The sequence below is a fragment of the Mycetohabitans sp. B8 genome, assembly GCF_021991875.1.
Classification (GTDB): Bacteria; Pseudomonadota; Gammaproteobacteria; order Burkholderiales; family Burkholderiaceae; genus Mycetohabitans.
Window position 1 is genome coordinate 115344 of record NZ_JAHLKR010000018.1, and the last position, 57671, is coordinate 173014.

Sequence of the window (57671 nt, forward strand, 5' to 3'; positions counted from 1 at the left end):
GTAGCGCAAACCGAGTACGGCCGCTGCATCGGCCAATCTCGCCGGTTCCTGCTCATCCAGCGGCGGTGGCCGGCCATGGGCGACGTCACAAAACGGGCACCGGCGCGTGCAAATGCCGCCCATCACCATGAACGTCGCACTGCGCTGGGCGAAGCATTCGCCGATGTTCGGGCACATTGCTTCCTCACATACTGAATGCAGGCCGTGCTCACGCAGCACCGCGGCCACATGGGCGACGGCTTCGCTCATCATCGGCCGCGCCCGCAGCCATGCCGGCTTAGGCAACGGCGCACCGTCCGGATACACGACCTTCACCGGGATGCGAGCGAGCTTGTCGTGACTGCGCGCGCCGCGCTGCCCGAGCGCGGTCAGGCTTCGGTACGGCGTCACCGTTCCCATCTTCAGTCTCCGAAGAACGCGTTCAACACCTGGTTGACCTCGGCAGCCGCCTCCATCTGCACCATGTGCCCCTTGCCTTCGAGGACATGCGACTGCACGCCCGCAGGCAGCCCCTGTGCATGCAGCGACGGAATGATGCGGTCCTCGCTGCCCCAAAGCACCAGCGTGCGCGGCGCCAACTCGGCGAGCCGGTCACGATACACGTGTTGCTGGACACCGTCGCCGAACATCGCCGCAGCGATTTTGGCAAGCGTCTCGTTCACGCCGTCCAGACGCTTGTACTTGACGATGTCCTCGATCAATTGGCGGGTGACCAGTGCGGGGTCTGCGAACAGCTTCAGCAGGTGCGGCTTGAGCGTATTGCGGCTGGTCCCGGCCACGAACCCGTCAATGTAATCCGCGTCGATCTCGCGGCCTAGCCCGGCACTGGCGATCAGCGCCAGCGACGCGACTCGCTGCGGCTCCACGCTGGCGATCTGCAGCGCAACAGCGCCACCCATCGAATGGCCCACCAGGTGCGCACGCTCGATCCCCTCTTCGCGCATGAACACACACACATACTGGGCAAGCTCGTCCAATGTGCCGGCTTTCAGCGGCTTGCTCGACTCCCCGTGCCCCGGCAGGTCCAGCGCCCATACCGCGCGGCGCGCCGCCAACTCGGCGTGATTGAACAGCCAGTTGTTCAGGTCACCGCCGAACCCATGGATCAGCAACACTGGAACGCCGCCATCGCCCTGCTTCAAGTAGCGGATCGTATGCGAGCCGACAATGCGCTTGTGCGGCTGTGGTCCCGTGTCAGCCGCATCGGCCGCTGCGGGCACAAAATCGCGCTGGAACGCTGCGACAGCTTCGTCGATTTGGGCATCGCTCACGTCGGCATCCGCCACCACCGCCAGCAAGGCACCGACCGGCAGCGTTTCGCCTTCAACAGCAATCTGCCGGCGCAGCACGCCGTCAACTGCGCATTCCACACCAGAGGAAATTTTCTCTGTCTCCACGTCAAGCAACTCATCGCCCTTGGATACCTTGTCGCCGATCTGCTTGAGCCACCCGTTGACCTGGCCCTGCTCCATCGACAGCCCCCACTTGGGCATCTTAATCATGTGGATCGGCATCGATCAGCTCCTTACCTTGATAACGGCCGCCGCGATCTTCTCGGACGACGGGATGTACATGTCCTCCAGCACGCCGGCAAACGGGACTGGCGTATGCGGTGCGGTAACCAACTCGATCTGTGCCTTGAGCGATTTGAATGCGCGCTGCACGATGAGCGCGGCAATGTCGGTCGCCACCGAGCAACGGGGGTTGGCCTCATCGACGACCACGACCCGACCGGTGCGCGACGCGCTTTCCAGGATCGTTTCCTCGTCCAGCGGTGACGTCGTGCGTAAGTCGATCACTTCGACGTCGATGCCTTGCCTGGCCAGCGCGTTGGCTGCCTCCACCGACTGATGCACCATCCGTCCATAGGTGATGATCGTCACATCGTCGCCGTCGCGCACCACGTTGGCCTCGCCAAACGGAATCGCATAAGACTCCTCCGGCACGTCTCCTTCTCGGCTGTACAACAGCTTGTGCTCGCAGAAAATCACCGGGTCGTCATCACGGATCGACTGGATCAGCAGCCCTTTCGCGTCATAGGGTGTGGACGGACATACCACCTTCAGCCCGGGCACATGCGTAAATAGCGACGTGAGCATTTGCGAGTGTTGGGCGGCAGCACGCAGCCCCGCACCCTGCATCGTGCGGATCACCACCGGGGTGACCGCCTTGCCACCAAACATGTAGCGAAACTTGGCCGCCTGGTTAAATATCTGGTCGAAGCACACTCCCATGAAGTCAATAAACATCAGTTCGGCGACCGGCCGCATGCCGCACGCCGCAGCGCCAACCGCTGCGCCAATGAACCCGCCCTCGGACAGCGGTGTGTCGAGCACCCGCCCAGGGTATCGATGGAACAGCCCCTTGGTCACCCCGAGCACGCCTCCCCACGCATCCTGCTCGCCGGGCGAGCCCGCGCCGCCGGCGTTGTCCTCACCCATCACGATGACGTTTTCGTCGCGCGCCATCTCTTGGCTCAACGCCTCGTTTATGGCTTGTTGATAAGTGATCTTCCTGGCCATGTCCGTCTCCTGGTAGCTAGTTTCGAATTTGATCGGAGCGCGGCACGCGCACGCCGCGCGTCACTTCTCGCATCGTGCCGCGACGTCTGACGGTGCATCGTCCCGATTCGCATCGCATCCATTACCGCCCACCTCACGGATAGGCGACGTAAACGTCGCTCAGCAAGTCCGCTTCGGTCGGCAACGCAGCGGCCTTCGCGCTGCGCACCGCGTCGTCAATCAGCGCCTTGACGCGCTCATCGATCGCGCGCAACTCATCCACTCGGATCAGCTCGCTGCGTACCACGCGCTCCTCGAAATACGTTAAGCAGTCCTTTTCTTCCCGGGCCTTCTGCACTTCGCCTGGTTCCCGGTACGTCTGCGCGTCGCCCTCGAAGTGCCCGTAGTAGCGCGTGAGCTTGACCTCGACCAACGTCGGGCCGCCGCCGTTGCGCGCGCGGCTGATGGCTTCACCCAGCGCCTCGTACACGGCGAAGAAATCGAATCCGTCCACGATCACGCCGGGCATGCCAAAGCCGTTGGCGCGGTCAGCAATGTTGTCGGCCGCGACGGACCACGATGCCGATGTCGCTTCAGCGTATCCGTTGTTTTCAGCCACAAAAATGGCCGGCAGCCGCCAGACCGAAGCCAGATTCATCGATTCGAAGATCACACCCTGGTTGGACGCGCCGTCACCGAAGAAGCAAACGCCGACACCGCCGGTCTTCTTGAACTTGGCGGCCAGCGCGGCACCGCATACCAGCGGTGCACCCGCGCCAACGATGCCGTTCGCGCCCAACATGCCACGCGACAAGTCGGCGATGTGCATCGAGCCGCCTTTGCCCCGGCAAACGCCGGTGCGGCGGCCGTAGATCTCAGCCATCATGCCGTGCACGTCGACGCCCTTGGCAATGCAATGACCGTGGCCACGGTGCGTCGTCGCCACATAATCGATGTCGTTCAGGTGCATCATCGTGCCGACCGCGGACGCTTCCTCGCCCGCATAAAGGTGAACGAAGCCCGGGATCTCACCGGTCGCGAACTCGACGTGCAAACGCTCCTCGAACTCGCGGATCGTACGCATCGACCGGTACGCATCGAGCAATGTCTCGCGAGTAAGCTGGCTCGATATGGACATGGTTGTACCTCCTATGGGTGGCTCGTACTAGTTGAACAACGCTACTGCACGTTCACGCAGGAATTGCCGCGCCGCGCTGAAACGCAGGGTTCGCTCGACATCGACCGTCAGCGGCCCCTCCCAGTCGAGCGAAACGACATAGGTTTCGCCTTTTTCAATTTCGATCTCGCGCTCGCCGTCGAACGCCAGGGTGCCGTAACCGACGTCAAGCGTGACCTGCTGGCCAGCTTCTAGCCGCTCACAGTCAGTCATCCACACGGTGCCGATTTGGCCCGGCGCGATGGGCGCGACCAGCGGCACGCCAGTTGGCGGCGCATCGGCAAATGTCATTTGCAAGCCATGCGGCGCAGTGCGGGCCACCGGCGCCCACGCCGCACCAATCGACGACAGGCCAATGGCATCGACGGCGGCAAAAGTCAGGAACAAGGCGTGAATGTCGGATGGATCGGATATCGCACGCGCGCCGATGAAGCGCTGCCGACTCACGCATAGGTCAACCAGCGCAATCTCCTCATGTCCGCGCTTGCGCCCAGACACACAGCGCACTACGAGGCGTTTGTTGCGCGACAGCGCCGCATCCGGGGGAACCGCGCCGGTCGCGATCAGGGCACCGGCCAGGCCCGCCACGGTCGCCTCGCGCAAATCTGGGAAGCTATTGTTAGTGCCGGTGGACAACGTGAGCAGCGGCACGTCGCGGCAATGCATGGCCACCGCGCGATGGGTACCATCGCCACCCAGCACGGCGATCAGCGATACACCGCGCTCGACCATGTAAGCTACACCCGCATGCGTGTCGGCCACGCTCTGCGTCATCGGCAGGTCGACGAACTCCACCTGCGGCCACCGCTCGCGTCCGTCCAGGGCCGCCTGCGTCTGCACAGCGCGCAACACGAGCGCCGCGACACCCGTCTTGTCCCGCAGCGTCACTACACGACGCACGCCCAACGCACCCAGCCCTGCAAGTAGCCTGACCACCATGTTCGCTTTTTCGGCAGTCGGGAACACCGACGCATGCGTGGTCAGGCGACGAATATCGCGGCCGGATGCAGGATTGGCGATGATACCGACCACCGGAACGGTATTTGGCACGGCATTGTCTCCTTGCCTGGCGTTGCCGCCCGGCGTTACCGCTCATCAGCATGAGCGGACACGTTGCTGGCAGGCACTGTTACTGCAATGTGCATGCCAATGTGAGCGAGCCACGTTCACGCCAGCCGCGCGAGCTCATCGCAATGGGGCTGCGCGGCCCATAGGAAGAAACCGCACGCGCGGTGGCGCCACGCTATGCGTCTATCTGGCTGTCTCAATGCGTCACCGTCCGTATGCGCACGTGCGCATCGACGGGCGGCACAGCGTGACAGCGTCAAGCCGGGACAAGTCTGCTGCGACGAGGGCAAGGCAAGTTGACGCGCCAGCGCAACATGCGTAGATGAGCGTGAGACGCGTAGCACTGCCTGATGAGACGATCGTCTCACGTCACTGGGTGTGTTGCAGTGCAACGTGTGCCGAAGGCAATGAATGTGCTAAAAACGGCTCAAGCTGCAGGTCCTTTGCCGGAGTTCGCGATGCCGTACGTTCCATCCAACCAGCACACCAAGCGCGTACACAGTGCGATCGAAAGTCGCAACGCACCGCTCAACAACGAATCGTCGCGCCTTGTTTCGTCTTGGCAACGTTCGCTCGAGCGGTACCGGCTCGATCCGTCCTCGCGCGTAGGGCCGCGCGTCGTGACCGCTAGCGAACTGCGCGAGTTGCGCGAGCGCGAAGAGGCATTTTTGCGTGCATCGGGCCAGTGCCTGACCAGGCTGCATGAGACGGTCCGCACCACAGACTATTGTGTATTACTAACTAATGCACATGGCGTGACGATCGACTATCGGATCGACCGCGATCGTCGCGCGGACTTCAAGCATGCGGGCTTGCACATCGGATCGTGTTGGTCTGAACAAGAGGAAGGCACGTGCGGCATCGCTAACGTGCTCGCCGACCTAGCCCCGATCACCGTGCATAAGACGGATCATTTCCGCGCCGCGTTCACCACGCTTACGTGCAGCGCGGCGCCGATCTTCGCGCCGGACGGGTGTCTAATCGGCGTGCTCGATGCGTCGGCGGTCCGCTCGCCGGACAATCGCGACAGCCAGAGATTAATCTATCAATTGGTACGACAAAACGCCCGATTGATCGAGGACGCCTACTTCCTGAACCAGACCACCCACCATTGGATCCTGTTCGGCCACCTCAACCGGCACTTCGTCGAGATGTGGCCGGAAGTGCTGATCGCGTTCGACGAGGGCGGCAACCTTGTTGCGGCCAACGCCCACGCTCGCGAGACCATTCCAGGGCTCACCGGCGACGCCCGTGGCCACCTGGCTGACTTGTTCGACGTGCCGCTTGCACGCATACTCGATGCGTCGAACCTGCATGACGTGCTGCCGTTGCGGCTATGCGCGTCGGGTACGCTCCTGTATGCGCGCATCCGTAGACCGCAACGGCGCGGGCACGCGGCGGGCATCTTGACTTCAGCGCGTGCTGCCAGGCCAGTGGCGTCAGCACGGCTTGCGTCACCGTTGCGCGGCGTGCTGACGCCCGATCATTGGGCGCCCGACCCATCCGGTATGTCAGCCGGTCGGCTGTCCGATTCGCCGGCCGGCGCTGGACCACTAAGGGCCTTCGCGCAGAGCCAGGACCGGCGGGTCGCCCAGGCGGCGAGCATTGCACTGCGCGTCGCACAGCGGCGCCTGCCGATCATGATTCTCGGGGAAAGCGGCTGCGGCAAAGAGGTCTTCGCGCGCGCGATTCATGAGTCGGGTCTCCGATGCCAGCAACCCTTCGTGGCGGTCAACTGCGGTGCGCTGCCCGAGTCGCTGATCGAAAGCGAGTTGTTTGGGTATGCGGCCGGCGCCTTCACGGGCGCACGCAGCAAAGGCACGCGCGGCAAGATCGCGCTCGCGCATGGCGGCACGCTGTTCCTAGATGAGATCGGCGACATGCCGCTGTCGCTACAAACGCGGCTGCTGCGTGTACTGGCCGACGGCGAGATACTACCGTTGGGCGCCGAGACGGCGACCCGCGTCGACGTGAACGTGATTTGCGCGACACACCGCGACCTGGACGCAATGGTCGCGCAACGCACGTTCCGCGAAGATCTGTACTACCGTCTTTGCGGCGCGGTACTACGGCTGCCGCCGCTTCGCGAGCGCACTGACATTCGCGAACTGATACAAGCGGTTTTCGACGACGAAGCGCGCGCCGTGCCGCATAGGCTGGTGCTCGATCCCGCGATGCTTGAACGCCTGTGCCATCATCCGTGGCCCGGCAATGTGCGGCAACTACGCCACGCATTGCGCTACGCATGCGCCGTGGCCGACACCAACCGGGTCGAATGGCGCCATCTGCCGGCCGAAATCGCATCCGAGCTGGGCTCATCAGCGACGCCGCCGGTGGCGCTAGCGTCACTGACCGACGAGCGCGAACGTATCGTTGCTGCGCTGACGCGGAATCAGTGGCGCCCCATTCCGGCGGCGCAGGCACTCGGCATATCGCGCGCGACGCTGTACCGGCGCATCGCCAAGCTGGGCATCGTCCCACCCCACCGGCTGCCGGCCGCATAGATCCCCCCAAACGTGCGGTATCCTGTCATTTAGCCGAGCACCTGCGTCGCGCGCCTCGCCGGGTGGCGGCATGCTTAGGCTGGATCGTCGACAGCCTCATTCGTCGTCGCATTGCGCAACCTGGGCATGGCCTGCGCCGGCGCCTATTTCTTGGCGGCACCGCTGTTTCGTGGCACCGCTGTTCGGCGTCGTATTGTCGCTCGCGCTTTGGCCCGCGATGCCACTAGGGCAATGCGAGTGGGCGGTGGCATTGATGGCAATCAGGGTAAGGCTTCACCCGAAGGACTGCCGTGAACATGTCCACACGCACGAGGACGTCGAGCACCTGCACCAACTTCGCCACGATGCCCATTCTCTGCATAGACATGGTTTCGACTGGGACGGACTAGTGTCGCATAGCCATCCTCTCCGCCACGAGCCGATCACGCACGAGCATCCGCATTTCCCGAACATCCCTCCTCGACATCACCATCGATCGCGGGCTCCTACGCAAGCTTTGTGCGCATAAAGTTTTGCTCAGCAGCATGAGCGCTCGCGCGCGAACGTACTGAGTTCGCGCTACGACGGCATGCCGATGGTGCTGCTCGAGGGCGTCGCGCTGGGCAGGCCGATTATCGCAACCGACTGCCCGACCGGGCCCAGCGAAATCCTCGATGGCGGCCGTGCCGGCATCCTCGTTCCGGTCGGTGACATCGACGCGATGGTAGGCGCGATACACACGGTGCTGACCGACCCCGCGCTGCGCGCCGGGCTCGCCGGACGTGCTCGCCAGCGAGCACAGCATTACGGCATCGACGCAAGTAACGCGAGGCTGAAGGCGTACGTCGATGCGATCCTCGCATCCAGACGGGCCGTGCCGACTGCCAGAGTAGCCTGACCAGCTTTGAACAGCCGTCTTCATATCAATTACGCTATTGATTCGTTCGCGGCCAATTTTGCCCGGCGTATGCTATAGGCATCACGCTAGCTTGCAAGATACCCATGGGGATATGCCGCAGTTACAAGGGCTACACGATAGTGCCCAGCGCACAGCCGCTGGGCAACGGCCTGTATGCCGCCAATCTCGACCTTGAAAACCAGCAGCATGGCGCACGGTCGCGCGTGGAGCATTTCGAGGCGCTTGACTATTTTTTCGAGGCCGAACAGGCCACCGCGTACGCATTGCGCTGGGGAAAATTGTGGATTGATACACAGCACCGGCTCAAGGCGGCATGAGGTGACGTTCGGCCTATCGGTGCGACGAGCCGGCTCGCGCGATGGCGAATCGAAGGCCGATCTGACGCTACCGACGATCGAGTGCCCCTGGCATTATCGGCGAGCGCAAGTCGCGTAGGCCAGTTGCACTGTGTCGAGCTTATAAAAGTTTGATGGAGTAATCGGCGGCCCAGCGCCATCCTGACGCCACCCGCAAGCCGGGCCACGCTCGCGGCACTGGTTTGGCTACTGGCGATCCAATGCCGGCGGCCGCCAGTTCGAGCGGCGCATCACCGCACTCGGGCCATAGATCCGCATGACCATCCTGAAACGGCCGGTCGGCGATACGAGCCAGTTCGCTGCGGCGGGGCGCGCCGGCGCAGTCGGCTGCACGATGATGTCAATCGACCCGTCCCGGTTGCGCACTAAGTGATCGCGGTGGGTCAGCACGGCATGGCGGTTGCGCCACTCCAGCCCACGCGCGTCGCCGCCGGATGATGCGCCGACGTCGCCGGCTCCGTCGTCATCCAACGGCTCCGCGACGAGCGTCCAGCCGCCGGCCGAGACGGGCAACTGGTTACGCGCAAAATGCATCACGTAGCCGTTCCTTCCCGATAGCGGGCGGTTGTCGCGGTCCACATCGGCGACCGGCGTCAACACATCCTCCGTCAGGCCCGCGCCGGGCACCACCGTAGCAACGTATGCGCGATACGCATAGTCCTGTCCATAGCTGCCCACATCGTCTTCGAACCACCGCCATCCGTTCGCCGCCACGACACCGTTCGGGGGCACGCTACGCACGCGTGCCCTGCCCTGTTCGATACCGGCCGCAAGCGCCTTTGCCAATGCGGGCGACAGTGCGGGAGGCTGGCCCGGCACGATACCGAGCTGCTTGAGCATCTGCAGCGCATGATCGTCCACGTCCGCCACCGGCGGGCTATCGACCAGCGCCGCGGACAAGCGGTTAAAGAAGGTCTGGGCGTCCATCTGGTCGACGCGGGCGAGTGCAGCGGCAACGCTCGAGTCGTCCTCGGCCGGGCGGTACGCGCCACGCGCGGCGCTACCGGCCATGCGACTGCCTGTGGACGTGCCGGCCGGCGACGGCGAAACGCGGGCGAACACCGACGACGGTACAGCGCCGTGCTTGCCCAGCCACGCGGTCAGTGGCGCAACCCGTGGAGTTGCATTCGGCTTGTGCGACCGTGCGGTGCTGCGCGCCGCGCCCGCTTCCACCACGCGAAGCATTAGATAACGGGTCGGCGATTCCACGCGTGCGACGCCAGGCGGCAAGCTGCCCGTCCAGCCTGGTCCGACAAACGCGATGGTTTGCGCGTGAGAGCCGCTCGTGCGGGTGCCGGCCGACACGGCGACGTTGGTCCACATGTCATTGGCCTGCACCAGTGTGTAGCGGCCATGCGCGCCAGGCAGCGACAGCACGAGCGGCTCAGGGCCGAGATCCAGCCACCCGCTGCTGACAAAGTCCGGCTCACCGGACGTCCCCGTATAGAGTTGGTTGACCGGACGCGTCGCCGTCTGCGCCTCGCGCAGCACGTCCATCACCACCAGTGGATAGCCGAACACATATGAATCGGCGACCGCTGTCGCCGTCCAGCCGGCATTGCTCGCGCCCGACGGCGAGGGCCCCGCGCAGCCGATGGTCAGCACGGCGGCGGCCAATACGCCCCAATATGAAACAAGAGTAGGCACGCATGCGACGACGCGCGACGCATGCGGCAGCGACTTGAGTTGCATCATCAGGATTGCCTCGTATTTGTTATTCGCAGACCACCCGATGCGGCCCATTCCGCCCCGGACCCCGCGCTGCGGCCTGCGGCCGTAGTCCTCGGCCGATTGCACACTATGAACCGCGACAAGATTGTTGCCATGCGGCTGGCTCTTGTCAATTGGCCAACCCATACTGCACCTACCCATGGACGACACCCATCAGCGCATCCGAACAATCGGTTCGGCTTCGCGCCGATGCTGCAAAGCTAACCACGGTGAGCGAAATGGACCGCCTACAAGCCATGCAAGTGTTTACCAGGGTCGTCGAAAGCAACAGCTTTTCGCGCCGCCGACACGCTGAACATGCCCCGTGCGTCGGTTACGACGATCATTCAGAATCTCGAAGCGTTTCTTGGCATGCGGCTGCTACAACATACGACGCGGCGATTGAATCTGACACCGGACGGCGCCGCGTATTACGAAAGATGTGTGCGCATCCTCGCCGATATCGCCGAGACGGAACAATCGTTCCATGAAGGAGCGCGCAATCCGCGCGGCAAGTTGCGCGTGGACATGCCGGATTCGATTGGCAGGTTGGTGGTACTACCACGGCTGTGTGAATTCCATACTCGCTATCCGGACATCGAATTGATGGTCGGACTTGGCGACAAGCCGGTGGACCTGATCCAGGAGGGCATCGACGTGGTGATCCGCGTCGGCACGCTGCAGGACTCGACGCTCGTCGCGCGCCGGGTCGGCGTGTTCCAGGGCGTGACCTGCGCCAGCCCCGAGTACTTGGAACGGCACGGCGAACCGCGCACGCTGGAAGAATTGGGAAACCACTACGCGGTCAACTACTTTTCGAGCCGCACCGGCCGGATCCTCGACTGAAATTTCCTCGTCGATGGCAAGCCAGTGAACGTGAAGATGAAGGGCGCAGTCGCGGTCAATGATGCGGATGCTTATCTGAACTGCGGCATCAACGGCTTCGGCATAATCCAGCCGGCCCGGTTCATGGCGCTGCCGTACCTTTAGTCGGGGCAGTTAAAGGAAGTGCTCTCGCAGTGGAAGACGCAGCCGATGCCGATCTCCGTTGTCTACCCGCACAACCGGCACTTGTCGCCGAAGGTGCGGGTGTTCGTCGATTGGATCGCCGAAATGTTTGGGCGTTGCCCGCTGCTGTCCGGCCAGGAGGATGCGGAGAAGCGTTGCGCGCCAACGGTGGCCACGGTGAGCGCGCAACCGCTGCGTCGAGCCGAGATCGGCGAAAGCGAGGGCGAGCTGGTACTGTAGCCCCACCATCGCGCGGCAGCCCACCGCAATGGCCGTCGCCGCACGCGCGCCGCTTCGCGGCGACGTGCATAACAAGTCATGGAAAACAGCAAATTGTATGAATATCAATAACTTCTCAGCGATGGCACACTTTCAATGAACCGCGCACGTGCCTGTTCAGAGAATCGATTACGCTCCATAAATGACATCATACTGTCCACGGCAATTTTCCATTGACCCTCGTCTAATGCGGATGTCACGCCCATCGCTTTAATTTCGTTGAGAAAGTCAAATAATTTCGCCTCTTCAGCGCCATCCAGCAAACCTAGCGCCCGCTGCCACACTCGCTTTGCGAGCATGTTATCCATATGACAGACACGATCGAGCAGCCCGCTCGCCGCTTGCACGCGCTGCGCAAGTGGCACGCGCTCAAGACTCAGCTCCAACAGCTGAAATTCTTCAGCATATCGATCTAATGGCAACACAGTAAAGCCAGCCGGCAAACGGTATAGTGCAATCCCCCATTGTTCATCTGGCAGTGATATCGCCAAGTTGCGCATCTCCGCATAGCGGATAACTTGCTCTGTTTCTGGCAGCGCCAATGCAGCAGCCGCCATCGCACCAACCGGTGCGCCTTGATGAGACGGGGACAGCTGTAGCACCCGTTCTCGTAATATCGCATAGAGTTCAGAGATTTTTGTGCTTGGATAGCCGTCAGCCTCATCGAAATCGCACAACATTGTCGATAACACTGTAATGAGCTCAGCTTGCCGAGCATCGCTCAAATAGGGAAGCTGGGCTAGAAGTGCCTCGTAGCCCTCAAGGTATTCAGGTGCACCACCCGGGAAGCACGTAAGCTGATCTGCAAGCTCCGGCCAAACATTTTCGTCATCCGGCCCACGCTTTTGCGCCATGGCCATAACAAAGTCGAATAATTCGAATTGCTCGTCATCGGAAAAGCTGCTCAGCATGGCAGTCATTGCCTTTTGTATCTGCACTCCTTCTTTCGGGATGCGATCCGCCGCCATGAACAATCGCTTAAAGGCCTCGACTTGGTCAGCTTCCGGCAGCGCTTGCAGACGCTGGCGCAACGCTTCAATCGGTTCAATGTGCTGCGCCGGCTCGCTGAGCGTGCCGCCCATCTCCTCCAGCAGCTGTTTGACTGACGCAAGGCTCACGGCCTGGCTCGCCCGTTGCCAATAGCTGTAGATTCGCCGCCGGCTCTGCAGTGCATGGTAGGTACGACGATCGACTGCTGCAAAATTCCTCACGTCTTGAACGGGCACGTAGTCACCGATCCGCGCAATCAATTCGAGCGGCAGTTCGTAGTACGTCGTAGGCCGCTTGACCGGTAGGTTAACTAAAACGCCACTTGGCGGCCTCAGTGGCGATGGCACCAACGCGGTGGGTTGCGGATAAGCCTCCGACGCACAGATGAACGCGCGGGAGTCGTTTAAAGCGGCATTTAAATCAAAGTCCATCGTTCAGCTCAGTAATATATAGACGCACTGCGAAGCGATGCAGTGCAGCAGGTTAGCCAAAAGCAAGCAGATTGGCATATTAATAAGCAGCGGTTTCTAAGCTTTTATCGGGTAACGTGATGTCAATGCCAGCGCCCCGTTGGCCGCTGCGCGCCGGAGCCACAATGAAGTCGAGGGTCCACGCATCATTGGCCTTAGTCACTTTCACTTGCAGCCTGATTTGTCTGGGCGTGTCACGTGCGGTTAGGCTTGTATCGAAGCGGTAACTCTTGCCCGCGGCACAGTTTGTACACCCCCTTCCTGCTGGCCGGGTCGCTCTCACGCTGCAGAAGCACGTGAATTTTGCAGTAGCCGTAACGCATACGGCCCGTCGCGGTGCGGACGCACACCGTGTATGAGAACGTTCACACGCCTAATGTGACAGGCTATTGGCAAGCATTGTCGATATGCCTAGGTAGATTGCCATAGTTCGCTCCGCCTGGTGGATGCCTGCCAGCGTGTCCGCCAAGGCCGGCTCGTTGAAATGGATTGAGCGATCGCCCATCTAGAATACGGGCTATATGCCCTCGTCATTTGAATGGCACGTGAAACGCGTTGCGCTCGACAGCGAACGCTTCACCTACTGGGCAAAGCGGAGCGTACTATCCGACAATGGGCGTAATAGCGCTCAACATGGAGAAGAGGAGTGCGTTATCTGGGCCACAACCAGCCCAATGGCTGACTCGAAGTCTTGACGCCGTGGGCACGGCTTGGCCGCTTCGACCTCACGGCCTTGCATATGTCTTCCAGTCGTGTGCAGGGATGGCGACTGACCTCGCTTGTAAACAAAATTGTGCCTCAGTCGTCTAGGCAATGCCCTTGTGAGTGTTTAGGCGTTGGATGCGCGCGGACCGCTTAGCGTTTAGCGCTTGCAGCACGGCCAGGTTAGCGCCGCCCTTCCAAATAACAAGATCACGTCTAGCGAGTAGCACAAGGTTTTGATACCGTGGCCACAGCCAGCGGACGAGCCGTTTTTGACCGCACCATAGTCGCGCCTACCGGCGCCTTGGCGGCCCGGAATTCTATCTTATTGTGCTGATGCAACAAAGCCATTAAAAACGACTTTGTACATGCCTGATCAGCAATGGTTCGGAAAACCGTTCACCCGCGCGTTATATAGTCGGCGCACTCCTACTCGCCTCTGCCTGAGTGGCATTGCGACCTTACGCTTTTTTTCATTCTCGATACATCTAGTATGGATTTCAATACCACGCCACCGCCAAACTCGCACAACGTCGCCATCTATGCGTCCATCGACTCGCACGGTACTGGCAACTCGCCCCCGAGCGGTTTTTTCAGCGTCGGGGACCCCAGTACGGCTCAGCGGCAGGCGCCAGCTAATTCTTCTGGCATGGCGCCTATGGAGCGCGTTCAAGCGTTCTTAAAGACGTTGCGTAAGAAGGACATCGAAAGGGAAGCCTGCATAGAAGCATTGCGTGAGCTTTTGGACGGGTTGCGCAGGGAGGTTGCGGACCCATACGCATTATCGCAAGCCCTGGACAAGCTGGCCATGTCCGGAATCAATCGATTTCCTCGCCTTGGTCAGACAGAAGCATTTGCTCACATCTTTGCTGAGGTGCTAAAAATCCCAAACAGTAAGGCACTGCAAGACAAGATGATCGATCATTTTGGATCTGACTATTATGTACTGAGCCATGGAGGGCTGGGCTCCTATCATGTTGTGCCGGCTGAGTCGATGATTGCGGTGTTCGATGAAATTTTCAGCCGCACGATCGAAAGTCCTTTAATTAAGCGGCGCGAAATATTGCCATTCCTCGCGCTGCAACTGGACTCTTCTCATTGGACCGGGGAGCAGACTTGGGCAGCCATGCATGGCAAACCCTATAAACCAAGACCCGAGTTGGCAACGCGATTTGATCGACTGCTGAACGAAATGGCACGGTTGGATGACATCGGCCGAGAGGCATTAAGCACGCGACTTGCCGACCAGTTGTTCATGCTTCATTGTCTAGATCGAAACTTGGTGCTGGAGCGACATCAGCGTTTGCTTGGTTATGTCGAAGCGCTTCCGGTGACTCTACAATCTAGACCCCGAAAGGCACTGGCTACGGCGATCCGATGGCTGCCTGAACACACACGCCGAGCGACCTACGACTCCATGCTGAACGCGGCCATTCGACTGCCGGTCGGCAAAGGCGAAGCTTTATCGGGATTGCCCGAAGCGATGATCGGCTTGAGCGCCGGCGAACAGAACCGAAGGTTGCAACAATGGAAGTACGAAATCCTACCCATGTTGGATCTCTCGGACCAAGAGCCGATCCTTGCAGGGCTGCTCGCTGCGTTCGGTAAACTGGCCGAGGGTAATAATCCCGAGTTTGCACTAACGCTGGCGCTCAATACCTTTGACAGAGCGTCCAGCGGTAAAAGCCTGGATAAAGACCAGTTCGACGCTATCATTTGGGGTATTACATACAAGGACAACTTAGCGCATACTTATTCTCCAGAGATACTGGAACGTGTCCTCGATTTGGGTCGCGACGTTCGGCCGCTGACACGCGAAAGACTTCTCCTAGACCTTGAGCGGTGGTTAGACTTAAAGTTTCTTAATAAGAATTTGGGCAAGCAGGAACAGCTGTTTTTACCCATACAGGCTCGCATCCGCGAGGAACGAGCCAAATTGGCTTCCGACCCACTACTTAACCTCGACCCTGACCCATCACCACTGACATGGTGGGACGATCCGAGTCAACGGAAGGCACCTGACCCCGCAGATAGCGAGCGCCGTCGCCGTCCAATCTTCGATTGGATCAAGGCGCGGCTACGCCGGCAATGAGATACGGCAGTCGTGGCGAGACGGATGGGAAAGGCTGACATAGCCTTACCATGCAGCTCGCCTATTAATGACTCACGGCATTATGCAAAAACATCATGGATTAGACAAATCGTCGATTATTTTTTTATTTATTTTCAGCCTAGATTGAATCTCCAACTCAATACTATCAAGCTCTTTTTTAAATCATTGTATTGATTTTTATATAACCCCAACTTAGGCAGGGAACTGTTTCTCTGGAAAGGATTCACTTGCATAATTTTGTGGATCCTATCTTTTGATAGATTAATTGCCGATATGGCATCCATGTAGACCTCGTTTAATCTTGTATCTAGTTTATCCCGATTTTCAATATTACTGCGCCTTCCGTTTCTACTGATATCGCGGCGTGATCTATTAACAGCATCCTCTGCATTTTTGAGCCGACCAAGCAAATTGTTTGCTTTCGTGTGCAAAGCATCGCCATCTCTAACTGGTACAGCGCTAGTTTTTTTAAAAAAACTATTGGCTATTTTTGTCCCACTCAAGGAGCCTTTTAGTTTATCGTTGATTCCCTTTAGAGGCGTAGAGCTACTAGCTTTGTGTGGCCAAACATTATTTACTAGCCTGGGAAAATCAATATTGTTTTTTCTCGGCGCAGCAGCCGGATTCATTGGCTTTGGGCTGGCAGAAATGCTCCAACGCGCCTTGGCATCCTTATTGGCACCCAAAGGTCGTATATTATCAAGAATAAGATTCTGCCCTTTTTTGGCTGCAACACTGCTATTTTTCTGGATTTCTTTCCAGCCATTTTTTGTTTTTAATGAGAAGTTATAAACGTTACCGATGCCAGGTAGTTTCACGATTGCTCCAAAATTGGCTTTCCATTCCGTGGTTGGATTCGGGACGACATAGCCAATTTCTCACCAACCCAAATCCGCACCCCCCGCACACGAACCGCCTTCGGGCCTTGCGATTGCCCACCGACACGTGACTGCAATTCAATATAAGGTTGCGTTTGCGCTCCGGCACGTTCATAGACGAAGCCATACACAACGATGCGCAGTTTGTGCTGCGCTGCGTCGGCATACACGCCCACGAATAACGCTGCGCGTCTTTTCCTTCAGTGGGCCGATGTCCAGCGCCCATGCGCACGGCAATCATCACCCGTGCTGTATCAACAAAAGTTGCGACTTGTTGTCATCAGTGAACCTAGTAAATGCGACAAATCCACCAGTCGCTGAGCGACTAAATGGGTCACCTGCCCGTGCCGTTGCCAGACGCCATACACGGCAAGCAGCGAGGCGCCGAACGCTTCCTTGCGTGACGCTCCAACGGCGATGGCCAAATGATCACGTTTGTGTGGCCGGTTTCGTCTTCAAGCGTCACAAAAACAGCACGCGCGCGCAGCAGTGCGAGCGGATGTCGCCTGAGCGTCAGGCCCAGCGCGCGATAGTCGTACGCGATCGCTTATCCTTCCGTGAGCGGCGCGAGTGCCGGTGTCGCATCGTCATCGCTAGCTGCATGCAGCAGATCCTTTAGGCACCACGGCGAGCGCGTGCCACAGCCGCGAATCAGCGACAGGCCCAGCCGCACCGGCGCGTCCGGGCCTTGTCCTTGCAGCGTGCTGTCCCAGTCGCTCACGATCACGTCCGCCGGCAGCACCTTAACACCATGCCGGCGCGCGTCGTGCACCAATTGTGATGGCGTATAAAAGTCCATCGGTTGACTGCTGAGCAGCGCGCACAGAAACGCGGCCGGCGCATGGCATTTAAGCCACGCGCTCGCGTACACGAGCAGCGCGAAGCTAGCCGCATGACTTTCGGGGAAGCCATACTCGCCAAAACCCCGGATCTGCGTGAAGGCCGATTGGATGCTCGACACCATGCCTGATTTCAACCATAATGATCATTATGGTCAATATGACAATGGAGGGTGCGATGATTACCGAAGTCAATGCCGTGAACTTCCGACAAAACCTGGGCGAAATGCTTAATCAGGTACAGTATCGCAACGACAGTATCGTTATCAATAAGGACGGCAAGCCGGTCGCGGCGCTCGTCGACGCCGAATTATTCGCCCGCATCCGGCGTATGCAGGACCGCTTCGATGCGCTCAGCAACCGAATCGCCGAAGCCTATGCCGGCGTGCCGGTTAAGGAAGGGGAGGCGGAGATCGATGCCGCGGTGGCGGCTGAGCGGAAGCGGTGCTGATGGCTGGCTTACGTGTCGTGCTTGATACCAACGTGTTGGTATCGGGCTTGGCTTACCCGAGCAGCGTGCCTGGGCGCGTCGTTGCGGCTTGGCGCCAAGGCGGGTTGGAGGTGGCACTGTCGCACTACATCTTAGACGAAATGGTCCGAGTTCTACCGCGGTTGCCTAGAATAGGCATGGCACCGGCGCAAATTCGCGATCTAGCCGATAGTTTTATGTTATTGGCCGATGTAGTCGAGCCAGAAGGCGCGCAGGACACAAGTTTGCGCGATTCCACTGATCAACCCGTATTACTTACGCTGCTGGCAGCGAAAGCGCAGTATCTCATTACAGGAGACAAGGATTTGTTGGCGCTGGCAGATCGATATCCCATCGTCACGCCGGCGGATTTCTGGACGCGCCATGGGATCTAGTTGAAATTGGCTGGTGATGCAAGTTCTAGAATGCACGACCTGTAGCTAATTTTTATGCCGACAGTGAAAGGGGCACTGTACCCTTCGTAAAAAAGGTATCCGTATTGAAATGGGCAGATTTCGCCTCGCTCGCTCAGCCGCGCCAGCGTTGATATGTCAGGGCCGTAGTTTTTCAGCTTGTGTATTGATCCGGCACACTCGCGCGGTGCCTTCGGGGGGCTGCGATAAGCCCGGCTTAAGTGGAGAGCGTTGCCTGCGACGCCACTTGCTTGTCGGTGTGTAATGCACGACGCTCAAGAAAACGCTCGATTGTATATTCGATCGTTAGCGCATCGCACTGAATCTCGACAATTTGGCGGCCTCGGCGACCGCACGGCAGCAAAGTTCTAGACCAAACTCAGACATCATGGGCCCACTAGCATTCGGCAAGTGGGCTACCGTGTCGTAGTACGTCGTCATGTCGCCGTGGGACCTTGACCCTCCCATCATGGGAAGGCTAATACTGCATTCATCCTGTATCGTGCCCGACATGATGAAAGCCTCCCCGACCTACACGACATTGCTGGATATCGAAGGCATGACATGCGCCTCCTGCGTGATGCGAATCGAGCGCGCACTTGGCAAGGTGCCGGGGGTGTCCCATGTGGCCGTCAATTTGGCCACAGAGCGGGCATCGGTCACCGCTTGGCCCGATGTGGCGGTTCCCACACTCGTTGCCGCCGTCAAGAAGGCTGGCTATGACGCGCACCCAACGCCCGAGACGCCCGCTTCGGCGTCGCAGGGAAACGCAACGCAGCCGCTGACGGCGGTGATCGTCTCCGCCTTGCTGACACTGCCCTTACTGGTACCTATGATCGACATGCTGGCGGGCAGCGCGCCATCGCTCCCGCCCGGCGAGCCGATCGCGGATAGGCAGGCAGTAAGCAACCACGGGACGTCGAGCGTGCCGATCCTGCTGCAAGCCGTGCTGGCGACCGTGATCCAGTTCGTGCTCGGCGCGCGCTTCTACGTATCCGGCTATAAGGCCGTGCGAGCATGGTCCGGTAACATGGACCTGCTTGTCGCGCTGGGCACATCGGCCGCTTATGGATTGTCCCTCTACCAATGGGCGACCCACCCCCATGGTGGCGCCCCTCTCTATTTTGAGGCATCCGCCGTCGTCATCACGCTGGTGCTGTTTGGCAAATGGCTCGAAGCCCGCGCGAAGCGACAGACCACCGCCGCAATCCGCGCGCTGAACGCGCTGCGGCCCGATACGGCCCGCGTGCGCATCGACGGCGCCGAACGCGAGCTGCCACTGTCCGACGTGCGCGTCGGCATGCAAGTGATCGTGCGTCCCGGCGAGCGATTCCCGGTCGATGGCCGCATCATCGGCGGCCACACGCACGCGAATGAAGCCATGCTGAGCGGCGAGAGCCTTCCCGTGGCGAAAGACGAAGGCGACACAGTGCACGCCGGCTCGCTGAACGGCGAAGGCGCGGTCGTGATTGAGGCGACAGAGATCGGCGCGCAAACGATGCTGGCGCAGATCATCCAACTGGTCCAGACCGCGCAGGCCGCGAAGGCGCCAATCCAGCGACTGGTGGATCGGGTCAGCGCCGTGTTCGTGCCGGCCATCATCGCGATTGCACTGGTCACGCTGTGCGGCTGGTTGCTCGCCGGCGCACCGGTCCAGCACGCGATCCTGAACGCCGTCGCCGTATTGGTGATCGCCTGCCCCTGTTCGCTCGGGCTTGCGACGCCAACCGCCATCCTTGCCGGCACCGGCGTCGCGGCACGACATGGCATGCTGATCAAGGATGCCGAGGCGCTGGAGTTGGCTCATCGGGTTAACGTCATCGCGCTCGACAAGACCGGCACGTTGACCGACGGCAAGCCCGTCGTCGTGGCCTTCGATGCATTGGAGGGCACAGACGAGAACGCGCTATCGATTGCCGCCGGTGTACAGCAGCACAGCGAGCACCCGCTGGCGCGCGCGATCGTTGCCCTGGCGCGGCAGCGGCAGGTGGCGGCCGCCGAGGCGCGTGACACCCGCGCCATCGCAGGTCGCGGCATCCAGGCGACGATCGGCGCAGGGCTCTTCGGCATCGGCAGCACGCGATGGCTGCGTGAGCTTCGCATCGCGCCTGACGCGGCGCTGCAAGCGCGTTCGGACGCGCTGCAGCGGGCCGGCAACACCGTATCGTGGCTGGTGCGCGTCGCGCCTTCGCCTGCCCCGCTGGCACTGATCGCGTTCGGCGACACGGTCAGGCCCTCGGCCCGGGCGGCACTCGCCCTGCTTACAGCGGCGGGTATGCGCACGCTGCTGATGACAGGAGACAACGCTGGTAGCGCAGCGGCGGTCGCCTCGGCGGTCGGCATTGCCGAAGTGCATGCCGCTATGTCGCCGCAGGACAAGGCCGCGATGATCGCGCGGTTGCGCGAGCAAGGCAACGTGGTGGCGATGGTCGGCGACGGTGTCAACGATGCGCCGGCACTGGCCGCCGCCGACTTGGGCATCGCGATCGGCAGCGGCACGGACGTCGCGATGCACGCCGCCGGCATCACGCTGATGCGTGACGATCCCGCCCTGGTGGCCGACGCACTGGACCTGTCGCGGCGCACATATCGCAAGATCTGGCAAAACCTGTTCTGGGCTTTCGTCTACAACGTCGTCGGCGTGCCATTAGCCGCGCTCGGGTGGCTCAATCCGATGATCGCTGGCGCGGCGATGGCCTTGTCCAGCGTCAGCGTCGTGGGCAACGCATTACTGCTGCGGCGCTGGCGCGGCAGCGCCGCACGGGCGCACCGGCCCATGTAAAATCATTGGCATGCCCAACACTCCATCCCACACGCCCACTGCACTCACAGCGCAGGCCGGTCCGCCGGTGGCCGATGTCACGCAGGCGTTGCAGCTCGCGCACGCGTACTGTCAGGAGCGCGGCGAATCGCTGACGCCGCTGCGCCAGAAAGTCCTGTCGTTGCTGCTGCAATCCGGCCGCGCGACCAAGGCCTACACGCTGCTCGACGAAATGCGCAAGATTCACCCGGGCTCCGCGCCGCCGACCGTTTATCGCGCGCTCGATTTCCTACAGTCCGTGGGATTGGTGCATCGAATCGAGTCGATCAACGCGTTCACGGTATGCCATGACCTGACGCACTGCCGGCACGGCATCTTGATTGTCTGCCAGTCCTGCGGCGCAGTCGCGGAAATCGATGCGCCGGGCGTTCATCACGCGTTGGTGAACAAGATTGAATCCACCGGCTTCACGCTCGTGCGAGGCGAACTTGAACTCAAGGGCTTGTGCGCGGAGTGCGTGACAAGCGCTGTGTAACGTAAAGCGGCTTTGGGGCAAGGATTGGGCCGCTAACCGGCCGGTCGTTGCATGATAGAACATTCCACAGTTCAGCAGTGACTCGCAGATGGCGCGCCGGGCCACGCGTGCGTTCCGCGTAGTTGGGCATCGGGAGGGTGCGGAGCGTTAGGTCACGCGACCTTGTCAACTCGTGTGGCCACGCAGTGCGTTTGTCGGGATACCAAACAGCGAATCGATTGGCCACAGTTTAAAGCAGAGATATTCACCTGAGACGCTAGGACGGGTCATCGAGCTAAGCAGCGGTGTACCTGAGAAGCGAAGCATGACCAACGTCTCGCCCTGCTTACGCCGGCTGGCGAGACTTGCGATACGATGCCATCGGTCTTAGCCGTAAGATCCTATCAAGCGCCATTGCAAAGCATACCTCCCGTACGTTACCGCACCGACACCGAGCGGCACGCTTACATCGCGGTCCCAAGCCCAGTTGGCCGGCGCCATCCCAAGACCGCCACCTCGCCCGGCACGGATGCGCGTCGCGACCGCTATGAGTGCACCCGGTGCTGCGCAAAAAAACGCTGCAACACGCCGGCCGAATACGTGCTCGCCACCTCGGCGAGGAACGTCGAGAACGACACCGCAGCGTGTGCGTCAGCGACATCCGAGATCGTGCGAACCACCGCGCAGCGCACATCGTACTCGTAACAGACCTGCGCCAGCGCAGCCCCTTCCATTTCGACCGCCAATGCGTCCGGCGCGGCCGCTAACACGGCTTCGCGTGCGACATGGTCAGCAATGAACCGATCGCCACTGACTACAAGCCCCCGGTGCACGCGCGGCACGTCGTCGATCACGCCACGGTAGCGCTCAATGAGCTCCATGGCCTGCGAGCGCACAAACGATGCCGCAGCCACTGCGAGCGCATCCGACAGGCTGTCGTCAGTGCCGAAGCGGGACACGCCGAGCAACGGCACTTCGAATCGCGGAAACAGCGGCGATGCGTCCAGGTCATGCTGCATCAGCGCATCCGCGATGACGATGTCACCTACCCGCACCTGCCGCGCGACACCGCCCGCGACACCGGTGAAAATAATGGCGTCAGCACCGAATTCGTGGATTAGCGCGGTCGCGGTGGTCGCCGCAGCCACCTTGCCCACGCGAGCCAGCGTCACCACGCACGGCATGCCGCGCAGCGTGCCGAGCGCGTATTCGCGGCGGCCCAGCGTCACCGTGCGCCAGTCCGGTGCGGCACGCATTTCATCGATCAGGGGAGCGATTTCCTCCGGTAACGCGGCCATGATGCCGAGCGGACGAATATTCGGTTCTTGTACTGTATGCATAGGTCGGAAGGAATGTTGCGTGCACCGGCCAAGCCGGGCACGGCCGCCCGTGGGTCAGGTCAGGCTCTGGCGATGCCGGGCCCACTAGCATAGCAGGCTGCCGGCCGGGCGCGACAGGTGCGCGCTACATCGCCACGCCGACAGCGGGAAGGAGCGGCAGTTGCGGTACACTCGCATCCCAGCCGCTCCCGGAAAGAAGCCTATTGCATGAACCAGCCCAACTACGCCAGCGCAACCATCGACGAGTTGCAACAGCACCTGGCCAGCGTAATTTTGCCATTGTGGGCCACCCGGGGCTTCAATGACGCATTAGGCCTGCCCTATGACGTGATCGCACCGCCGGGACAGCCTGCGTTGCCGCCCACGCGCTACCGGGCCATGGCATGTGCGCGCCAACTCTACTTGTTCAGCGCAGCTGGCTGGCACGATCACGCAGACCGCCTGTTCGAATCGCTGCGCAGCCGGTTCGTGGATGCGACACATGGCGGCTGGCACTACAGCATCGATGCACAAGGCGCGCCGCAAGAGACGCAAAAGGATCTGTACACGCATGCATTCATCGTGTTCGGTTGCGCGGAATATTTCCGGCACCGGGGCAACCGGGATGCACTGGATCTGCTCGAAGCGACACGGCACGTGATTGAGACGCGCTTCGCGACCGACGCCGGCCTGTACAACGCGGTGCTATCCGCCGACTTTCGGACGGTCGTCAACGGTCCACAGCAGAACCCGATCATGCACTTGGCCGAAGCCTACCTGTCCGCCCGCGATGTGCAGCGCGACGCGTGGTTTTCGGATGCGCTGCAGCGTATCGCGGAACAAATGATTGCGACATTCGTACATCGCCCGACCGGCTGCATCGCGGAACTGCCGATCGGCTGCGACGCCTTGCGCATCGAACCCGGACACCAGTTCGAATGGTTCTATCTCGCGTCGAGCGCGCCGGATGTCTTTGGACGCAGCGACCTGCCCGCTTGGCTCGGCTTGGCCTATGCGTTCTCGCTCCGGCACGGCGTGTCGCCCGTCACCGGCGGAGTGTGCGCTGCGTTGGACGAGCATGGCCATGTGACCGAGCCCAACGAGCGGTTGTGGGCGCAAACCGAATTCGCCCGCGCGCTGGCCACATCGCAAGCGCTGCGCGGCACCAGCGAGGCGCAAGATGCGCACGTGCCCCTGAAAGCTCAACTCGGCCGTTTCAAGCAGCGTTTCCTGCGCGACTACGGCTGGGTAGAATCGATTGCGCAGGACGGCGCCGTGGTGCGCGCGGACATGCCCTCGACGACGCCCTACCACATGGCGACCATGTACCACGCGGTTGCCCGCTTGCGCACGGGGTCGTGACGCCAGTCCATTCGCTATCCTTTTACAGGCGGGGATTCCAGCGATGGTGTGCTCGTATGGGCACCTTGTCAATCAGTCTATCGCCTCCTCGAAGCGACGACATTGCGAAGATGCCGGGCGAGGCCCCTAGCAAGCTTGTCGACGCATCACTCGATGACGCTGTCTCGCCGCCGCGATGACTATTATTGCGCCACGAACAAAGTCTCGGCAAACGGCTACATGTCGTCCGTCCAACCCACCCACGCGAGCAAAACCGGCCGTCTCTCCCATCTGAGCGATCTCGTCCATGCTGTACTTATGGCTGTTTTTGTCCAGATCGTCTCGTGCTGCGCGGAAAGCACCCCCACGTCCGCCGCACGGCCTATGCGCCAGCAGTTTTAATATTCAGCCCAAGTTCACTGTCAGCCTTTCAAAACGAAGCACCGGTGTGAGCAAACGGCCGGTCTATGGCAGTTACATCGCATGTCCGTGCTGGTTTAATAAAAGCAGCGCCTTTTTATCTCAACGGCAGGCCAGTTTATGACGACCATCTGTGTCGCGGCCAACACGCAAATTACAGCGATGATATCGGTGTGATTAAAGCCGTAGAGCCTGTGCAACACCCAAACGAACTCGCATAGGCAAGACAGCGACACCGCGATAAGCGAGGCGTTTCGAAGCGTTTCGTCTACAGCGCGAGCTTGCTGTTCATCGTCGCGTACGACACAGTGAACTGATGACGCGCTACAGCAACGACCTCGTCGAGGGTCATGTCAATCGGCTCAAGTTCCTTAAGCGCCAAATGTATGGCCTCGCCGGCTTTCAGCTATTTCGTGCAGGCGTGTTGATCGGTGCTGACGGAGGAAAAGCCACTTCCGAGTTGCTGTTGACAGCATGGAATGACCAGGCGAATTCCGTGAAATATGCGGGAAGGCAGCGCCGAACCGAAACGGGACCGGTAGAAGGAAAGCGCGCGGGTTAACCACTCGGGAGCATGCCCCACCTTATCGTTTGCCGACAGACTGGCTCGTATAGCATGTCCTGGCTTCGGCTGCTTCTTAGCGCCGCGCGGCGCGTGCCGCAACATTAGCCTCACCTTTCTTTCCACAGCAGGCAGCCGCCGTGCGGCTGACAAACCGATAATGGATACTCGTTACTTGTTCGCTCCCCACGCATCGGATCCAAGTTTGCCTCGAACTGGAATGGATAATAGGGCCAAAGTGCCGACACCGCCACCCGCCCAGCGATCCGCTCCGCGTTCGATGAGCAAGGATGCGCTACCAATCTTAAGTTGGTCCTCCAGCGATCGGCGTGGACCGCATACGCTGCCGGAGAGCCCCCACGCGTATGGCATGACGTGGCAACAGACGGTCCAAGTTGGATCGCCCCCCCACCGCCCTACGTTGCCTACGGCGTCAACGTCGGCACAGCAGGCTGGCTTGCCATCCGACGGCTTGCAGCCAGGCGCGACGGCCCAAACCGCGCCGGCCGGCCTGGACAACGCCACCCGCGCCCGGAGTTACCGGTTTCGTTCCAATCCCCAAGACGCCGCGCTTCTCGAAAATCTGTTTGCGCGCTTGGCCGCCTATTGCGACTCGCGGAGTGGGAATAAGTCTTTGAAAAAAAGTACTATAGAGCATTACGTGCGTAACCTGAACAGGCTATCGAAATGGCTGATGGAACAGCCTGAGCAAAGCCTGACCAATGTGATAACACGGCTTGAAGCCGGTCAGCTGTCAAATGACAACCAACGGCAATTACTCACTTGCTATCAAGCCAACCCGGTAGGCGGGGGCCGCACCCAATTTGACACTTCGTTTACCAGCACCTCAGTCGGGTGGCTACAAAAGTTGCGGGCATGGGAGTTCGAGCAAGCGTTGAACGGCATCGAGTTGCCGGGGGTTAAAGGCCCTGTGCCCGCAGAGATAGACACGCAGGTCAAACGCGAATTGGTTGCGGTCTGGTTGGCTACGCAATCTTCGACGCGAACCGATGAAGAAGTGCTTCAACAGGCTCCGCATTTGTGGAATCCTGATAAAGCCGCCTTAAGATCATTGGCACGGTGGTTTACCGACACATATAGCCAAACGGACAAACTTGATTGCATTGTGAAAAATGCAAAGCCAGATATGGTACATTTAATCACTGAACTTTTCAATTCAAGTGTCAGCGGTCGTTATAAAAACCAAATCGCTGGCGCAATAAAGCGTCTTCAATCAAAAGAAAAAATTACGTACAAACGACACCTAGATGCGCAGTTACACACAGACGATAAGCTGGCAATTAATGTTATTAAACAACATTCATTTAATTATAATGCTATTACGGCATTTAAGCAGTTTGCCACTTGGGAAAGAGGTCAGCCGCAGCCGGTGGGTTTGGCGCAAATCATTGCAAATCCGGACTATCAGGCTCACTCTGAGAGATTATTGAAGGCATTCGACAATGCCGATGATATACCGCCTATTTATAAAATCCGTGTAAAAAGGGAGATCCTCAAGGCCCAAGGAAGCGACGAGTTGAAGCAGGCGTTGCGTAAACTACTGTCCTGATACGGGAACCGGCACGCCATCCAGGGTCATGTTTCGGCGGCCTGCAGCTGAAATTTGTCGTCGGCGAATGACATTACTGTTTCGGGTCGGGATCGCTCGTGCCGTAGTGCATGATGCCAATCTGTATGGGCTTGCGGTTGGTCGCTATCCGATGACGGTTCGTATCGCGTAGCGAGTAGGCGCAGCCGCAGTATTCCTGCTGGTAAAACTTTTCGCGTTTGCTGATCTCTATCATTCGTGCCGATCCGCCCGCTTTTCGCCAGTTGTATTCCCAGTACATCAAATTGGGATAATGTGACGCAGCACGGCGCCCGCAGTCGTTGATCTGCTCCATATTTTTCCAGCGCGAAATGCCCAGGGAACTGGTAATGACGCGAAAGCCATGCTCATGGGCATAGAGTGCGGTACGTTCAAAACGCATATCGAAACACATCGTGCAACGAATGCCGCGCTCGGGTTCGTTCTCCAATCCCTTTGCCCGGGCAAACCAGTTGTCGCGGTCATAATCGGCATCCACGAACGGGATGCCCAACTTCTGGGCAAACCGAATATTTTCATCCTTGCGAAGGTCGTACTCCTTGCGAGGGTGAATATTGGGGTTATAGAAGAAAATCGTGAAATTGATGCCTGAGGCGACCATTGCTTCCATGACTTCCGCGGAACAAGGCGCACAGCATGAATGCAGCAAAACCTCGTGATGACCACCGGGAAGGGGAAGCGGCTTTCTTTCACTATTCGATATCATGGCATAACCACTTGCTGTTTTGTAACGCTACCGCATTGAGCGGGCCTTGAGGCACTATTCGCCTCGCAGTCTCCAGCATAAGTTTCAGCTTGTCATACTGTACCGCAATACCTGCAGCCGGCATGTGTTTGAGAATTGGCGCATGGCGCCGGGGCTCGAGCAGGCGGCACAGATCAGCGGCGCGGCCTGCTCATGGACCCAGGCCACCCTATCTTTTCCGTAGCTTGTTCTCGTAATCGTCTCACTTGGTTAGGCGCCTCCAGCTGCGTTGCTCAAGCTCCTTTCACCCGTTTACCGTTAGATGCGCGTACGCGGCACCGCCGAGTTATGCGACACGATCGACTCATTCAATAGCGTCTGCACGTCCCGGCGCGCCCACCTATGGCAACCAGGGTACTCCAGCAGGCGCTGTTCCTTCACGCTTATACCGGCTGAACTTCTATCACGATCGCCCGGAAACTTTTCCGGTAACGCATTGGGCGTCAACATCTCGACCTCAATGTCGAACAATCCAAATAATTTTATTGGATTCTTATACTGGTACCCAGTGTATTCGTGCAAGCGCGTTGACAATACCTCGTCAAAGCTGGCACCGCTTAATCGAACAGTGTGGCAATCTGCCCGGGCGGCCGTCCAATCACAGCCCGGGAATCGCGAACAACGATCGGGCGTTGCAACAATGCGGGATGGTCGGAAACCGCCTTGAGAAGCGCGTCCTCAGATAGCGAGCATCGTCCAACCCCAGTTCGGTGAAGGCCGGCTCGTTCTCCCGGATCATTTCGCGCACCGACACACCCAACAATGCATGCAGCTGTTTCAAATCGTCGAGTGTAGGGGGTGTTTTCAAATATTCAACCGTCCGGACCTCTTCGCGTCCCGCCAACTCGTCAACCAGCAAGGCATAGGCGGCGCGTGATTTCGAACAACGGGGATTATGGTAAATCGTAATCATGGATACCTCAGTCGCGACACGAAAAAAATAAAGGGCATCATTGTGCACTGTGAGTAACGTGCAGGCACGCGTAACGCATCGCGCCATTGCCAACGCTCATCCACGGCCTCAGCAGCACATAAAATTTTATAAAAAATAAACTATTTCGATATCAATCGAATGAAAACGATCGCTGAGGCCTGTGATATGAGGGCCGATTGGTAATACGTGAGAGGTAGCCACTCCGTAGTAAAGCAGTACTGCATCAACTCGCTGGTTAACAGCGGCAACGACGAATGACCGATCCCTATGGGCAGCAAACCAACGGAAGAGACGAAGCTTTATGCGCATAAAGTCGGCACGGTATGTACTGTAGCAGCCATTCACCCGTTTCGTCTGCCTGCCTTCGCGACCGGTGCTGGCTTTCAGCATCAAGCTCGAGTACCTGACACGCAAAACGCCTCGCCAAAACATTGACTTCGCTTCGCTGGGGACCAACACACGTCTAAGGTTCACTGCATCGTGCTTACGATCGATGCAAAAATCACTGACCCGACCTGTGATAGGGTCCCCTTCGCACGATTCTCCTGCATATTGGAAATAACGTCCGATCAAGGCTCACGGAGTCTTCGTCGCAGCAAAGAGGAAATCATTAATCATCGGCTCAGATATATCCAGGTGCGCACAGCATTTACTGTCAACGACAAGCTATGGGTGGTTGCCTGGATCGATTGGGTAGACAAGGCGACTCCGGCTCGTCGGCATCTGGTATAGCGCAACGATCGGTAAGTCCCAAGGGACACCGTTTACAAAACACTTAGACAAGCCGTCACGGATGTCGCTGTTACTCACGCCATGCCGCCAGGTGGGCTAAGTCAGCGCCGTACCCTGTATAGACCACCACAGAAGCAGAACACGCAGTTGCTCGTGCGTCCTCGTGGCCTCGTGGCCTCGTGGCCTCGTGGCCTCGTCCTAATTTATGCGCATAAAGTCGTGGCCGAACGACATCAGCCGAATGGATTATGGATTTTCAATCACAACTTCCGATATACTCCTTAAAGTTTATCTAAGGGAGTAACGAGTGGCAGCTGAAATCATTGCGGTTACTCAGCAGAAGGGGGGCGTGGGCAAGAGCACGATCGCAATGCATCTTGGTGCAGCGTTCCACGAAAGAGAAAAGAAAGTTTTGGTCGTCGACGCGGACGGACAAAATACGTTGGTCCACTGGTCCAGCGCCGCGAGTGAAGAATCGGGCATTCCGTTCCCGATTGTGAACTTAGCGGAGGCAGGGGGCCAGATTCATAGAGAAATCAAGAAATTCGTCAATGATTACGATCTCATCATTGTGGATTGCCCGCCATCGATTACAGAGAAGGTCTCTGGCGTCGTACTGCTGGCGGCCAGTATCGCGATTGTGCCAACGTCGTCGTCGCCGGCCGACTATTGGTCGAGCGTTGGTCTGGTCAAGCTGATCCAGCAAGCGCAGACAATGAACGAAGATTTGAAAGCCGTCTTTCTCCTCAACAAGACCGAAGAAAAACGGATGCTGACACGCGAGTTGAAGCGCGCGCTCGAGGAACTCGGCTTTCCACTTTTAAAAACTCAGATCCCTACCCGCGAGTGCTACAAGCAGGCGATGGCGTTGGGACAAACCGTCCTGCAAATGTCAGACCGTGGCGCCAAGCTGGCAAGCGCCGAAATCCGAGCCTGCGCCGATGAAATCGCGGCGCTGTTGCAGTGACTTTATGCGCATAAAGGAGCCGTATGAAATCCTCTCAACTCGCCCGAGGCTTCCAGGCACGGCCGGATACGACGACCAGCGAAAAACGAACGGCACTAGAACGCCTCAACGCGATCGACACATGGGTCAAGCAACCCGGTAGCCCCAATACGTCCGAACCGGTCGCAATTGCGAAAAAGGACGGGGCGCCTAACCCGTCCGAGACCATGACCCCGGACACTAACGAATCGGCGGCGTACCGCGCATGGCGTACCGCAAGTGGATACACGCCGGGACAGGTCATTGAGCTACCACTGAAAGCGATCAAACCCAGTCCCTTCAATCCGCGCCATTTCTACCTGAAGTCGTCGATTGCCGAACTTGCCGTGAACCTTGCCAAGCAAGGTCAGCAGCAGGCTATTCACGTCATTCCGGATCATCAAAACCCCGGTGCATTCTTCGTCAGTGACGGCGGCCGCCGCGTGCGGGCATTGAGAGAGGCCAACAAGGAAAGTGTAAGAGCAATCGTCGTAGACTTGCCCATTGGCATTGAGAGCTATAAGCTCGGCTATGATTTGAACGTTCAGCGGGACTCGCAAACAGTCTTCGACAACGCAATCGTATGGCGGCGCTTTCTCGATGAGCAGCACTTCCAAAGTCAACGCGAACTTGCCGAGCATCTTGGCATCGATGAGTCGACAGTTGCCGTCGCCTTAGGCATTGCGAAACTCCCGGAAGCCGTCATGCAGGAAATGGTGGCGAGGCCGGATCGATTTGGCTCTAACATGGCGTACCAAGTTGCTCGGTATCATTCCGCAAAGGGTACCGATGCCACGCTTCGACTGATCAACAAGATCATCGCCGAAGACCTCAGCACCCGGCAAGTCGCCGATATCGTCAAGGGTAGGGCAGTGTCTAGCGACGCGCCCAAGCCGCTACGCCGACAGCGCTACGCGCAACGGCTGGAGATCAAAGTCGAGGGAGCGACACTCGGTGACCTAAAGTCGTATGGTGACGACCGCCTTGAGCTGAAGCTGAAGGGACTGACTCGAGAAAAGCGTGACGAATTGTTGGCGCAGATCGAAGCGCTATTGATGCCGAAAACCTCTGATACCGACGGCCGCGGCGTCAACTCAACCGACGTGTAACACCCCGCACGCGCCACCGGCAGCGTCCTCTAAGGCGATCATGCCGCGGCGCGTGCGTGGTTCAACGTGAACGCAAGTAGATCACCATCCGTCGGCTCGCCCCACGTTTTCAGCGCCAGCCAATCAAAAAAGGCCGTCTCGGCGATCTTCGACGTGATGCCACGCTTACGCCATTCGTCCCGCAGGTGAGCGCCCAGACCCGGCAACGCTTCTTCCTCGAACGATTTCCGGGCGAAATCCCGCCCCGCGTCATCCTGCTCGTCATAAAGCTCGCGCGCCTGTTTGCGACGATACGCAGCGTATTCTGCCAATAACCGGGCCTTTGGATCCTCCTCTCCAGCCACCTTCTTGACTTGCAACGTTGGGACTTCCTCGACTGGCGGCGCGTACCCCTTCTTCAATGCGTCCTTGAAGAGTGCCGCGGCACTGCGCACCGCAGGCAGCGTCGTGCTACGCATCCGTTGCTCGGTCATCTGTAAAGCGGCGCGAATGCGGTTCTCTTCACTGTCGGCGTACAGCGTCTGCGCCTCTTTCAACGGAATACCGAGCTTGACCATGCGATCGACCAACGTGCTGTCGAACACGTTTGGATGTTCATCAAGCGCCAGCATCGGCTGCTTGCGCTCCGCTACCCGGAACTGGATTTCCGATACACGCCGCCCTTCACGATGCTCGATCAATTCGACATTGATATTGGTTACCGCATTCACTTCCGCGATAGCCGGACGAAGATAATCGCGCTTGAAATACTTATATTCACGCTTAGCTTCATCGCCGGCCTCTGAATCAGGTGTTCCGGACAGGATGGGACGCCACCACTGCCACGGCTCACGCATCGTAAGATGACTCGGATTGGTCAAGTAGCGTACGCAAATCTCATACAGTGCCAGCCCAGCACTACTACGCAGTTGGCTTTGGAATTGCAAGCTCAGGCGGGCATACTGGACCGGGTCGAGAAGCTTCTTCTTGATCTTCGGGGCGAACGAGAACTCAACCCATACACGCCGGGTGGTCGCATCCTCGAGAATTTCGGCATCCGCGATCAACGTCGAGATACCCCACTTGCGCCCCGGCTTCTGGCTCGATGTTCCGGTGCTCCATTCAACCTGCACCGATACCATCCGACGCAAATGCTCTTTGACCAGCGCCGTGTCATTAGAGTCGAATGCGGAATTCGCGACGATATCCGAAAGCAACGCCCGATAGGTGTCGCCCGACTCATCGGCCTGCTGCGCGACAGCCAACAGCACATTGAACAGCTTGCGAGTCAGCAAGGTAATCTTACCGTTCTTGGGCTGAATCGCGATGGCTTCGACGGCCTTGCGCAACTCCGACGAGTTTGGGCTGACGACATCGGTCTTCTTCTTTGCAACGCGGGTGGCCATGTGTCAGGTCCGGACAGTGGTTGCTTGAAGAATACCCGCTATGGTGAGCGCCGTCTACATCCATCGTCTCACCCCTAAAGGGTGAGACGTCGCGAAAGTACGCACCTCACCGCGATATACTCCCGAAAGTCCTCACCTTTGAAAAACCAGGCTAATACGGTGATGCCCCTTGTCACTGGGGCTGCAGGGACATGCACAACCGCAGCCGCCTCTACGGACCCTAAAATTGAATCCTGAAAAGCCTCACCTTCGAGCTGTCGCGAAATTCATACACCGACTAAGATAGGCTGCATGTCCTTGTCCTTAAAGCAATTTTTATTACGATCGTAGATAAGCAGGGAATAATTACAGGCCTTTCCTGAAAACTCTCACCATTGATCAACAATCTCCGCCCAGCTGACTTGGCATGGGCAGAACAACGGGCTCTTATTGCGCGGCAGTAGCTCCCGAAAACGCTCACCGCTGCCGAGTGGAAAGCCGCCACGGTCCACCATCGGCCATATAACATACTAAAAACGCTCTTCACAGCCCTCAAAAAGGGAGCGCCTATTCGTTAAAACTCCATGCGACCTCGGGAGCACACGCTGTGGGTCCCGAAAAACCTCACCTTTACGTACGGCATTGTGCAGCGTCAAACCCGGCAGGGATGCCCCTTCCTTCTACCCTAAGGCCCCGAAAAAGCTCACCTTCATAGCATGATAGTGATAATTCAATGCCAAGAATGCTTTGCAAATCAATTACTTAACGAAATTGGACGGCCCATACTGCATAACCAACCGATCAAAATGTCCCCGTATGCTCACACTGGCCGATCCTGTAAAACCTCACCTTAGCACCCGGCGGCGGCCACTGCATGTCCTACCTAAGCTGCAATACAGGTCCCGAAAACGCTCACCTGACGGTGCCACCACGCTCACTTGAGCGAAATATTCAGGCTGGAAGTCCCGCTCAATACGCCTTGCTGCCACCAAACACCATCCATCTTGCATCGACTCCCGTATTGGCTCACCTTGGAAAGCGCTCAGGTCCCGAAAAACTTCACCATGCACAATAATTGAGCAACGGAAGACGGCTCCACGCGTCAATCACCACCTCCCGAAAAGTCTCACCATCATGTTCCCGAGACGAATACTCCACTGTACAAACGCTTTGCTGGTTGCGGGTCTGCGCGGGTAACCTCCTGAAAATCCTCACCTATCGTCATCACGGATGCGCGATCCACTCCCGAATCCGCTCACGATGTTTCCCGTCACTCCTCACCGGACTCCCTGAACCCCATCACCGTGGTATCCCGTGAGACCTCACCTGAGTTCCCGAAAATGTTCACCTTGGCGCCCGGAAAGCCATGCTGGGTAAGGGTTTGAGATGGCGTTAACGTTTTTAAAGATACTTCTACGTGTTCTTATTAACTGACTCAAAGAACCCCGCGAGACCTTGAAAAACAACCATCGGTACGATGTGCTGCCGTGTTTGCCCTTTAACTAAGATCACTGAAGTAGCAACTGCTACGCGCCTTCTTCTTAGCTAAGCGGAACACCACGACCACTTAACGAAGCTAACGAGCATGACCCACTGTGCTAGCGATGCTCGTGAAACATCGAGTAAAGTCCTATGGAATACGCCAAGTGGTTAGAAATTAAGGAGATTCTTGACGTCGTAGCTTAATGTTTCACGCTGATTCTAGCTCTTTTGACCAAAGAGACTGTGACCTAGCGTTCTGTCGGGGAAAGTAACATTCAACGAACAAATTAGTAGCGAAATTTACGTAATTTGTTATAATTGTTACACTTGACCACGTTGGACCGACTTCAATGAATGAAGAAGACAAGCAAGTGATACGAGGCGAACTAGCAGGCCTGAGAGCCCAAGGCACCCGGCGCCGCGAATTGTCACTGCATGCGTGTAAACGTCTGTTTTTCGATCATGGGGTCCGTCCGACACTGGCCAACGTTCGGGAATTGACGGGTGTCGGCAGTGCCAGCGATATTCCAAAAGATATCGAGTTTTTCTGGGAGCGAGTACGAGACACGTCGAAGGTTCGGATCGACACCGGTGTGCTACCACCAACACTGCACAGTACCGCTGGCGAACTGCTTCGCGGCCTTTACGATGCCGCACTTGCCGCAGCACGGGAAGAACTCGCACAAGAACGTGTTGAGATGCAACAGACTATCGCCACAGCAGAGCAAAAAGCTCGGGATGCGCAGTTGTTGTATGAGCATACCCGTGCCGAATTGCAACGGCATCACGATGCGTGGGCGGGTGCAGCACTCAAAGAAGGAGAATCGGCCGAGCGGCTGGCAACCGAACGAGCCCTAGCCAGGCGGGCACACGAACAAGTCGTCTTGCTGGAAGGCCGGTTGGCGGATAGCAAAGCGGAGATTTTGACGTTACGCAACAAAGTCGAATCGTTACAGACCGAGTTGAAAGCCCGCACTGAACACTACGCGGCAGAGATCAAGGACGCTATCACGAACGCCGAGCGCCGGGTCAAGCCGTTGCTGGTTGAACTGGACGCGCTACGTTCAGCCGCTTCTTCGTACCAAGCGGGCTTGCGCGAGCAAAGTCGTAAGGAATTCGAGCATGTCCAGCAACTAGCAGCAATCAAAGCCCGCGCCGACACTCTGCAAAACCAACTGGATATAAAGTCGGACGAAGTCGATCGGTTGAGCCGGCAGATAGAGCAATGCCGCGTGCAAGCGGGCGTACCGTCGGCACTTGGCAGATTGGTTGCCGACCTGGCATTGGCTGGCCGTCTCACCCATGAGGAAGTGGCGTCGATTGGTACCGCTGTTGACGGTTACGTCGCACTGCCATCAACATGTGCGGCATGCGGTGATGCCGAGCCTGAATTGTATGAGCACGATGGACGCTTCGAATTGCAATGTCCAGCGTGCGAGCGTACCTCCGGCGAAGTTCCTTCTCGGCTGTCCGCCTACAACCGATTTGCCGCTGCAGTCTCGCCATCTGTATCAGGCTGAGCGTGGAACAAGCGGCTTGCAGCGCCGTCAGCCTGACAGCTTGCGACACCGCTAGACCGGCGCGATGTACTGATGCAAGGCGGCACGCTGCACTCAAAGGTGAGGTTTTTCGGGAGCCATCGTTCGGTGCGTTGCGGGGCGGCCATGCTCGCACCTGAACAGGTCTAAAAGGGCAGCGCGTCGCCGGATCTCTCATGAGGTGAGCTTTTCCGGGGACTGAAAGGTGAGGTTTTACAGGATCAGCACATGAGCCGCCACGGGGATCAGCGGCTTACTATTCTGCCGTGCCATTCGGTTGTTCGCCGAACGTGCTCGACAACGTATCTGCGTTCGACTAGGTCTTAGGTCGAGCGTGTTGCCTCTGCATCCGCGCTTACAGTCGGCAGGTCCATGTTGTTGTGCTGTCGCCCACATCAGCGTAAAGGTGAAGGTTTTCGGGACCTATAGCAACGCCCGGGCAATTCGTTGCACGTCGCGGACGTCATTTTCCTGCGGTAATCAGTGGAACGCGATGGATGGGTGGATAGTTGCTGGCCAACGCCTATCCCTTCGACACGTCAGTATCCAAGCGTCGATAACCCTTGGGGCGTCGTGCCACAACCGGCTATTCAGTACCAGAATCTATCTGCATTACTAGAAAATGGCCTTGACCGTGCGTGCTGAGGTTGGGCAATTCACGCGCATGCGCACGACCCGCCACTAAAAAGACAGCAACATGGACGTTGTCAGCAGCGCGCATAGCTAGGTCCCGTGCTAAAAATCGCAGATGTGTCAACGATGGCTGGCCTCGAGCTCACATCGGATAGCTAATCTTTAAAAAAGGGGCAGTCGGCGCGGATGCGGCTTCTACGGCTAAGGTGAGGATTTACGGGAGAAGGGGAAGCTTCAGCAGCAAGCCATGATCGTAACTTACCAACGTGAAGGGGCTCGCGTCGCCGTTATCATGGGTGTACGACGACCAACAGCGCCGAGGCTTTGCCCTTGCCTGCGTTGCGAATGGTGTGCGGTCTGTCCGCCGGGTAGCGCGCCGTTTCCCCCGCCTTCAGTTTGCGGCGCGACGCGCCCGATACCAACTCGATGGTGCCGTGCAGCACGGTTAGGTGCTCATGCGTATGGGGCTCGTGTGCACCGGAAACCAGTGCACCGGCGGGCTGCAGTGTCAATTCATACCACTCGAATCGGCCCGCCAATTCGATTGGACCCCAGACCCGCAGTTGATATTTCGCGTCCGTGCCGGACAGTGTCGGAATGTCGTGCGGGCCAGCGACTTGTATCGGGTCTGCATCATGGCTTGCCGATGCAAACAGGCGGTCCAGGTTGACGCCGAGCGCATGGGTTAGGCGCCAGGCCATCGCGATTGTGGGGTTGGCTTTGTCGCGTTCGATGTCGGACAGCATCGACTTGGATACCCCCGCCGCGCGGGACAAATCCTCGAGCGTCATCTTGCGCTCGTTACGCAATTGCTGGATGTGGGCGCCGACACGGGGAGGTGTAATACCCTTGCCGCTGCGCGTGCTGCCTAGCGGTTTGCGCGGGGTGGTACGGCGCGCCGGCGAGCGTGGGCCGGAACTTGTCATAGAGGCCTCGGTGGAGTAGATTGTTCGATATATCGAACATGTATTCGGTATTGAATCAATTCAGCAAGTTAGAATGCCTGGATGTCAGCAGGCTACGCGTCGCCGCTTGCATCGGCATCGCGCGGTTATCCCACCTCAGGAGTGTTCATGAACGACGCTTATCTCGCGCACGTGCGCACTATGCTGGAGCAGATCCGCGCAGACGGATTTTATAAGTCGGAGCGCGTGATTGCTTCGCCACAATCATCGCGCATTGCGCTGGCGAGCGGTGCTCAGGTGTTGAACTTCTGTGCGAACAATTATCTCGGTCTCGCCGATGACCCACGGATCGTGAAGTCGGCGAAGGATGGATTGGACCGGGATGGGTTCGGCATGGCGTCGGTGCGTTTCATTTGCGGGACCCAATCGGTTCATAAACAACTCGAAGCGGCATTGGCCTCGTTCCTGCACACCGACGATGCCATTCTTTACTCCAGTTGCTTCGACGCGAACGGCGGGTTGTTCGAGACCCTATTGACGGAAGACGACGCGGTCATCAGTGACGAATTGAACCATGCGAGCATCATCGACGGCATACGGTTGTGCAAGGCCAAGCGCTTTCGGTATCGGAACAATGACATTGACGACCTGCAAGCGCAGTTGCAGGCCGCCGATGCGGCCGGTGCGCGATTCAAGCTGATTGCGACCGATGGCGTGTTCTCCATGGACGGAATCATCGCGAACTTGAAGGCGATTTGCGATATGGCGGACCGTCATGGCGCGCTGGTCATGGTCGATGACTCGCATGCCGTGGGCTTCATTGGGGAGCACGGATGGGGCACGCCTGAGCATTGTGGTGTGCAGGATCGGGTCGACATTGTTACCGGGACGCTTGGTAAGGCGCTGGGCGGCGCATCCGGCGGATACGTCGCGGCTCGTGCGCCGATCGTCGAGTTGCTGCGACAACGCTCGCGGCCATACTTGTTCTCCAATACGCTCGCGCCCAGTATCGCGTATGCCTCGCTCACCGTACTGGAATTGCTGCGCGGCGACGAAGGGGCGGCATTGCGCCAGCGCGTTCGCGAGAACGGCGCCCGGTTTCGCCGCGCAATGAGTTCGCTCGGCTTTACGTTGATTCCGGGCGAGCACCCGATCATTCCGATCATGCTTGGCGATGCGCAACTGGCCGGCCGGATGGCCAATGCATTGCTAGACCAGGGGGTGTATGTGACCGGGTTTTCGTATCCGGTGGTACCGAAAGGGCGGGCTAGAATCCGCACCCAGATGAGCGCTGCGCACACGCCGGAGCAGATCGACGCGGCGGTGGACGCGTTCGAGCATGTTGGCCGAGCATTGAATGTCATTTGAGGAGCGCCCATGCGTGCGCTGGCGAAGCTGGAGCGGGGACCGGGTCTGGCATTGACCAGGGTGAAAAAACCGGAAATCGGACATAACGACGTATTGATCCGCATCAGCAAGACGGCGATCTGCGGCACCGACATCCACATCTGGAATTGGGACGAATGGGCAAGCAAAACCATCCCGGTTCCAATGCACGTCGGCCATGAGTATGTCGGCGAAATCGTCGACATCGGGCAAGAAGTGCGAGGATTCAAGGTGGGTGACCGGGTATCCGGCGAGGGCCATATTACTTGTGGGTTTTGCCGGAACTGCCGCGCCGGTCGGCGTCACCTGTGTCGCAATACTATCGGAGTCGGCGTGAACCGTGCGGGTGCGTTTGCCGACTATCTGGCGATTCCGGCCTTTAATGCTTTTAAAATACCGGACGACATCGACGACGAATTGGCCGCGATCTTCGATCCATTTGGCAATGCGGCGCATACGGCGTTGAGCTTCAATCTCGTCGGTGAGGACGTGCTGATCACCGGCGCGGGGCCGATCGGCGCAATGGCCGTGGCAATCGCCCGTCATGTCGGCGCCCGCAACATCGTGATTACGGATATCAACGAGTACCGGCTCGAGCTTGCCATGAAGATGGGCGCAAGCCGTGCTGTCAACGTGTCGCGCGAATCATTGTCGCAAGTCATGCGCGAACTTGGCATGACCGAGGGGTTTGACATCGGACTCGAGATGTCGGGCGCGCCGAGCGCGTTCGAATCGATGCTGGAGCATATGAACCACGGTGGCAAAATTGCGCTGCTTGGTATCCCGCCGGCACGCACTGCGATTGATTGGAACCATGTGATTTTCAAAGGACTGGAGATCAAGGGGATATACGGACGCGAAATGTTCGAGACCTGGTACAAGATGGTCGCGATGCTGCAAAGCGGGCTGGACCTGTCGCCGATCATTACGCACCGCTTCCCCGTGGAGGAATACCGCAGTGGTTTTGATGCGATGTTGTCCGGACGCAGCGGCAAAGTCATCCTGGATTGGACGGCGTCGTCGATTCCGCGGGGCGTGTGAATCGATGTCCCGCTGGATGCGGGAAGGTGCGCGTTTTTGGCCGTGGTCTGCCTTTGGAGAAAGGATGCCTATTCGGACGATGTTTCAGCATCGTGACGCGCGCATGCGCGTCGGCTTGATGTTGTCGTGCATAGCGATAGTTGGGTTCGAGGCGCCGCGTGCCCACGCCGGCTGGTGTGACCAAGGCGCATGGGTGGACGCAATGCTGGGCTCGTACCATATTGATCCCAATCCGTCGAAGCACTTCGAGCCGTTCAATCCGGGGATCGGCGTTGAGTGTTATTTCTCGCCGCAGTGGGGGGCGACGGCAGGGTACTTGCGCAATTCGATTCGGCGTCCGTCGTTCTACGGCGGCGCCATATGGACACCGGAGTTTGTCCATTGGGGATGGTTCCGGGTCGCCGCGATGGGTGGTGTGATTTCCGGGTACAACTACGGTCGTTGGGGAATGGGACGTAATCGGACCGTCGGGCCGGTTCTCGCTCCCGTGCTGATGACGAATTTCAAGCGCGTTGGTGCGAATTTCATCCTAATTCCGCCGATACCGTCGGAAAAGCTGCCATTCACCGTGGGGTTCCAAGTAAAGATCCGTGTCGATTGAATCTTAATGGAATCGAGTAGGGGCCGCCGCCCGCGAATTTGAAGATTGGCGAGCATAGACCGATATCCAATCGCGCGTTCAGGTGAGGTTTTTCGGGAGTCGCCGGTATGGCTCCCTCCCTTTAAAAATCCTTCAACTGCCGGCCCCCTTATCAACATAGACAGCGGCCTGCACAATACCATCCGTTTTGATTAGATTCAGGCCCATCCATGCAGTTCAATCACGCCACGATCGTGACCGACGGCATCGAAGGAACACGCCGCTTTTTCGGCGACATCGTGGTTTGGACACCGGCAGCCGCTCACCATTTCAGGTTGACGGCTACGGGCTTTATCTCGGTAACTGTCCTGTCGTCTGTGTTATCGAGGCAACGCTGCCCGGTATCGCGGGACGCAGTGTGACGCGTATCGATCCCTTTGCAGCCGCTGCGATTGGCTCGGCCGTGTTCGCGGCAGCGATTCCAGATATCCGATGCGACGTCGAACAGATGATCGTGACCGGCGATCGCGTCATCGCGCATCTTTGCTTTACAGGACACTTCACGGGTACGTTCAGTGGCGTGCCAGGCAACGGCCAGCCGATCAATTTCCTTGCGACGGGTCTCTACCGGATTCGACACGGCAAGATCACCGATCAGTAAACGCGATCCGGCGCGCGGGCATGAGCATGCGGACGCAGCAACGTATCTCCTGTCTTCAATGGAGGCTTACGCAGCGCTAACAAACTTTGGATACAGACTTTCACACCGCATGGCAGCGTCACGGCGGTCGCGGACCGGCTTGGTTGTAGCACTGGTATTACCGATTCATATAGTCAATCACGAATGTTTGATTTCCGCGCACGCGGCGCCTCTCATAGACTGCTTTTAACCTTTTGTGAATACGCAGGAGTTGTTGTGAGCATCGAATCGGTCACCGCGTCGCCCCAACCCCGCTTGCTACGGCACTACATCGATGGTGAGTTCGTGGCGGGCGATGTCACGTTCCAGAACGTGAGCCCGGTCGATGGCTCGCAGGTCGCGCTGGTCTGCGAGGCTGATGCGCAAGCGGTGGATCGCGCGGTGCGGGCGGCACGGGCGGCCCAACTGGCTGGTTGGCGCGACACGACGCCGGCGCAGCGGGCGGACTGGCTGTACCGGATCGCCCAGGGCATTGAAGCGCGCTTTGACGCGTTCGTTGCCGCGGAAGTGGCGGACACTGGCCGTCCGATTGCCCAAGCGCGGACGCTGGACGTGGCGCGGGGCATCGCTAATTTCCGCACGTTCGCCGACTTGGTGCGTACCGCGAACAGCGAGTTTTTTGAGACCCATACGGCGGACGGCGGCGAGCTGATCAACTATGTGACACGCAAGCCGCTCGGCGTGGTCGGCATCATTTCGCCATGGAACCTGCCGCTGCTGTTGCTGACGTGGAAGGTTGCGCCCGCGCTCGCGATGGGCAACTGCGTGGTGGCTAAACCGTCGGAGGAAACACCTGGCTCGGCGACACTGCTGGCCGAGGTGATCCATGAGGTCGGCTTGCCGCGCGGGGTATTCAACTTGGTCCATGGTCACGGGCCTAACGCGGCGGGCGAGTTCCTGTCCCGTCATCCGGACATCAGCGCGATCACGTTCACCGGCGAGTCGCGCACCGGCAGCACCATCATGAAGACGGTTGCCGATGGCGTGAAGAACATCTCGTTCGAGCTGGGGGGCAAGAACGCGGCGGTCGTGTTCGCCGACGCCGATTTTGATGCCGCGGTCGACGGCGTGGCCAAATCAAGCTTTACGAACGCAGGGCAGGTATGCCTGTGCAGCGAGCGGGTGTACGTCGAGCGGCCGATCTTCGAGCGCTTTGTGGCTGCACTGAAGCAAAAGGCGCAGGCGCTGCGCGTGGGCGCGCCGGAGGATCCGAGCACCACGATGGGACCGTTGATTTCACACCACCATCGCGACAAGGTGCTGTCGTATTTCCGGTTGGCCGTCGAGGAAGGGGCCAACGTGGTGACTGGCGGCGATGTCCCGCGTTTCGGCGATGCGCGGGATCGTGGCGCATTCGTGAACCCGACCCTCTGGACGGGCCTACCGGACACCGCGCGCTGCGTGACCGAGGAGATTTTCGGGCCGGTTTGCCATGTGGCGCCGTTTGACAGTGAGGACGAGGTGATTGGCCGAGTCAACCATAGCGCCTACGGTTTGGCGGCAAGTATCTGGACTACGCACTTGGCTCGGGGCCATCGTGTCGCGCGCCAAATCGAGACCGGCATTGTGTGGGTCAACGCGTGGTTCGTGCGCGACCTGCGCACGCCATTTGGCGGCGCTAAGCTGTCGGGCATCGGTCGCGAAGGCGGTCGACATTCGCTCGACTTCTACTCTGAGCTCACCAATGTTTGCGTAAAGATCGGATAAACGCACGAAATACGGAACCCTTATGACTGAATCGACTTCCCAGGGCCGCGTTGTGCCAGGCAAGGCCACGCCGCGCGGCCGATTTCCGCACTTGCAGCGTGCCGGTGACTTCTTGTTCGTGTCGGGCACCAGCGCTCGCCGCCCCGACAATACGATCGTCGGCGCGTCGGTCGATGCGCTCGGCACGGTGAACCTAGACATCCGGGCACAGACCCGGGCGGTGATCGAGAATATCCGCGATATCCTGCGCGCCGACGAGGCCGAGCTGTCGAATTTGGTCGACATCTCGGCGTTCCTGGTCAACATGAACGACTTTGGTGGATACAACGAAGTCTATGGCGAGTTTTTTGACGAAACCGGGCCGACCCGCACGACCGTGGCCGTCCATCAGCTACCCCACCCGCACCTGCTGATCGAGATCAAGGCTGTCGCGTATGTGCCGCGCCAGCGCTGAGCGCGGGACGCCAGGCACAGTGTGAGGGACGTGCTGCGCGTGGGGGGCGTGCCGGCGTGACGCGGCGCCGATACTGTGCATCGAGAGAGGAGACGAAGATGCTGGGATATGGAAAGCCGTTCAACTTCCAACGCTGGATCGACGAACACATGCACTTGCTGCAGCCGCCGGTGGGCAACCAGCAAATTTGGCAGGACAGCGACTTGGTCGTGACGGTCGTGGGCGGTCCGAATCATCGTACCGATTACCACGATGATCCGCTCGAGGAGTTCTTTTACCAGCTGCGCGGCAACGCGTATTTGTACCTGTGGATCGACGGTCGCAAGGAGCGTGTGGACTTGAAAGAAGGCGACATATTCCTGTTGCCGCCGCACGTGCGGCATTCGCCGCAGCGGCCTGAGGCCGGCAGCGCGTGCTTGGTGATCGAGCGGCGGCGGCCGCCGGGACTGCTCGACGGGTTTGAATGGTACTGCGATGCGTGCCACCACCGGGTGCATCGGGTCGAGGTTCAACTTAAGAGCATCGTGACCGACCTGCCGCCGTTGTTCGACGCATTTTATGGCTCCGAGGACAAGCGTCGATGTCCGCAGTGCGGCCAATTGCATGCGGGCAAAGCCGCTTAATTAACCGGACTGACTGGATTGCCGCACCGACTTGCAATGAAACTTCGAATTGACATGCATTCTCATTTCTTCCCGCGCATCACGCCGGAAGAGGCGGCGCGCTTGGACACCGCACATGCCCCCTGGCTGAATATCGACGCCGATGGCCAGCATGGCATGATCATGACGGGAGACCGGCCGTTTCGACCAGTGTACCGCGCGCTGTGGGATCCGCGCACGCGTATCGCCGAGATGGACGAACGCGGCATCGACATCCAAATGATGTGCGCGACGCCGGTGATGTTCGGCTATCGCTACGATGCCAGAGCGGCCGACGAATGGGCGCGACGCATGAACGATCTCGCGCTGGAAATGTGCGCGTATGCACCCAACAGGTTGATGACGCTGGCGCAGGTACCGTTGCAGGACGTCGAGTTGGCGTGCCGCGAGGCGACGCGCGCGTTCCATTGCGGTCATCACGGCGTGCAGATCGGCAATCACCTCGGCTCGCGCGACCTGGACGACGAGCAACTGGTCACGTTTCTCACACACTGCGCAAACGATGGGATTCCGGTGCTGGTTCATCCGTGGGACATGATGACCGATGGCCGGATGAAGAAATGGATGCTGCCATGGCTTGTTGCCATGCCGGCGGAGACGCAGTTGAGCATGGTGTCGTTGATTTTGTCTGGGGCCTTTGAGCGTATCCCGGCCTCGTTGAAGCTTTGCTTCGCGCACGGCGGCGGCAGTTTTGCGTTCCTGCTCGGTCGCGTGCAGAACGCGTGGGAAAACCGGGATATCGTCCGAGAAAATTGCCCGCACCCGCCGCTATCGTACTTGAATCGGTTTCACGTGGACAGCGCGGTCTTCGATCCACGTGCGCTGAAAATGCTGGTCGATACAATGGGGGAGGATCGGGTGCTACTCGGCTCCGACTACCCGTTCCCGCTCGGGGAGCAGTTGATCGGCGAACTGGTCGCGACGCACCCGGAACTGAGCGATGACGCGAAAAGCAAGATCCTAGGTCAAAACGCATTGCGCTTTTTTGGCTTGTCGGAGCCGGCCACCGTATAGGTGAGATTGTTCGAGATCCCGCTGAGTCATCGATCTTGGCGGGCCGCACGGGTTAGGCCGCCAGTGTGTCTGACGGGCGCTCGATAGGCGCGGTGGCAGTCTTACTCGTCGGTATTGCTGTTCGGAATCGTGACGCGGCGCTTTCGGGTGACCACCACCGGTCGGGAGGCGGAGTTTGCCGACGCACCCGCACGCGAGAGAGCCGACATGCGGGACGTTGGCCCCCCTCGGGCGGACCCGGCGCCACGGCTCGATGCCGACGACCGGGCGGCACGGCTGTCGGGCGTGTCGTGCTGGACCGTCGAAATCGCTTTCTTATAGATGACCTGCATGCCGCCAGGGACACGAAGCATCACGACGTATTGATCGAACGATTCAACATGGCCGACGATACGGATACCGTTGACCAAGTAGATCTGGACGCGCTTGCGTTCCTTGCGCGCTGAGTTGAGGATGTCGTTTTGCGACAGGCCGGATTCTGACGCCATGCGTTGTGCTGAGCGTGCGTAGTGATCGATGCCGGGTGCACGACCACTGGTGTTTGACGGATACGGAACGCGGCGAAGTGGAACCACGATTCGAGCTCAAATGGTATCAGACTGGCGGCGTGCCGGGGTGGCATGCTTTTTATCGCGCTCCGGCGCGGCGGTTATCCGGCGCTTGCTTCGCGTTTGTGGCTCGATCCGTAACAATGGAGCGCCGCTGCCCGTCGCATTGTTCAGCGCACAGCCGTCATTGAGCCATCAATACGGCACTCAGCAACCGGCCACGCGATGGCCTCGATCAATCGGCAGCCAGCGTCTTCGAGTGTGCCAGAGTGATCGATTGAAACCAGCGTGGCGTGCTCGGGCAGTGCACAGGCGGGCCGCCGCTCGAGCCGTGCCACAATCTGTGCCGCCGTCTCGTGACCGCGTCGCGCGAGCCGTTGACCACCACCGGCAGGTCCCGCACTAGCCAGCCGTCGATCTTGATGCCGATCCCGTAGTGCAGTGCGTAGCTTTGCTAGTGCAACGAGAACAGGCCATGCGCACGATATCACGGCTTGGCATGGCGGCTGCGGCTGCGTCGCTGTACTGGCGCAGCGCGGGTTTCGCGGCGGACGATACAGGCTGCGCATCGTCGGCGGTTGTCGTTTTGACGCGACAACCGATGCGAAGCCGCGACTCGTCATGCGAAGTGTCGCACCAGGGACAGCCAGCACAGCGTCAATATCATCCAATGCGGCGTCGCTAACGCTGTCGAGCGGATAAAATGCGGCTCATGTCCATCCAGCACGCCCTCCTTACGTCGCTGCTCGAAAAGCCAACCTCGGGTTACGACCTGGCGCGCCGCTTCGATCGCTCGATCGGCTATTTCTGGCACGCCACGCACCAGCAGATCTATCGCGAACTTGCCCGCATGGCGACCGTCGGGTGGGTGGCGGCCGTCGATGATGTGAACGATCCGGCAAGGCGCAAGAAATGCTACCAGGTGCTGACGACCGGGAGGGCAGAACTCGTGCGGTGGATCCGCGAGCCTTTGGACGATGGCGACCGGAACTGTCGGCAAGCATTCCTAGTCAAGCTTCGCGCGGCCGCTGTGGTCGGCCCAGACGGGCTGGGGGAGGAGCTGGCGCAACTGCTCGAGCAGTGGCAGGCCCGCCTCGACACCTACCGGAACATCGAGCAGCGGGATTTCTCCGCCCCCGTACTCTCGACGAAGCAACGCCTGCAACATGCGGTGCTGCGCTACGGCATCCGTGCTGAAGAAACCTGGATCGGATGGGCGCACGACGTCATGGCGTTGTTGCACGAGCTCGGCCGCTGAGCGCACCGCACGCAATGCCGCGCGAGCGGGCGCGAACGCGTGGCATCGGCGTCGCGCTTGTTGATTAAATTCGCAAACTAGCCTCATTGCTGCCTTTACCACGCCTTGTCCCCTTGGCGGCCGCGCGCGGCTTGCCCATGAAGGTAGGGGATCCATCGCGACGCAGCCGGTCGAACGTGATCCCGGACATCGAGACGTCGACCAACGGCTTGATATTGACATCGGTTGCAAAGCGGTGGTGAACCACTTCGTTTTTGTCGACCCTTACCGCGCCCACGTTGGCATCCACAAATAGCAGCGCCGTCGCCAGGCCTCTTGCCCACGGGGACAGGATCGGAACAGACTCATGGGCCTCGCTGCGTTCTTTCGTGACCAGGGAAGTCAATCTCCATGAAGCGGGATCGGCCAATATCTGCTCGCGTTTGGCCTCGATGACCTGTTTCATTCTCTCGAGGTCCTTCGCGGACACGCGTTCTCGCGAGCCGGCCTCCCAAGGACGCAGGTAATGTTGTTCGAAGTGCGCCTGCAACAGGTTGATCTGTTCCGCAGCCGGGTCCGTCAGCGCATAGCGATGGATATGGCTGTCCGTTTGCCTCGTCCCGTTGCCCAATTCCAGCATGTTTTTTACCGCACTGGCCACCTGGTCCGTTAGCAGTTTGGCAGATTGGGTCCGTTTCTGTTTGAGATACGTGCCAACCGCCTTGATCCCGGTATCGTCATGGTCGCCATCGTGGTCAAGCAGTTGGCGCGTCGCATATTCATATGTGGTTGCGTCCGGGAAATTAACATCCAGAAAGCAGGCGCGCGGGTCGATTTTGCCTTGGTAGGACTGCACCGTACGCGAAAGCGACACCTTCACCTGGTAGATTTGCTTGTCCCATAAGCGTTTGGAAGTTGGGCCGGTGCTGACACTGCTTTTCGGGCTGCTCGAGGTAGCGGCTGAAACGGAAGCGCCGACCTTGGCCTCTACCTTAACCTCGATGCTGCGCTCTGCGTGCCGCTTTTCGGTTGACATGTGGCCGGAGTCGCTGCGGGACGTCGATATGCTGTTCACGTGCTTGCCGGACACCGGGACGGAAGCGCTGACGGACGCACCAAGCGGTGCCGGAAGCACATTGGGAATGCCAACGCTGACGAGGGGCCCCGTCGACGCAGCATGACGTTTTTCGTCCACGGTGCCCTCGATCCATCCGACGGACACATCGCGGGCACCGACCAGCGATTGCGCCAGTGTGTTCCAGCATTGCTCGCTGGTGCCGCGTGATTCGGCTGTGGCGCCGGCGGATGATAGGCTCTTCATGGTGTCGAGGATGTGGTTCACGCTAGCTTGCATGGCTTCGTCGTCGTAGCCGGAACCGTCATCCTTTAGCTGACGGGCCACTTGAACGAGGATGCCGCGGGGGCGCGCGTGCTCCGAATCGTAGAATTGCACACTGGTGGTGCCACCGACAAGGCTGCCTGGTAACGATGCGCCGGCCAGCACACCGACGCCCGCGCCGTCGCCCGTCGCATGGGCAGTGCCGATAAAAAGCCAGGCGTGCTGCTCGGTACACCCCATTTGCACCGTGGCCTTGCGTTCGCGTGAGCGCTTGGTGTTGATGCTTGGGACCACTACGGGTAAGGGTACCGGGCTCGCCTGGGCGGCTTGGCTTACCGCCGCTGTTATCGACGCTGATACCCGTTCTGTCGTGAAGGTGAGCTTGCCTGCGTCACTGAATTCGACCGCCATGCCAGGACGCAGCGACGACACTATACGTTTTAGTGCATCCCAGCCGCTATCGGTTGCGTCAGTAACAGCCGTCGTGACCGACTGAGTCGCAGTCGATGCCGCACGGGTCAGCTCGGAAGCCTCTGCAGTTGAAGCCGCTGACGCGTGGTCTGGCGCCGAGGCCTGCCTGTCAGCAGCGCTAGACTTCTCGGCGGCTCTGCTGGCGCCTGATGGGATGCGGGTCGCGATCATCGGGGCTTTCATGGCTCCCCAAATCCGCTGTATTAGGTGGGAGCCACAATGTTTGCGGTCCCTGAGCGCGACCTCCGACACAAACTTGTTCAAACGGTGCGATGCCTTCGCCTTATCGGTTTCGCGCAAGTCTGGTCGCTGATTGAAAAGTGCGGCAACCTCGCCAGGCACGACTTTTCCTATGATCGAGGTGATGACCTTTCTAAAATGATTCAAACGGCCCGATGCTTTCGCTTTGTCGGTTCCCCGGCCGCTTTCGTGGAAGCGTTGTCGCCAGTCAAATAATGCCTCTTTTTCGCTGGGCGTGAGTGTTTTAATGAACGATGCGAAGCGATCCTCGGGCGTGGAACCGCTCGCGCTGTGCGGATGTTCGGTTTGGTCGAAGTATTTCTTGGCGATGGCAAAGACCTGGCTGGCCAGTAGCGTGGCTTTGGCGTCCTGCCCGTTCATTGCCAAGTGACCTTGAAGCCACTGCTGACGCTTGGCCGTTCCCGATGGCGATGAGTCGTCAAAATCGAGCGCAGCGTGCATCGGCGTTGCGTGACCGTCGTGCTGCTGAACGAATCGTACGTAGTTCTCGATCCGCTCGGCTGTATCCAACAGCACGTGGAGCATGTCCCGATCCGCGCTGCGGGAAAGCGGCGCGAACTTCTCTGCGCGCAGCTTGAGCAGCGTCTCAAAGCCGTATTCCGTACGAGCGAGCACGCGAGCTGTTTCCCATGACGCGCGCCACGCTTGCTGCTGATCGGGCAAATGGGCGCCGGCTGCTGCGGCGGATACATCGTGGAAAGGCTGATCGAAGTTCAATGCACGCAACTGCCGCAACACCTTCGTGGCCGTCGTGCTGTCGCGTACGCCTGCGTCATGCATGGCAAACAAGACCAACTGGGCGCGCGCGGCGCTCACCTTGCCCGTGCCGTCATCTAAGCCTGTATGGAGTTGGTGCGCCAGCTCGGCTGTCACCAGGTTCGGGCCTGGGTAGTTGGCTTCAACAAGATGGTTCAGCAACTGCGCGCGCGTCCAGTAGCGCGGTTCGTCCACACCTAGCACGCCTACCGTGTCGATGTTGTAGCCGGGCGTGTCGTGATCCGTTGGCGTGACTCCGATTGCACGAGCCGGCATCGCAGATCTCACCGACGCAGGGGGCTGCTTTCCACGAAGACGAATACCCAACTTCGATCGCAACTCGTCCAGCGGCGCCGTGTGTCGCGACGTGGAGGCCGGCTTGCGAGCGGCGGTCCCGAGCGCTTTTTCGCTATTGGATTTCGGGCCGGCGTGCTCGACTGCCGGGGATGCAGTACACATGACGCCTCGTGAGGGCGAAACGATAACATCGGCGGGCATGGTCGGCGCTGGCGGAGAATGTCAACGGCTTCACTATTGCACTGTGGTGTGTCATATCGTCACGTTTAGCGCTCCGATGTCGCATCGAACGAAGTGTGCTCCGGGTTTCCGGTGATGTTTTCATCGATGCGCCAGAACGGCGCATCGGCGTGGGCGGCGAGCCACTCATTGACTTTCAGCATCGCTTGGCCGGCAATGCCGATGTCTCGTATCAAACGCGAATCGATCAACCTCGACAGCGATGCATCGAGTACCGCGTCGTTCGGCATTGACGCCAGCTGTGGTATCCCCCTTAATCGATACAGCACTTCATCGTGTGTCACGGCGTGCTCGAAGGTGGCTAGGCTGCGTAATAGGATGTGCTCTAATGGATTTAACTGGGCCATGCACTGCCGGATAAGCGGCAGAAATGCCGCCGCACCGGGCGCTGCCATGCTTGTGTGGCCGGTATTGATGTTGCCGGCGGCCGGACGCATCGTGTCGGCCAGCGTCGCTAGCGCTGTCTCGAGCGGCTCCTCGGCACGAATCCGCTGTGCGAGCGCAAACGCCGCTAATTCCAAGGCGAGCGGCATGCCTTCGGCCAGTGCCGCGACTCGCGCCGCCATCGCGATGGCCTGTGGGCTTGCGTCGGCGTACCATATCGAACTGGCGGCCGTCGGCGAGCGTCTTTGTTGCGTGGCGCCGCGCGGACTCGTCAGAATGTGCAAACGGGCGAACAGTAATTGAAGCGCGTCGCATTGCGGCATCAACGATGACGCGCCACAAGAAGGGGAGGGCGTCTGTAACGGCGATACGCGCACGACGTGTTCGGCGTGTATGCCCGGCGTATCCTTGGCCGTTGTGATCACGCACAGCTCTGGTGCTTCGTCGATCAGTCTGTTGATGTACTGGGTCGTTTCGACTGGCAGCCCGTCTACGTCATGGATCAACAGCATCATACGGCGCGGCTTGAGCCACCTGCGCAAGTATTGGCCCGGTGCGTCGCCGCGGTACGCGTCGATGTGCAACGTTCGAATACATGCTCGGGCAAATGCATCGACGTGTTGCTGCGGTACGCAATGCACAAGAGCGGCGCCGTGTGGATACAACGCGCCCAGACGGCGGACTAGCTCCAACGCGACGCGTGTCTTGCCAATGCCCGCTGGGCCGGTCAGCGTGACGACGCGGGCCGTTGGAACCACTGCCAACAATTCTGATATTTCGGCATGGCGCCCGACAAATGGTGTGGTACCGCGCGGCAGCATTAAGGTTGTCCGGATTTGCGGCGCGTCGGCCGCCTCTTCGGAAAATGGAGTGGCCTGTGCCGATTCGACGCGATGATAAGGCGGTGCCTGAGCGGTGCTTGCGCTTCCCATTGCTGTGACGGTGCCGTCGCCAGACGGTGCTTCGGGCGCAAGCGTCACGGGACGCTGCTCGCCGCTGAACCGGTATCCCTGGCCCCGGACTGTCGCGACCAAGTGCTCATCGCCGCCGAGTGCGCGCCGTAATGCGGCAACCTTCGACTGAATCGAGTTGACGCTGATGTCCGCGTTGTGCCACACCTTCTCACGCAGTTCATCGGTGCTGACTGTGCGGCCGTTGGCCTCCAGCAGTATTCGAAGGATCGTGAGCGACCGGGAGCCGATGGCGACCGGTTTGCCGTCTACGTTCAGTTGTGCCGGATCGAGGATCAGTTGGTATCGCCCGAATGCGATAGCCATCATCGCGGGTTGAGTTGACATCGATGCAGGCCTTTCCCTATAGGTGTGTCGACGGTCCACGCGACCGCAGTGAAGCGAGCATACGGACGGAAGTTGGACAGCGACAGCGACAGCGACAGTGACGAACTACGCACAGACAACAGTATGTTGTCATTGCGTGTTGTACTGCTATATCAAAATAGATCACATGCTCGGACATGCGCAGCTTACGCACGCAGCCACGTGAAGTCGCCTGCCACGATGCCTTCGAACATCTCGTCCGTCGATTCGATGATGTTACGCCGCCAGTAATGACCATGCTCTGCGTAATGAGACAACAGGTCGGCCAGCGTCTCGCCGTCCAGGTCGGGATCCATCGGTATTCTAATTATAAGGATGATGCCGCCGGTATCGGTGTCCAGGCCCATTTGAGCCTGATCTTGCGCGTAGATCAGCAAGTTGGCTTCGAGCATCAACCGGAATACGTTGAGCGTGCGGCCCGCGGTTACTGTGCCGAAATGGAAGTTTAGGTAGATTGCGTCTAGGTCGTTTTCGAAGTATTCGAGGCGTACGTCGTAGCCCTGGACTTCTATGGTCCGCGTTTCCAGCACGTATTCTGGATCGGCGAGCCCGACGACATCGCACAGTTCGCGAACCAGTTCTCCGTACCGTTCGCCGTTCATTGTTTATTAGGTCGAGTGTGCTTGCTTGCTGAATTAAGGCAGGTGCGCGGCGCGCACCTGTGGTCACATTATCGTTGATTTTGCACTTGTTCCTTCACAGCGGACGCACACTTATCCATTTGATTGTTGACCGTTAGAGTTTTTTGCAATTCAAAGTTTAGTAGCGTTGAAACATTCGACATTGCCTGGGTCTGTTTGATCGTGTTAGCCAACGCAGCAGCCTCTTCTGTGTTATTTATTGTTTGGCTTCCATACTTTGCAGCGTCCGTTCCTTTATGCATCAGGTCTGATACGTTCATGCTCTGCTCCTTATTAGGTTAAGTGACACGAAAAACGATGCCAAGCTACTCGGCAATTCGTTTTTCGTGTAATTGCGCGACGATCCTACTCGCCGCATGTAGACCGCGATAAAGCGTTTTTAGGTTATCCCGGTCAACTTCGGTTTCTCCCGTCTCTTCCGCGATGCGATGCGCTGTGGCTTCCAGCGCTGAACGAATGGTTGCGACGCGAGAAGCATCAGTGATGAAACTCGGTAGATCATTAAAATCGGCGGCGCATGCGTCCAGTGCTTCGTACATAAACTCTCCTGGTCTAGTGAGTAACTCCGGACGCCCCGATGCCGGACGTCTGGTTAGAGGCGACAGGCGGCGTCGCAGCAGATGCTGCAATCGCATTGTCAACCGGATTCGTAGCTCCGGGTACTGCGCCAGCTTCGAGTGAGGACGCAGCATTTATATAAATGTGCTTGGTCCCGTCCGGAGCTTGCGCATACTCGATGGAGTCCGAGGCGATCATTTCAGAATATTCGGTTGGCCAAGGGTTTTTTTCAATGGCCTTTATATGTGTGCGCAGCATCTTGACGTTTCCGTTCAGATCACGCTTGACTCGCTCAATTGCCAAGTGAAGCTTATCCGGGTCGGCCACGCTCGCTGTAATGTCAAATACGCCGTTACTTGCGTACGACACCTGTACACCGCTCGTTCCTAATGACTCTGCTATGTTCCGCGTATCAATTTCTGCTACGTCGTACTGACGCAGCGCGATGCCGGGAGCAGTTCGTTGCAGCAGATCTCGAACGGCAAGGTCGGCCGCGGCGGTCGGCACCATGCCTGTCACGCGGATGGACGAGCCGGCAACGTCAGCATGCACCTCAGTCAGCTTCTGTTCGGACAGCATCCGGTTAACATGTTGCGCGAGATCGCCAATGTCATGCCGTCTGGCGGCGCGGCTGTCCTGGATTGACGTCAACAGTACGGCAAGCGAGACCGTCATTCCAACAGCCATGCAAGCCAGGGTTATTCCCGCGATCTTGCGTTGACGGGCGCGCTTTGCCTGTTGCCGCTCTTCGTTTGGCTTGACTAGAAGAACAGCTAGAAGGTCGACGTCTGGTGGCCAGCGCGCATCGGATGGACCGATGCAAACAACCGTATCGTCAAACTGCATCGGTACGAAATCGAGAAGGAGTACTGGCTCGACTTGTTCTGTTTCCTCAGTGGCGCGGCTGTCCGAGACAGCCGCCGCACTTTGGGAGCCATTCTGCCCAGTAACATGGCCGTCCTTGCTCGGATGCTGTGCGCTGGTCAGCCCGACTTTAATACTGTTTGTCGCAGCGCGTGTTGCCGTTACTACATTATCGCCGTTCACGGTGAGTGTCAGATCGGCGCTGGTCCAGTCTGAAAGCCGAATATCAGCATCATCATCCGCTGCTACTCGGTATACACCGGGCGCCAGCCGTACTTGGGCGCCTGCGTGTACACCGGTGAGAACTCGTAACAGCTTCATGATCGTCACAGTTGGTTGGCCGAGGTCTTGAGGAAACGTAACCAGTATCGACTGAAGCTTACTCTAGCGTAACCATCCGGTGCGTTTTGGGGTGATGCGAACCAACCTCTTGGTGAGCGAAAATTGAAACACTCGTTTAGGCGCTTAGGAAATGAGCGGCGGCGATTCGAAGCTGTAAGCGCCGAATTGTGTCGTCGCGCTGGGGTGCGGTCACAGGACGAAATAATTTGAGCATTAACAGAGGAACTAGAATGTTGAAGCGTTGTGCGCGATCCAGTACGCCTGCTGTGGACTGGTCCGTATCGCTACCTTCGTCTGCAGCACGGGCATTAGCCGTGACAGGAGTGCCAGCCGTTGCAGTATGCAATGACTGTTGTGTGCGCTGTTGGCTGTCGCGACGATGATCTGCGAAGGCAGCATTGACCCGTTGCAATAGTTCGCCAATTTCTGCGATGGTCAATGACGTCAGGTGACCCTGCGGCTGTAGTTGCAACCATTGAGTCAAGAGCCTGTACACGCTGGCGTCGATTTTTGCGCGGTCGTCTTGAAGCAGCCTGTCTTTGAGTTGAAGAAACTGTTGGGCCATAACCTGTGCAGCTTCTCCGACCCGAAGCGTACCGTCTGGATCGACCAAATGCTGTATCGGATTAGAGACCGCTGGAGGAGCGACGCCCTTGTTGAGCTTGCTTTGTCGGAACGTGCACGTGCCGCTCTCACCTCTGTCCCCCCTGCCTTCATGCTGCTTGCCATGCTCGCCGCCGTCTGCGGAGCCGCCAAAGGCCGAAGACGCCTGGACTCTGGTATGCGAGTCGGCTACTGTGTCTTCCTCGTCACCATCACCGTCCTCGTATGCGCCTGCGGCGTGGGCGAATTTGCGCCGCGTGAGGCGCGATTTAAAGCGCGACCATGCCAGACGGCGAGCCAGCGCCGCATTGAACGCCTTCGCTTGCTGTGCATTCGCAGATGCGTATCCGAACACCGTTGTGCCCCGGTACAGCGACGCACTCTTTGCCGACCGGGCCGACGTGTTTTTTTGCGAGCCAGCCGTGACGGGCAGTGCATCGCCCGTTTGCAACGCACCTGGGTATCGGTTTACGGTATTCAATTTGGTATCGCCATTTGGAACACTTCGTTGGCAAATCGAAGCACGGCGGCAGCTGAAAACGGCGCGAGCACCGCTATGGCGATGGTTACGGCGATCAGCTTGACACCGTGCGATAGCGCCTGGTCCTGCATCGATGTGATCGCCTGGAGAAAGGATACGGCCAAGCCGACAGTGGCAGCGATGATAACGATTGGCAAAGACACGTACATGCAAAGCAACATGCCCTGCATCGTAAAGCGTACTAAGGTATTGATGTCCATCATGTCATTATCGATATGTCAGGATTAGCCCATGGATCAGGGTAGACCAGCCATCCATGACAACGAATAGTAATAGCTTGAATGGAATCGCGACATTGGTCGGCATGACTTGGTTAAGCCCCATTGCCAGAAGTACGTTGGCAATAATCAGGTCTATGACGACAAAGGTAATATAAAGTAGAAAACCGATTTTGAACGCATCGGTCAGCTCGGACAACGTGAACGCCGGCGCAAGTACGATAAAGTCGTCCTCATGCAGGCTGTCGGCTATTTCCTTGGGCCAGATGACTGCGGCGGAACGAATGAAAAAGCGTTTTTCCCGTTCTTTCGCGTGTTGCTTTAAGAAAGCGCGAAACGGTTCTTGCGCGGAGCCGAATGCCTGAATGACTCCTTGCGACAGCGTACCGGTGTTAGGTTGAGCCTCAACGCGCTTGGCTACGGCCATTCCGATGGGAGCCATAATGTAAAGCGAGACGAGAATAGCGATGCCATTTAGTACCATGTTAGGCGGTACTTGCTGAGCGCCCAATGCGTTACGCAGTAAGCTCAGGACGATCACAATTTTCGTATAGGATGTGACCACGATGGCTAGCATTGGAATAATGCCGATTGCCATCACAATCAGCATCAATCCGGTTAAGTCACTCGGCTGGAACATTGCCTTGCACCATACGGAGGATTCGTACGCCGAGATGATCTCCGACGTTTACCAGTTCGGCATAGCCTATTGTCCGTCCATGTGTGACCAGCTTAACCTGGACGGACTCCACCGGATCAGTGAGCTCGAGCACGTATCCGGCGCGCAACGCATAAATTTCCGAAAGAGGCAGCGCGATAGTGTCAATTTCGAGTTGAATAGGTAATTCCAACTCGCCGACATTGATGACTTCATCGCGCGTATCGCTGGTAAGCGTCTCGTTACCGGGCGATGTATCGACATCGTTTGCCATATAGGGATCCTTTAGAATAGTTAACTGACGCCCATTGATTTCAACCTTTGCATGAATACGGAGCAACCCTGGTGTTCCCCATGCGGCGGCCGCATGGGTCGGTATGTCGTCTTTGGTTACCAAAGACGACACATCCGACCATGCGGCTCGAAGTATTACGTCTCCCGTCGTTATTCTATTAATCGTCGAGATCGTCAACGTTCGAAAACCAACAATTAGCCTGCCTGGCAAGCGCACGTGAGTGAGCCAGAGATGTTCTTGCGGTGATCGAAAAATCTGTGTTTGCGCATAGAATTGCGCAAAGAAACGTTCAGGTAGCTCTAGCAGGGGAGTGCCCAGTGCGACCGTTGCTGCGTGGCGACGAGTCTCGTGCGTGAACGATATATCAATTGTCGGTATGTCGTTCCGGCTCGAGTTGTGCAAGGCCTCCCAATTGGAGATTCGTTCCAGACGAATCAGTCGCAGATTGCCGAGTCCAGTTGCCGCCAATACAGAAAGCACCGGCTGAATTAAGATGCTGGCTATCGCAACACGCAGTGCCTGCGCGTTGTTTGTGTCCGCTTGCTCTGCCTCTCCAGCGGATTGTGATTGTACTATCGGCTTGAGCGCTGGGTAGTTAACCAAATCAAATGTGATGCTCGCATGTCCTTTGGGGTGTGCGAGTTCAATCAATGCGGGCTCGAGCCAGTCACGCTGACCGTTGTCCAGCGTGGCTTTCCAGTCTTCGACGCCAACCAGGTGCTGTAGCGCTTGTGGTAGGCGGCTGTCGCAAAACAGTCTTGCAGCCCTAGCAATCAGTGGCTCGATTGCCAGGGGGCGCCAGCGCACGTCGCTGAGAGGACTGTATGGCGGTTCGACAATCGGCAAAGTCATCCTCATCCGCTATCGTGTTGAGGTTTATCGGCGCCTGTTTCCAGCCCCCGGGTGAACGGCTTTATTACCATACCGTCAACTCTATATCCCGCGGCGCTCCCCATGCTCGCAGTAGCGTATCCAACTCATGCTCGAGCATTGATGCGTAGGATAAGATTAGCTCTCGCGCTTTATTGTCCGTCGTGTCGAAGCGAAGGGATAGTGTGGAATACGAAAGCGTCAGGTTAAGCGTTGTATCCGGTAGCAGGGCTGGATCCAGCGGTAAAGATGCTTCCCAGGTGCCTGTGTCGTTAATTGCGCTGTCTGTGCAAAACGCTGCAATTTCCTGAGCCAGTCGGCGAGCCATGTCGAGCATCG

General features: G+C 58.7%; 46 protein-coding genes and 6 pseudogenes (2 of these 52 cut by a window edge). 25 read left to right on the forward strand and 27 right to left on the reverse strand.

The features are described from left to right. The 5 genes from lipA to KQH60_RS09960 all read right to left on the reverse strand — a co-directional run. Positions 1–399, reverse strand: partial view of a lipoyl synthase gene (gene lipA, locus KQH60_RS09940; protein WP_237576297.1) — the 5' end (the start) only. 585 nt of this gene lie to the left of the window's left edge; the window shows 399 of its 984 coding nt (coding positions 1–399); its start codon is at positions 397–399; its stop codon lies beyond the left edge, outside the window. Between the two features lie 2 nt (positions 400–401). Next, positions 402–1514, reverse strand: a complete 1113-nt coding sequence (locus KQH60_RS09945) for an acetoin dehydrogenase dihydrolipoyllysine-residue acetyltransferase subunit (RefSeq protein WP_237576298.1) — start codon at positions 1512–1514, stop codon at positions 402–404. Positions 1515–1517: 3 nt separating this feature from the next. Next, positions 1518–2522 (reverse strand): alpha-ketoacid dehydrogenase subunit beta, encoded by a 1005-nt coding sequence (locus KQH60_RS09950; protein WP_237576299.1) that lies wholly within the window; start codon positions 2520–2522, stop codon positions 1518–1520. 133 nt (positions 2523–2655) lie between these two features. Next, positions 2656–3639 carry a thiamine pyrophosphate-dependent dehydrogenase E1 component subunit alpha gene (locus KQH60_RS09955; RefSeq protein WP_237576300.1) on the reverse strand — a complete coding sequence of 328 codons (984 nt, stop codon included), beginning with the start codon at positions 3637–3639 and terminating at the stop codon, positions 2656–2658. A 27-nt stretch (positions 3640–3666) separates the two neighbouring features. Beyond that, positions 3667–4728 (reverse strand): NAD(+)/NADH kinase, encoded by a 1062-nt coding sequence (locus KQH60_RS09960; protein WP_237576301.1) that lies wholly within the window; start codon positions 4726–4728, stop codon positions 3667–3669. A gap of 476 nt (positions 4729–5204) precedes the next feature. Here KQH60_RS09960 and KQH60_RS09965 point away from each other — a divergent pair, with 476 nt between their 5' ends. The 4 genes and pseudogenes from KQH60_RS09965 to KQH60_RS09980 all read left to right on the forward strand — a co-directional run bounded on the left by KQH60_RS09965 (position 5205) and on the right by KQH60_RS09980 (position 8465). Further along, positions 5205–7250: a sigma-54-dependent Fis family transcriptional regulator gene (locus KQH60_RS09965; RefSeq protein WP_237576302.1), complete on the forward strand. Its 2046-nt coding sequence runs from the start codon at positions 5205–5207 to the stop codon at positions 7248–7250. Between the two features lie 99 nt (positions 7251–7349). Then, positions 7350–7758 (forward strand): annotated as a pseudogene (locus KQH60_RS09970) (hypothetical protein); the annotation flags it as partial. Positions 7759–7788: 30 nt separating this feature from the next. Then, positions 7789–8127 (forward strand): annotated as a pseudogene (locus tag KQH60_RS09975) (glycosyltransferase); the annotation flags it as partial. A 104-nt stretch (positions 8128–8231) separates the two neighbouring features. Continuing rightward, positions 8232–8465: a hypothetical protein gene (locus tag KQH60_RS09980; protein ID WP_237576304.1), complete on the forward strand. Its 234-nt coding sequence runs from the start codon at positions 8232–8234 to the stop codon at positions 8463–8465. Between the two features lie 225 nt (positions 8466–8690). Here KQH60_RS09980 and KQH60_RS09985 read toward each other — a convergent pair whose 3' ends face one another. Further along, on the reverse strand, positions 8691–10361 hold the full coding sequence (locus KQH60_RS09985) for a DUF1254 domain-containing protein (RefSeq protein ID WP_237576305.1): 1671 nt from the start codon (positions 10359–10361) through the stop codon (positions 8691–8693). Between the two features lie 92 nt (positions 10362–10453). Here KQH60_RS09985 and KQH60_RS09990 point away from each other — a divergent pair. Beyond that, positions 10454–11462: pseudogene (locus KQH60_RS09990) on the forward strand (LysR family transcriptional regulator). Between the two features lie 104 nt (positions 11463–11566). Here KQH60_RS09990 and KQH60_RS09995 read toward each other — a convergent pair. Then, positions 11567–12922: a hypothetical protein gene (locus KQH60_RS09995; protein ID WP_237576306.1), complete on the reverse strand. Its 1356-nt coding sequence runs from the start codon at positions 12920–12922 to the stop codon at positions 11567–11569. A 1234-nt stretch (positions 12923–14156) separates the two neighbouring features. Between KQH60_RS09995 and KQH60_RS10000 the strand changes: the two genes are divergently transcribed. Beyond that, entirely contained in the window at positions 14157–15755 is a 1599-nt protein-coding gene (locus KQH60_RS10000; RefSeq protein ID WP_237576307.1) for a hypothetical protein, read from the forward strand. Between the two features lie 134 nt (positions 15756–15889). Here KQH60_RS10000 and KQH60_RS10005 read toward each other — a convergent pair whose 3' ends face one another. Further along, entirely contained in the window at positions 15890–16594 is a 705-nt protein-coding gene (locus tag KQH60_RS10005; RefSeq protein WP_237576308.1) for a hypothetical protein, read from the reverse strand. Positions 16595–16908: 314 nt separating this feature from the next. Further along, a pseudogene (locus tag KQH60_RS10010) lies at positions 16909–17603 on the reverse strand (error-prone DNA polymerase); the annotation flags it as partial. Positions 17604–17671: 68 nt separating this feature from the next. Here KQH60_RS10010 and KQH60_RS10015 point away from each other — a divergent pair. The 4 genes from KQH60_RS10015 (at position 17672) to KQH60_RS10030 (ending at position 21671) form a co-directional block, all read left to right on the forward strand. Then, positions 17672–17944 (forward strand): type II toxin-antitoxin system Phd/YefM family antitoxin, encoded by a 273-nt coding sequence (locus KQH60_RS10015; RefSeq protein WP_237576309.1) that lies wholly within the window; start codon positions 17672–17674, stop codon positions 17942–17944. Next, complete coding sequence (locus tag KQH60_RS10020) at positions 17944–18357, forward strand: putative toxin-antitoxin system toxin component, PIN family (protein WP_237576310.1); 414 nt, start codon at positions 17944–17946, stop codon at positions 18355–18357. The genes KQH60_RS10015 and KQH60_RS10020 overlap by 1 nt, the downstream gene beginning before the upstream one ends. Positions 18358–18886: 529 nt before the next feature. Beyond that, positions 18887–21157, forward strand: a complete 2271-nt coding sequence (locus KQH60_RS10025; protein ID WP_237576311.1) for a cation-translocating P-type ATPase — start codon at positions 18887–18889, stop codon at positions 21155–21157. A 10-nt stretch (positions 21158–21167) separates the two neighbouring features. Continuing rightward, a complete protein-coding gene (locus KQH60_RS10030; protein ID WP_237576312.1) occupies positions 21168–21671 on the forward strand; it encodes a Fur family transcriptional regulator in 504 nt (167 codons plus the stop codon). A 524-nt stretch (positions 21672–22195) separates the two neighbouring features. Here the strand turns inward: KQH60_RS10030 and KQH60_RS10035 are convergent. Beyond that, entirely contained in the window at positions 22196–22990 is a 795-nt protein-coding gene (locus tag KQH60_RS10035) for a 5'-methylthioadenosine/adenosylhomocysteine nucleosidase (protein WP_237576313.1), read from the reverse strand. A gap of 207 nt (positions 22991–23197) precedes the next feature. Here KQH60_RS10035 and KQH60_RS10040 point away from each other — a divergent pair, with 207 nt between their 5' ends. The 3 genes from KQH60_RS10040 (at position 23198) to KQH60_RS10050 (ending at position 26862) form a co-directional block, all read left to right on the forward strand. Next, positions 23198–24331 (forward strand): AGE family epimerase/isomerase, encoded by a 1134-nt coding sequence (locus KQH60_RS10040; protein ID WP_237576314.1) that lies wholly within the window; start codon positions 23198–23200, stop codon positions 24329–24331. A gap of 715 nt (positions 24332–25046) precedes the next feature. Next, entirely contained in the window at positions 25047–25292 is a 246-nt protein-coding gene (locus KQH60_RS10045) for a hypothetical protein (RefSeq protein ID WP_237576315.1), read from the forward strand. Positions 25293–25953: 661 nt separating this feature from the next. Continuing rightward, on the forward strand, positions 25954–26862 hold the full coding sequence (locus tag KQH60_RS10050; protein WP_237576316.1) for a hypothetical protein: 909 nt from the start codon (positions 25954–25956) through the stop codon (positions 26860–26862). A 73-nt stretch (positions 26863–26935) separates the two neighbouring features. Here KQH60_RS10050 and KQH60_RS10055 read toward each other — a convergent pair whose 3' ends face one another. The 3 genes and pseudogenes from KQH60_RS10055 to arsC all read right to left on the reverse strand — a co-directional run bounded on the left by KQH60_RS10055 (position 26936) and on the right by arsC (position 28559). Continuing rightward, positions 26936–27607, reverse strand: a complete 672-nt coding sequence (locus KQH60_RS10055) for an epoxyqueuosine reductase QueH (protein ID WP_237576317.1) — start codon at positions 27605–27607, stop codon at positions 26936–26938. Between the two features lie 297 nt (positions 27608–27904). Further along, positions 27905–28117: a hypothetical protein gene (locus KQH60_RS10060; protein WP_237576318.1), complete on the reverse strand. Its 213-nt coding sequence runs from the start codon at positions 28115–28117 to the stop codon at positions 27905–27907. An 86-nt stretch (positions 28118–28203) separates the two neighbouring features. Beyond that, a pseudogene (gene arsC / locus KQH60_RS10065) lies at positions 28204–28559 on the reverse strand (arsenate reductase (glutaredoxin)). 1060 nt (positions 28560–29619) lie between these two features. On the opposite strand from arsC, the gene parA reads away from it, so the two are divergent. Next, the gene (gene parA / locus KQH60_RS10070; protein ID WP_237576319.1) at positions 29620–30279 is read left to right on the forward strand and encodes a ParA family partition ATPase; all 660 of its coding nucleotides are present in this window, start codon (positions 29620–29622) and stop codon (positions 30277–30279) included. A 23-nt stretch (positions 30280–30302) separates the two neighbouring features. After that, positions 30303–31406, forward strand: coding sequence for a ParB/RepB/Spo0J family partition protein (locus KQH60_RS10075; protein ID WP_237576320.1), 1104 nt, complete (start codon positions 30303–30305; stop codon positions 31404–31406). A 38-nt stretch (positions 31407–31444) separates the two neighbouring features. Here KQH60_RS10075 and KQH60_RS10080 read toward each other — a convergent pair whose 3' ends face one another. Next, entirely contained in the window at positions 31445–32791 is a 1347-nt protein-coding gene (locus KQH60_RS10080) for a replication initiation protein (RefSeq protein WP_237576321.1), read from the reverse strand. Between the two features lie 1811 nt (positions 32792–34602). Here KQH60_RS10080 and KQH60_RS10085 point away from each other — a divergent pair. Continuing rightward, on the forward strand, positions 34603–35772 hold the full coding sequence (locus tag KQH60_RS10085; RefSeq protein ID WP_237576322.1) for a DNA-binding protein: 1170 nt from the start codon (positions 34603–34605) through the stop codon (positions 35770–35772). 941 nt (positions 35773–36713) lie between these two features. On the opposite strand, the gene KQH60_RS10090 is transcribed toward KQH60_RS10085, so the two are convergent. Beyond that, positions 36714–37349, reverse strand: coding sequence for a helix-turn-helix domain-containing protein (locus KQH60_RS10090; RefSeq protein WP_237576323.1), 636 nt, complete (start codon positions 37347–37349; stop codon positions 36714–36716). Positions 37350–37496: 147 nt separating this feature from the next. On the opposite strand from KQH60_RS10090, the gene KQH60_RS10095 reads away from it, so the two are divergent. The 8 genes and pseudogenes from KQH60_RS10095 (at position 37497) to KQH60_RS10130 (ending at position 44872) form a co-directional block, all read left to right on the forward strand. After that, the gene (locus KQH60_RS10095; RefSeq protein WP_237576324.1) at positions 37497–38696 is read left to right on the forward strand and encodes a glycine C-acetyltransferase; all 1200 of its coding nucleotides are present in this window, start codon (positions 37497–37499) and stop codon (positions 38694–38696) included. 9 nt (positions 38697–38705) lie between these two features. Continuing rightward, entirely contained in the window at positions 38706–39755 is a 1050-nt protein-coding gene (gene tdh, locus KQH60_RS10100; protein ID WP_237576325.1) for an L-threonine 3-dehydrogenase, read from the forward strand. Positions 39756–39873: 118 nt separating this feature from the next. After that, positions 39874–40356 carry a hypothetical protein gene (locus tag KQH60_RS10105; protein WP_237576433.1) on the forward strand — a complete coding sequence of 161 codons (483 nt, stop codon included), beginning with the start codon at positions 39874–39876 and terminating at the stop codon, positions 40354–40356. A gap of 454 nt (positions 40357–40810) precedes the next feature. Next, positions 40811–40996 (forward strand): annotated as a pseudogene (locus KQH60_RS10110) (ester cyclase); the annotation flags it as partial. A 255-nt stretch (positions 40997–41251) separates the two neighbouring features. Beyond that, positions 41252–42742, forward strand: coding sequence for a 2-hydroxymuconic semialdehyde dehydrogenase (locus KQH60_RS10115; RefSeq protein WP_237576326.1), 1491 nt, complete (start codon positions 41252–41254; stop codon positions 42740–42742). Positions 42743–42764: 22 nt separating this feature from the next. After that, the gene (locus KQH60_RS10120; RefSeq protein ID WP_237576327.1) at positions 42765–43196 is read left to right on the forward strand and encodes a RidA family protein; all 432 of its coding nucleotides are present in this window, start codon (positions 42765–42767) and stop codon (positions 43194–43196) included. Between the two features lie 98 nt (positions 43197–43294). Next, the gene (locus tag KQH60_RS10125; protein ID WP_237576328.1) at positions 43295–43819 is read left to right on the forward strand and encodes a 3-hydroxyanthranilate 3,4-dioxygenase; all 525 of its coding nucleotides are present in this window, start codon (positions 43295–43297) and stop codon (positions 43817–43819) included. 36 nt (positions 43820–43855) lie between these two features. Further along, positions 43856–44872, forward strand: coding sequence for an amidohydrolase family protein (locus KQH60_RS10130; RefSeq protein WP_237576329.1), 1017 nt, complete (start codon positions 43856–43858; stop codon positions 44870–44872). 101 nt (positions 44873–44973) lie between these two features. Here KQH60_RS10130 and hfq read toward each other — a convergent pair whose 3' ends face one another. Next, complete coding sequence (gene hfq, locus KQH60_RS10135; protein WP_237576330.1) at positions 44974–45360, reverse strand: RNA chaperone Hfq; 387 nt, start codon at positions 45358–45360, stop codon at positions 44974–44976. Between the two features lie 772 nt (positions 45361–46132). On the opposite strand from hfq, the gene KQH60_RS10140 reads away from it, so the two are divergent. Then, a complete protein-coding gene (locus tag KQH60_RS10140; RefSeq protein ID WP_237576331.1) occupies positions 46133–46678 on the forward strand; it encodes a PadR family transcriptional regulator in 546 nt (181 codons plus the stop codon). 64 nt (positions 46679–46742) lie between these two features. On the opposite strand, the gene KQH60_RS10145 is transcribed toward KQH60_RS10140, so the two are convergent. The 11 genes from KQH60_RS10145 to sctP form a co-directional block, all read right to left on the reverse strand. Next, positions 46743–49445: a hypothetical protein gene (locus KQH60_RS10145; RefSeq protein WP_237576332.1), complete on the reverse strand. Its 2703-nt coding sequence runs from the start codon at positions 49443–49445 to the stop codon at positions 46743–46745. A gap of 602 nt (positions 49446–50047) precedes the next feature. Beyond that, a complete protein-coding gene (locus KQH60_RS10150; protein ID WP_237576333.1) occupies positions 50048–51703 on the reverse strand; it encodes a winged helix-turn-helix domain-containing protein in 1656 nt (551 codons plus the stop codon). Positions 51704–51888: 185 nt separating this feature from the next. Continuing rightward, positions 51889–52344, reverse strand: a complete 456-nt coding sequence (locus KQH60_RS10155) for a CesT family type III secretion system chaperone (protein ID WP_076794018.1) — start codon at positions 52342–52344, stop codon at positions 51889–51891. 68 nt (positions 52345–52412) lie between these two features. Then, a complete protein-coding gene (locus KQH60_RS10160; RefSeq protein ID WP_237576334.1) occupies positions 52413–52643 on the reverse strand; it encodes a hypothetical protein in 231 nt (76 codons plus the stop codon). 45 nt (positions 52644–52688) lie between these two features. Next, on the reverse strand, positions 52689–52922 hold the full coding sequence (locus KQH60_RS10165) for a type III secretion protein (RefSeq protein WP_237576335.1): 234 nt from the start codon (positions 52920–52922) through the stop codon (positions 52689–52691). A 13-nt stretch (positions 52923–52935) separates the two neighbouring features. Continuing rightward, positions 52936–54126, reverse strand: coding sequence for an FHA domain-containing protein (locus KQH60_RS10170; protein WP_237576434.1), 1191 nt, complete (start codon positions 54124–54126; stop codon positions 52936–52938). Between the two features lie 136 nt (positions 54127–54262). Beyond that, positions 54263–55201 (reverse strand): hypothetical protein, encoded by a 939-nt coding sequence (locus KQH60_RS10175; protein WP_237576336.1) that lies wholly within the window; start codon positions 55199–55201, stop codon positions 54263–54265. 26 nt (positions 55202–55227) lie between these two features. Further along, on the reverse strand, positions 55228–55491 hold the full coding sequence (gene sctS / locus KQH60_RS10180; protein WP_237576337.1) for a type III secretion system export apparatus subunit SctS: 264 nt from the start codon (positions 55489–55491) through the stop codon (positions 55228–55230). 7 nt (positions 55492–55498) lie between these two features. Continuing rightward, positions 55499–56149 (reverse strand): type III secretion system export apparatus subunit SctR, encoded by a 651-nt coding sequence (gene sctR, locus KQH60_RS10185; RefSeq protein ID WP_237576338.1) that lies wholly within the window; start codon positions 56147–56149, stop codon positions 55499–55501. Then, on the reverse strand, positions 56133–57314 hold the full coding sequence (sctQ, locus tag KQH60_RS10190; RefSeq protein ID WP_237576339.1) for a type III secretion system cytoplasmic ring protein SctQ: 1182 nt from the start codon (positions 57312–57314) through the stop codon (positions 56133–56135). Before sctQ ends, sctR begins: the two co-directional genes overlap by 17 nt. A gap of 64 nt (positions 57315–57378) precedes the next feature. Continuing rightward, positions 57379–57671: the 3' portion of a type III secretion system protein SctP gene (sctP, locus tag KQH60_RS10195; RefSeq protein WP_237576340.1), read on the reverse strand. It continues 328 nt past the right edge of the window; the window shows 293 of its 621 coding nt (coding positions 329–621); its start codon lies off the right edge, out of view — the gene reads right to left on this strand; it ends in the stop codon at positions 57379–57381.

Coding starts and splice junctions, on each gene's coding strand:
- KQH60_RS10160 (WP_237576334.1), bottom strand. CDS start 52,643: ATGAACGTATCAGACCTGATGCATAAAGGAACGGACGCTGCAAAGTAT.
- KQH60_RS09995 (WP_237576306.1), bottom strand. CDS start 12,922: ATGGACTTTGATTTAAATGCCGCTTTAAACGACTCCCGCGCGTTCATC.
- KQH60_RS10150 (WP_237576333.1), bottom strand. CDS start 51,703: ATGTCAACTCAACCCGCGATGATGGCTATCGCATTCGGGCGATACCAA.
- KQH60_RS10025 (WP_237576311.1), top strand. CDS start 18,887: ATGATGAAAGCCTCCCCGACCTACACGACATTGCTGGATATCGAAGGC.
- KQH60_RS09945 (WP_237576298.1), bottom strand. CDS start 1,514: ATGCCGATCCACATGATTAAGATGCCCAAGTGGGGGCTGTCGATGGAG.
- KQH60_RS09985 (WP_237576305.1), bottom strand. CDS start 10,361: ATGGGTTGGCCAATTGACAAGAGCCAGCCGCATGGCAACAATCTTGTC.
- tdh (WP_237576325.1), top strand. CDS start 38,706: ATGCGTGCGCTGGCGAAGCTGGAGCGGGGACCGGGTCTGGCATTGACC.
- KQH60_RS10125 (WP_237576328.1), top strand. CDS start 43,295: ATGCTGGGATATGGAAAGCCGTTCAACTTCCAACGCTGGATCGACGAA.
- KQH60_RS10040 (WP_237576314.1), top strand. CDS start 23,198: ATGAACCAGCCCAACTACGCCAGCGCAACCATCGACGAGTTGCAACAG.
- sctR (WP_237576338.1), bottom strand. CDS start 56,149: ATGTTCCAGCCGAGTGACTTAACCGGATTGATGCTGATTGTGATGGCA.
- sctS (WP_237576337.1), bottom strand. CDS start 55,491: ATGGACATCAATACCTTAGTACGCTTTACGATGCAGGGCATGTTGCTT.
- KQH60_RS10035 (WP_237576313.1), bottom strand. CDS start 22,990: ATGCATACAGTACAAGAACCGAATATTCGTCCGCTCGGCATCATGGCC.
- KQH60_RS10015 (WP_237576309.1), top strand. CDS start 17,672: ATGATTACCGAAGTCAATGCCGTGAACTTCCGACAAAACCTGGGCGAA.
- KQH60_RS10105 (WP_237576433.1), top strand. CDS start 39,874: ATGTTGTCGTGCATAGCGATAGTTGGGTTCGAGGCGCCGCGTGCCCAC.
- KQH60_RS10030 (WP_237576312.1), top strand. CDS start 21,168: ATGCCCAACACTCCATCCCACACGCCCACTGCACTCACAGCGCAGGCC.
- KQH60_RS09965 (WP_237576302.1), top strand. CDS start 5,205: ATGCCGTACGTTCCATCCAACCAGCACACCAAGCGCGTACACAGTGCG.
- KQH60_RS10170 (WP_237576434.1), bottom strand. CDS start 54,126: ATGAAGCTGTTACGAGTTCTCACCGGTGTACACGCAGGCGCCCAAGTA.
- KQH60_RS10085 (WP_237576322.1), top strand. CDS start 34,603: ATGAATGAAGAAGACAAGCAAGTGATACGAGGCGAACTAGCAGGCCTG.
- KQH60_RS10075 (WP_237576320.1), top strand. CDS start 30,303: ATGAAATCCTCTCAACTCGCCCGAGGCTTCCAGGCACGGCCGGATACG.
- KQH60_RS10055 (WP_237576317.1), bottom strand. CDS start 27,607: ATGATATCGAATAGTGAAAGAAAGCCGCTTCCCCTTCCCGGTGGTCAT.
- KQH60_RS09955 (WP_237576300.1), bottom strand. CDS start 3,639: ATGTCCATATCGAGCCAGCTTACTCGCGAGACATTGCTCGATGCGTAC.
- sctQ (WP_237576339.1), bottom strand. CDS start 57,314: ATGACTTTGCCGATTGTCGAACCGCCATACAGTCCTCTCAGCGACGTG.
- KQH60_RS10000 (WP_237576307.1), top strand. CDS start 14,157: ATGGATTTCAATACCACGCCACCGCCAAACTCGCACAACGTCGCCATC.
- KQH60_RS10155 (WP_076794018.1), bottom strand. CDS start 52,344: ATGAACGGCGAACGGTACGGAGAACTGGTTCGCGAACTGTGCGATGTC.
- KQH60_RS10095 (WP_237576324.1), top strand. CDS start 37,497: ATGAACGACGCTTATCTCGCGCACGTGCGCACTATGCTGGAGCAGATC.
- hfq (WP_237576330.1), bottom strand. CDS start 45,360: ATGGCGTCAGAATCCGGCCTGTCGCAAAACGACATCCTCAACTCAGCG.
- KQH60_RS10130 (WP_237576329.1), top strand. CDS start 43,856: ATGAAACTTCGAATTGACATGCATTCTCATTTCTTCCCGCGCATCACG.
- KQH60_RS10090 (WP_237576323.1), bottom strand. CDS start 37,349: ATGACAAGTTCCGGCCCACGCTCGCCGGCGCGCCGTACCACCCCGCGC.
- KQH60_RS10045 (WP_237576315.1), top strand. CDS start 25,047: ATGACGCGCTACAGCAACGACCTCGTCGAGGGTCATGTCAATCGGCTC.
- KQH60_RS10080 (WP_237576321.1), bottom strand. CDS start 32,791: ATGGCCACCCGCGTTGCAAAGAAGAAGACCGATGTCGTCAGCCCAAAC.
- KQH60_RS10165 (WP_237576335.1), bottom strand. CDS start 52,922: ATGTACGAAGCACTGGACGCATGCGCCGCCGATTTTAATGATCTACCG.
- KQH60_RS10120 (WP_237576327.1), top strand. CDS start 42,765: ATGACTGAATCGACTTCCCAGGGCCGCGTTGTGCCAGGCAAGGCCACG.
- KQH60_RS10140 (WP_237576331.1), top strand. CDS start 46,133: ATGTCCATCCAGCACGCCCTCCTTACGTCGCTGCTCGAAAAGCCAACC.
- KQH60_RS09950 (WP_237576299.1), bottom strand. CDS start 2,522: ATGGCCAGGAAGATCACTTATCAACAAGCCATAAACGAGGCGTTGAGC.
- KQH60_RS10020 (WP_237576310.1), top strand. CDS start 17,944: ATGGCTGGCTTACGTGTCGTGCTTGATACCAACGTGTTGGTATCGGGC.
- KQH60_RS09980 (WP_237576304.1), top strand. CDS start 8,232: ATGGGGATATGCCGCAGTTACAAGGGCTACACGATAGTGCCCAGCGCA.